The organism is Glycomyces arizonensis DSM 44726 (genome assembly GCF_000482705.1).
Lineage (GTDB): Bacteria > Actinomycetota > Actinomycetes > Mycobacteriales > Micromonosporaceae > Glycomyces > Glycomyces arizonensis.
Map to the genome: position 1 here is coordinate 288,358 of NZ_AXWO01000003.1, position 57,671 is coordinate 346,028.

The window sequence follows — 57,671 nt, forward strand, 5'->3', positions numbered from 1 at the left end:
ATCCGCCGCCTGCCGTACAGGTCGCTCATCTTGCCGTACAGCGGGGCCGACGCGGTGGTGGCGATGAGGTAGGCGGTGACGACCCACGTGTAGTCGCTCATGCCCTGCAGGTCGCCCACGATCGTGGGCAGGGCGGTGCCCACGATCGTCTGGTCCAGGGAGGCCAGGAGCATCGCGAGCATGAGCGCGCCGAAGAGCGTGAACAGCTCCCGGCGGCTCAGCATCTGACCGGCCTGCCTCGCGTCATCGCCCATAAAGGCGAGCGTATGGCGCGACTCGCGTTCGGCGTGCCGGAAACGACTATTCGGCGCGCTTGTCGACCACCCACGCGCCGGCCGGGACGATGACGCGGCCGACCTGAGTCTCGGCGTCGGTGTGGTTGATGACGAAGCGCCACGGGCCGCGGTCGACGACGTCGACGCCGGGCGAGCCGGGCCCGTTCAGTTCGAGCGCCTCGAACAGGCGGTCCCACGCCTCGTCGACGAGCTTGCACGAGACGTACCAGGCCTCGCCCTCCCCGAACGGGTTGACGGTGACGGCGGGCTGGTTCTCGATGACCTCGCCGGTGGCGTACTGGGTGACGCACTGGGCGCCGCGCAGCTCGACCAGTTCGCAGAAGCGCTCGGCGGCGCCGAAGTTCCACAGCGCCCGCAGCTCGCCGGCCGGCTGGGGGAGGTGCTCGAGGACGCGGATGCCGAACAGGTCGGTGAGCCCGCCGAGGAAGCCGCCGAGCCAGATCTGGCAGTGCTCGTCGACCGCGCCGGTGAGGTAGGAGGCGACCAGCCGCCCGCCCCCGGCGGTGAACCAGCGCAGGTTCTCGGCGGCGGCCTCGCTGAGCACGTACGTGGAGGGGGCGATCACGGTGGAGTACTTCCCGAGCTCGCCCTCGGGGGCGACGAAGTCGACGGTCACGCCGCGGTCGCGCAGCACCCGGTGGATCTGGGACACGTTCTCGAAGTAGTCGACCTTCGCCGGGAGCGAGGCGTGGCCGCCGGTGGCCCACCACGACTCGGGGCTCCACAGGATCGCGACGTCGGCCGCGACGGGCTCGTCCACCGTCGCGGCGAGGCCCGGGAGCGCCCGCCCGAACTCGACGACCTCGCGGAAGCCTCGCGTGTCCTTGCCGGCGTGGGGCACCAGCGCGGAGTGCCACTGCTCGGCGCCGCCGCGACCGGAGCGCCACTGGAAGAACATGGCGCCCTTGGAGCCGCGGCTGATGTGGATCATCGAGTGGCGGCTCATGCGGCCCGGGCCCTTGGCGATGGCCCCGTCGGGGCTGTGGACGGCGCCCGCGGACTGCTCCATGAGCAGCCACGGCTTCCCTCCGGCCCAGGAGCGGGACAGGTCGGCGTGGAGGGCGCTCTGCCGCTCGGCGGTCTCGTCCGCGTCGTTGGGATAGGAGTCGAAGGCGACGAGGTCGACTTCGCTCGACCACTGCCACTGGTCGACCGGGACCCACTGGCCGAACACGTAGTTCGTGGTGACGGGGATCTCGGGGTCGGCCTCGCGCAGGAGGTCGCGCTGGGCGCGGAAGTGGTCGAGCAGCGCGTCGGAGGTGAAGCGCTTGAAGTCGAGCTCGTGGGCGGGGTTGGCGAGGTACTGGGTGGCGCGGGGCGCGAGGATCTGGTCCCACTCGGAGTACGCCTGGGACCAGAACGAGCCCCACCACGCCGCGTTGAGGGCCTCCAGCGTCTCGTATTTCCGCTGGAGCCAGGCGCGGAAGGCCCGCTCGGCGTGTGCGGAGTGGCTCGTGGAGCCGTACTCGTTGTGCACGTGCCACATCGCCAGGGCCGGGTGCTCGGCGTAGCGCTCGGCGAGCTTCCCGGCGATCCGCAGGCTCGCCTCGCGGTAGGCCGGGGCGTGGACGTCATAGGTGTCGCGTGAGCCGTGGACCTGGAGCGTCCCGTCGGGGCGCGTGTTCAGCGCGTCGGGGTAGGCGAGGGTGAACCACGGCGGCGGGGACGCGGTCGGGGTGGCCAGGGCGACGCTGACACCGCCCTCGTGGAGCTTGTCGAGGACGCGGTCGAGCCAGCCGAAGTCGTACTCGCCCTCCTTCGGTTCGAGCCTGGACCACGAGAAGATGCCGAGGCTGACGAGGTTGACCCCGGCCTCGCGCATGAGGGCGACGTCGTCGTCCCACACGTCCTCGGGCCACTGCTCGGGGTTGTAGTCACCGCCGTAGCAGAGTCCGTCGACGCCTTTGGGCCAGTGCATGAGGGTGTCCTCTCGACAAGCGGGGTGTGAGTTAGTTGCCTGACAAAACTAACTCGCTTCGGGGAACTCGGCCAACCACTTCCCGGCCGACGCGTCCCGGGGCGCTCATTCGGGGGTGAGCGCCGCGAACCGCTCCGAGCGCAGCCGCTCGGGCCAGGTGTCGTCGACCGGCGGCAGCGTGGCCGGGTCGATGCCCACCGCCCACGACAGCAGCAGGTCGGCCAGCCGCGGATTCCGCGCCAGCGCCGGGCCGTGCATGTAGGTGCCCACGACGTGCCCCGCCCAGGCGCCCTCGGTGGCGCCGTCGTTGCCGATCCCGGCGCTCACGTGCGCCAGCGGCTGCACGGCCTCGCCGAGGTGGGTGCGCCCGCCGTGGTTCTCGAAGCCGGTGATCGGGCCGATGCCCAGCACCGGCGAGCCCTCACCGGCGACCTCGCCCACGGCCCGGCTCTCGCCCCGGTCCGAGCGCAGGTCGAGGATCCCCAGGCCCGCGTAGCAGCGGCCGTTGGCGTAGAACGACTCGCCGAGCAGCTGGTAGCCCGCGCAGATCGCCAGGATCGGCTTCCCCGACTCGGCGGCCCTGGCCAGAGCGCCGTCGTCGAGCAGCCGCTCGGCCGCCACCGCCTGCGGGCCGTCCTCGCCGCCGCCGATGAGGTAGATGTCGGCGCCGTGCGGGATGTGCTGGTCCGAGCGGACCTGCATCGGCTCGACGTCGATGCCGCGGGCGCGGGCCCGGTGGGCCAGCACCAGCAGGTTGCCCCGGTCGCCGTAGGTCGACAGCAGGTCGGGGTAGAGCCAGACGATGCGCAGTGTGCTAATTGACACGATTGAATTCCGCCCTAATGTCTTGGAACGCCGTGTAGTTCGCGACGACCTCGACCGGCCCCGGCGCCACGGCCGCGATCGCCGCCCTGATGTCGTCGACGACGATGTAGTCCACCCGGTCGACCTCCAAGCGGACGGCCAGGTCCGTGCGCCGGTCACCGGTGACGACGACCTTGCGCCCGGCCAGCGAGGTGAAGTCGACGTCGTAGATCCAGGAGGTGTCGAAGCCGTCCACCTCGCGGGCATTGAGCGAGAGCACCACCGGCGGGTCCTTCTCGATCATGTCGAACGACTCGAGCCAGCCGGCGGGGTTCTTCGCCAGCAGCAGGCGCAGCTGCCGCCCGTCGCGCTCGACCTTCGCGTAGCGCCCCGCGACCGAGGTCACCTGCGCCAGCCGCGGCGCGGCCTGGGCCGGCTCGACCCCGAACAGGCTCGCGATGGCCAGGGCGGTGGCGGCGTTGGCGCGGTTGACCCGGCCCGGCAGCTGGAGGCTGAGGTCGTAGCGGCGCCCGTCGGGGCCGACGACGGCCTCGCCGGTGTGGGCCACCGACCACTGCGGAGAGGGCCGGTTCAGGCCGCAGTTGGTGCAGCGCCAGAACTCCCCGAAGCGGTCGAGGTGCGAGCCGCAGTTGGGGCAGATCGCCGAGTCGGCCGTCCAGCTCTGCCCGGCCGCGACCCACACGACCCGCTCGCACACCGAGGCCGCCCACACGATGAGCGGGTCGTCGGCGTTGGCGACGATGGTCGTCTGGCCCGCGGAGACCTGGAGCGTCTGGCGCCACTTCGCCGCCAGGGCGGTCACCTCCATGGCCCGGTCGAGCTGGTCGCGCGAGAGGTTGAGCAGCGCCACCACCTTCGGGTGCGCCGCGTCGAGCAGCTGCCCGAGGTAGTGCTCGTCGCATTCGAGCGCCGCGTAGGTGGCCTTGGGCGCTTTGGCCAGGGCGGTGGTGTGCCCGGTGGGCATGTTGGCCCCGAACGAGTTCGTGGCGACCTTCCCGATGGCCTCCAGCGCCGCGGTGGTGAAGCGCGTGGTGGTGGTCTTGCCGTTGGTGCCCGAGACGAGGACGACGTGGCGGCCGTCGGCGAGCAGCTCCAGGAGCCGGGGCTCGACTATCAGCCCCACGCGCCCCCCGATGACCGAGCCGTCACCGCGCCCGGTCGCTCGCGACAGCGCCGCTGCCGTCCGCAGCAGTGCGGTGGCGAATTTCGCGCGTGGTGGCAGGTTCGCGCTCATGCGGGCTCGCTTTCCACTTGATCGGACTCGACGACTATGCAGAAGAGTTTGTCACATGTCCCGCTGTGCTCGTGCTGAGCGTGAGGGGTGCGTGAGGCTGATTGCGCTGCGGCGCGGACGCCCCAGGAAGCGGCGGGGGCCCCGGCCCCGGAGCCCGGCCCGGCGGCCCCGCCGGTGCGAGCCGGGAGCCGACGACAGGACTGCGGCCAGCGGCCTCACGGGCGCGAACCGCGGAGATCCCGGTCAAGCGCATGGTCTTCCACGAGACCGGCGGTCCCACGGGTGTGAACCGCGGGCCGTCAGTTCGGCTTCGAGCGTGTTCAGGCCGCCTCCGGAGCGGGCCGCGGCCGCCCGGCGCGCCGCGCTGTCGCGAGATCCCCGAGGTTCTGGTCCTGCTCGCCTCCGTCCCGCGCACGCCGCGCCGCGCTGCCGCGAGCGGGCCTCGCAATCGCCACAGGGGACGCAGTGGTCCATCGATCGCTTCCGGTGACGACACCAGTACCAAACGTGTCCAAATTGGTCGCACACGGTGCGGACCCGACTCCGCTCCTCCCGGTTCGCTTGGGCGCCTTGGCGGTCGCAATGAGTGAATTGTGAATGAACCTAGCGTCTGTGGCCTTCCTCGCCCACTCGCCACTCCACTTCACTCCACCGATGCTGAGCTGCGCCTTCACCATTCGAAGCATGAATGTCGGCGCAAAACAACCCCCACGGGTGGGGGGAAGTGGAGTATGGTGGGGCGCATTGGCGGGACGGGGCTCCCGCCGACGCGGCATGGGAGGCCGCGAAGCCTGAGAGTCACGGGGGGTGGTGCCGATGTTCCTCGGTACCCACAACCCCCGCCTGGACGACAAGGGCCGCGTCATCCTCCCCGCGAAGTTCAGGGAAGCACTCGCGGAGGGGGTGGTGATCACGAAGGGCCAGGAGCGGTGCCTCTACGTCTTCCCCGAAGAGGAGTTCGCCCGCCTGGCCGACGCGCTCCAGGCCGCGCCCATGTCGAGCAAGACCGCCCGCGCCTACAACCGGGTGTTCTTCGCCTCGGCCCACGACGAGGTCCCCGACAAGCAGGGCCGCGTGACGATCCCGCCGAGACTGCGCCAATACGCCGGACTCGACCGCGACCTGATCGTCATCGGCGCCTCGAACCGCGTCGAGATCTGGAACGCCGACACCTGGGAGGCGTACCTGGAGGCCTCCGAGGAGGACTTCGCCGACATCGAAGAGGGCGACCTGCCCGAAGGCCTGTTAGTCGAACGACATGTGAGAAGGAGGTGAGTGACATGGACGCACCGCACGTGCCCGTCATGCTCGACGAGGTGCTCGACTACCTCGCGCCCGCCGCGTCGCGGCCCGGCGCGCTCGCCGTCGACGCCACGCTCGGCGCCGGCGGCCACACCGAGGCGCTCCTGACCGCTCACCCCGGCCTCACCGTCATCGGCGTCGACCGCGACCCGACCGCGCTCGAACTCGCCTCCAAGCGACTGACCGACTTCGGGGACCGCTTCATCCCGGCCCGCGCCGTCTACGACGCGATCCCCGCCGTCCTCGCCGAGCACGGCCACGAGCGGGCCGACGCGGTCCTGTTCGACCTCGGCGTCTCCTCCATGCAGCTCGACCGGCCCGAGCGCGGCTTCGCCTACGCCCAGGACGCCCCGCTGGACATGCGCATGAACCCCGACGACCGCCTCACCGCCGAGATCGTCGTCAACACCTACGAGGTGACCGAGCTCGTGCGCATCCTGCGCGACTACGGCGAGGAGAAGTTCGCGCCCCGCGTCGCCAAGGCCATCGCCGCGGCCCGCGCCAAGGCCCCGATCACCTCCAGCCGGGAGCTCGCCGACCTGGTGCGCGACGCCATCCCGGCCGCGACCCGACGCACCGGCGGCAACCCCGCCAAGCGGACCTTCCAGGCCCTGCGCATCGAGGTCAACGGCGAACTCGACACCTGGCGGGCGGCCCTGCCCGCCGCACTCGACGCGCTCGCGCCCGGCGGCCGCGTCGTGGTGATGTCCTACCACTCCCTGGAAGACCGCATCACAAAACAGGTGCTGGCGCAGCGCGCCAAATCTGCCACCCCGGCCGGCCTGCCGGTCGACCTCCCCGGAACCGAGCCCACCTTTCGACTCCTGACAAGGAAAGCCCAGCAACCGACCAAGACCGAACTCGACCGAAACCCGCGATCGGCGCCCGCGCGACTGCGCGCCGCCGAGCGGATCGCACCGACCGGAGAAGGAGGCGACTCATGAGCAACGAGCCCTACCGTCGGCCCCGAGCAGACGCCGACGAGATCATCAAGGCCGCCCGCCGCCGGGCCCGCGCCGCATCGTCGCGGCGACGGTCCCTCGTCGGCGAGGCGGGCGAGGCTCCGGTCGTCGACGGCTCCCTGGCGGTCCAGCCCGAGGCCGTGCCCGTCGAGGCGCCCCCCGAGCGGAAGGCCGAGCCCGAGCCGGTCAAGCGCGCCCGCACCGCCCCGCGCCCCGCGGCCAAGCCCGCGGCCGAGCCGGTCGAGCTGCCGCGCCCCGCGTTCGTCGGCGGGGTCCTCGCGCTGGTCGTCGCCGGGATCGTGGGCCTGTTGCTGCTGAACACGGTCATCAACGAGGACGCCTACCGCCTCCAGGACCTCCGCACGGAGGCCGCCGACCTCGACCAGACCGAGCAGGAGCTCCAGAGCGAGCTCAACGAGCTGAAGTCGCCGAACAACCTGGAAGTGAAGGCCAGCCAGTACGGCATGGTCGAGCCCGACAAGGTCGTCCACCTGAACCTGTCCGACGGGTCCACCGTCGAGGTGCCCTGGAACGGAGAGTGACCGGTGGAAGCATCCGACCCCCGTCGACGGCGCGACCCCTCCTCCATCTCGAGAGCCCGTCGTTACACGCCTCGCGGACGCACCGTCCGCGAGGCGGCTTCCGATTCGGCCGAGGACAACCGGGCCCGCGAGCACGGCGCGCGCGACCGCGAGGCCGCGCGCCGCGCCCGCAGCCGCGAGGCCAAGGAGCACGCGGCCGACGACCTCGCCGCGAAGCGCCGCCGCGAGGCCGCCGCCCGCTCCCGGCAGCGCCGCCAGCGCGAGAGCGCCGCCGACAGCCGCGAGATCCCCAGACCGCGCCGGGAGGCGCCCGCGCGCCGCCCCGCGCCGCGGAGCCCCGGCACGCCCGGACCCCGGCGCCCCGCCCCAGGCCGCGCCCCCTCCGTCCGCCCCATCCGCGACCTGCCCCGCACCGGCAACCCCGCCCGGCGGCTCCGCTTCGCCTCCGCCGTGGTCCTCATCCTGCTCGTCGTCGCCGGAGGCCGGCTCGTCCAACTCCAGGTCACCGACTCGGCCGCCTATGCCGCCGAGGCGTTCAACCAGCGCCTGTTCACCGAGCCGCTCCCCGCCTCGCGCGGAGCGATCCTCGACCGCAACGGCAACGCGCTGGCCTACTCCGTCGAGGCCAACTTCATCGCCGTCGACCCCACCCGCGTCACCGGTGACGCGGCGCAGCTGGCCGCCCGGCTCGCCCCCCTGCTCGGCCGCCCCGCCTCCGAACTCGAACCGCTCATCGCCACCGACAAGACCGCCGAGGGCGACCCGATCCAGTTCGCCTACCTCCAGCGCGGCGTCGACCTCGCCGTCGGCGACCAGATCGCCGAGATGGACGACCCGGGCCTCATCGTCGGCGACGACGAGCGCCGCATCGTGCCCGGACACGACCTCGCCGCCAATATCATCGGCTTCACCGGCGTCGACACCGCCACGGGCCTCAGCGGCCTGGAGGCCTCCTACGACGACTGGCTCAGCGGCACCGACGGCGAGGTCTCCTACGAGCGCGGCCGGGCCGGCCAGCCGATCCCCGGCGCGTTCTACCGCGAGGAGCCGGCCGTGCCCGGCAACGACCTCCAGCTCACCATCGACGCCGACCTCCAGTACCAGGTGCAGAAGATCCTCGAGGACACCGTCGAGGAGCACGAGGGCAAGTTCGGCTCGGCGATGGTCATGGAGGTCGGCACCGGCGAGATGCTCGCGATGGCCTCCACGCCGACCTACGACGCGGCCAACCCCTTCGACGTCGAGGACGAAGAGGCCTACCGCGACTACGGCACCCAGGCCACCGTCGACCCCGGCTCCATCCACAAGGCCATCATCTTCGCCGCCGCTCTCGAAGAGGGCTGCATCGAGGCCGACGGCACCATGTTCGTGCCCCAGACGATCAACAAGGGCGGCACGACCTACGAGGACCACTACCCGCACGGCGACGCGATGCTGAGCCTGGCCGGGATCATCGCCCAGTCCTCGAACGTCGGCACCATCGAGCTGGCCGACTGCCTGGGGGCGGAGAAGGTCTACGAGTACCAGCAGCTGTTCGGGCTCGGCGAGCCCACCGGCGTCGGCGTCGCCGGGGAGGCCCCCGGCATGCTCCACGCCCCCGAGGACTGGTGGGGCACCTCCTACGGCTCCGTGCCGATCGGCCACGAGAGCACCGCCACGATCATCCAGATGGCCGCCGCCTACGGCGCGATCGCCAACGACGGCGAGTACGTGCAGCCGACCCTCATCGACCACAAGCTCGACGCCGACGGCAACGCCGTGGAGGACAGCGCCGAGCCCGAGACGCACCGCGTCATGTCCCAGCAGAACGCCGAAGACCTGCAGTACCTGCTCCAGGCGCCCATCGTCGACGACACCGGCACCGCGCGCGGCGCCGCGCTGGAGAACTACCACCTGGCGGGCAAGACCGGCACCGGCGGCCTGGCCGAGGACGGCGGGTACGCGCCGGGCAACGTGGCCTCGATGGTGGGCTTCGCCCCGGCCGAGGACCCGCAGTACGTGGTGGCCGTCAGCGTGTACGTGCCCAACGGGGGAGGCGGCGGCGGGACCACCGGACAGGCGTTCAAGGACATCAACGAGTTCACGTTGAGCTACTTCGGGGTTCCGCCCTCGACGGGGCCCGCCCCGGAGTTCGACGTGTGGGGGTGAGCCCGCTCCGGGTCTCGCGTTCAGGGGAATGGAGGGTCGGGATCGCGCGTTAATCTAGGGCGTCTAGAAGAAGGAGCCGATTGCTTTGAACGTTGACCCTTGGGCACTGTGCGACGTCCTCGCCGACCCTCCCGAGGCGCGGGGTGCGGTGCTGCTGCACTTCCTCGACGGGTTCATGGACGCGGGCTCGGCCGGGCGCGGCGTCGTCGACTACCTCTTCGACGAGTTCGAGCACACCCCGGTGGCGTCGTTCGACGTCGATCAGCTGATCGACTACCGCTCGCGCCGCCCGAACCTGACGTTCGCGCTCGACCGCTGGTCCGACTTCGAGGCGCCGCAGCTGGTCGTCTACCTGATGCGGGACCGCTCCGAGCGCCCGTTCCTGCTGCTGACCGGGCCGGAGCCCGACTTCGCCTGGGAGCGGTTCGTGGACGCCACGGAGGACCTGATCGACCATTGGAACGTGCCGCTGACCGTCGGCTTCCAGGGCATCCCGATGGGGGTGCCGCACACGCGCGAGTTGGGGATGACCGTGCACGCGACCCGGCCCGAGCTGGTCTTCGACAACCGGCCGATGTTCAACGAGGTGACGGTGCCCGGGAACGCGGCGGGACTGCTGGAGTACCGGCTCGGCGAGTCGGGGCGCGACGCGGTCGGGCTGTCGGTCCACGTGCCCCACTACGTGATGCAGATGACCTACCCGGCGGCCACGATCCGCCTGCTGGAGGGCATCAGGGAGGCCACCGGCCTCGACCTGCCGTCCGACCCGGCGCTGGAGGACGACCGCTCGCGCGTCGACGCCGACATCGCCGAGCAGGTGGCGGAGTCCGAAGAGGTCTCCGACGTCGTGAAGTCCCTTGAGGAGCAGTACGACTCGTTCACCGAGGCCGCCGAGGCCGACGAGATGCTCCAAGAGGGACGCATGCCCACCGCCGACGAGCTGGGGGCCGCGTTCGAGCACTTCCTCGCGGAGCGCCAGAGGCCCGACGATGACTGACACAGGCGACTGAACACACCACGATTGCGCGCCACAACGCGAAGCGGGTCCGGCCATCAGATGGTCGGACCCGCTTCGCGCTCGCGGCCTAGTTGCCGTGCTTGGCACGCGAGGCGGCGCGGCCGCGCTCCTTCTGGTCGAGCACGACCTTGCGGATGCGCACCGTCTCGGGCGTGATCTCGACGCACTCGTCGTCGCGGCAGAACTCCAGGGACTGCTCCAGCGACAGCGCGCGCGGCGGCACGACGTTCTCCGTGGCGTCGGAGGTGGCCGAACGCATGTTCGTGAGCTTCTTCTCCTTGGTGATGTTCACGTCCATGTCGTCCGAGCGCGAGTTCTCGCCGACGATCATGCCCTCATAGACCTCGGTCGTCGGCCCCACGAACAGGGTGCCGCGCTCCTGGAGGTTGAGCATCGCGAACGCGGTGACCGAGCCGGCCCGGTCGGCCACCAGGGAGCCGTTGTTCCGGGTGCGCAGCTCGCCGAACCACGGCTCGTGGGTCTCGAAGATCGAGTGGGCGATGCCGGTGCCCCGCGTCTGCGTCAGGAACTCGGTGCGGAAGCCGATCAGGCCCCGGGCGGGCACGAGCCACTCCATGCGGATCCAGCCCGAACCATGGTTCGTCATCGTCTCCATGCGGCCCTTGCGCGCGGCCATGAGCTGCGTGATCGCGCCCAGGTGCTCCTCGGGCGAGTCGATCGTCATCCGCTCGACCGGCTCGTGGACCTTGCCGTCGATGACCTTGGTGACCACCTCGGGCTTGCCGACGGTCAGCTCGAAGCCCTCGCGGCGCATCTGCTCGACCAGGATCGCCAGGGCCAGTTCGCCGCGGCCCTGGACCTCCCAGGCGTCGGGGCGCTCGGTGGGCAGGACCCGCAGCGAGACGTTGCCGACCAGCTCGCGCTCCAGCCGGTCCTTGACCAGGCGCGCGGTGACCTTGTGGCCCTTGCCGCCCCGGCCGACGAGCGGGGAGGTGTTGGTGCCGATGGTCATCGAGATCGCCGGCTCGTCGACGGTGATGAGCGGCAGCGCCACCGGGTGCTCGGGGTCGGCCAGGGTCTCGCCGATCGTGATGTCGGGGATGCCGGCGATGGCGCAGATGTCGCCGGGCCCGGCCTGCTCGGCGGGCTTGCGGGTGAGCGCCTCGGTCATCATCAGCTCGGTGATGCGGACGTTCGTGATCGAGCCGTCGCGCCGCATCCAGGCCACGGTCTGGCCCTTGCGCAGCTCGCCCTGTTCGACGCGGCACAGCGCGATGCGGCCGAGGAAGTTGTCCGCGTCGAGGTTGGTGACGTGCGCCTGGAGCGGGGCGCCCTCCTCGTATTCGGGCGCGGGCACGTGATCGAGGATCGTGTCGAAGAACGGCTGGAGGTTCTCGGAGTCCTCGGGGACGGTGCCGTCCTTCGGCTGGGTGAGCGAGGCGACGCCGTCGCGGGCGCAGGCGTAGACGATCGGGAACTCGATCTGCTCCTCGTCGGCGTCGAGGTCGAGGAACAGGTCGTAGGTCTCGTTGACGACCTCGGAGATGCGGGCGTCGGGCCGGTCGGTCTTGTTGATGCACAGGATGACCGGCAGGCGCGCCTCCAGGGCCTTGCGCAGCACGAAGCGGGTCTGCGGCAGCGGGCCCTCGGAGGCGTCGACGAGGAGGACGACCGCGTCGACCATCGACAGGCCGCGCTCGACCTCGCCGCCGAAGTCGGCGTGGCCCGGCGTGTCGATGATGTTGATGACCATCGGCGAGCCGTCGGCCGGGTTCGTGTAGTGGACCGCGGTGTTCTTCGCGAGGATCGTGATGCCCTTCTCGCGCTCGAGGTCCATCGAGTCCATGACCCGGTCGTCGACCTGGAGGCCCTCGCGGAACGCCCCGGCCTGCTTCAGCATGGCGTCGACGAGCGTGGTCTTGCCGTGGTCGACGTGGGCGACGATGGCGATGTTTCGCAGATCAGAGCGTATTGACACGACGTCGATTGTCCCTTAACGGCGCCGGAGAATCTCGATCAGGCCCCGTGACGGCCGACACGGGAGAGTAAATTTCACATTAGTGTTTCGACTGACACGAACTGACTCAATTCGTACAGTTCCGATGTATGGGTGCATACAACATCGCCATCAGGTTCGCAATGGTCCCGGCGCTGGCCGCGGTCGCGGTGCTGAGCGGCGCCCTCCCCGCCGCTGCCGCCGCCCCGGCAACGGTTCCGGCCGCGGTCGTCGACACCTCCGGCAGCACGCTCAACGTGCGCTCGGGCCCGGCCACCGACCAGCGGACCGTCGAGGCCCTCGCCGACGGCGCGAGCGTGACGATCACCTGCAAGGTCCGCGGCGAGCACATCGACGGCACCGTGCGCTCCACCGCCACGTGGGTGCTCATCGGCAAGGACCGCTGGATCAGCCACGCCTACGTCCGCCTCACCGGCGGCGACGCCGACCTGCCCTGGTGCTCGGCCGCCGGGCAGAAGGCCACCTACGCCACGGTCGCCACCGGCGGCACCGCCGTCCTCAACGTCCGCGCCGACGCCGACTCCGGCTCCGACAAGGTCGGCACCTACCGCGACGGCACCACCGTGCAGGTCGAATGCCAGGTATGGGGCCAGTCCGTCGACGGCGAGGTCGCCGAGACCAACGTCTGGTACCGCGTCGGCGAGGGCCGCCACGTCGCCGCCGCCTACGTCCGGTGGAGCGAGGGCGAGCCGTGGCTGCCCTGGTGCGGCCAGGACCCGCCCTCGGTGCCCAAAGGCGGAAACCAGGACTTCATCGACCGGCACGCCGAGGCCGCCCGCAGCAGCCAGCGCGCCACCGGCGTCCCCGCCTCGGTGACCCTCGCCCAGGCGATCCTGGAGACCGGCTGGGGCAAGAGCCCGCTGGCCCGCGAGGACCACAACCTCTTCGGGATGAAGTGCTTCGGCTCGCCCGGCGACTACGCCATCGGCTGCCGCGACTACGCCACCTTCGAGTGCAGCCCCACCGGCGGGTGCTTCGACATGGACGCGACCTTCCGTGCCTACGCCGGGATCGCCGACTCCTACCGCGACCACGGCGAGCTGCTCTCGGGCTGGTCGCGATACGCCGCGGCCATGGCGCACAAGGACGACCCCGACCGGTTCGCCCGAGAGATCCACAAGGCCGGATACGCCACCGACCCGCAGTACGCCGACAAGCTCATCGAGCTCATGGGGAAGTACGACCTCTACCGCTACGACGCCTGAGTGAGGTGCCGCATTCGCCTTCGGTGACCGCGGGGGGAAGCGGGTAGTCTCGACAGGTGGGCCGGCGCGCGAGCGCGGCCCCGCGATTCTGTCGGACCCGAAGGTTAGATTCCCACGGTGGCCAACGAGCAGCTTCAAACCGCAACCAAGCGAACGCCCGCACCCCTGTCGACGGGGAACATCGTCGTGCGCGGCGCGCGCGAGCACAACCTCAAGGACGTCGACCTCGACCTTCCCAGGGACTCCCTGATCGTCTTCACCGGCCTGTCCGGCTCGGGCAAGTCGTCCCTCGCCTTCGACACGATCTTCGCCGAGGGGCAGCGCCGCTACGTCGAGTCGCTCTCGGCCTACGCCAGGCAGTTCCTCGGCCAGATGGACAAGCCCGACGTCGACTTCATCGAGGGCCTGTCCCCGGCCGTGTCGATCGACCAGAAGTCGACCTCGCGCAACCCGCGCTCGACGGTCGGCACCATCACCGAGATCTACGACTACCTGCGGCTGCTCTACGCGCGCGTCGGCGTCCCGCACTGCCCGCAGTGCGGCGAGCCCATCGGCAGCCAGACGCCGCAGCAGATCACCGACCAGATCATGGCCCTGCCCGAGGGCACCCGCTTCCAGGTCCTCGCCCCGGTCGTGCGCCGCCGCAAGGGCGAGTTCGTCGACCTGTTCGACGACCTCCAGCAGCAGGGCTACGCCCGCGCCCGCGTCGACGGCGAGGTCTACGCCCTCACCGACGTCCCGAAGCTCAAGAAGCAGGAGAAGCACGACATCGAGGTCGTCGTCGACCGCCTCGCCGTCAAGCCCTCCTCGGTCCAGCGCGTCACCGACTCGGTCGAGTCGGCCCTGGCGCTCGCCGACGGCGTCATCGAGCTCGACTTCGTCGACCTGCCCGAAGGCGATCCGGGCCGCAGCCGCCGCTTCTCCGAGAAGCTCGCCTGCCCCAATGACCACCCGCTCGCCCTCGACGAACTCGAACCGCGCACCTTCTCCTTCAACGCGCCCTTCGGCGCCTGCCCGGTCTGCCACGGCCTCGGCCAGCGCCTGGAGGTCGATCCGGAGCTGGTCATCCGCGACCAGGAGGCCTCGGTGCGGGACGGCGCGCTCGCGCCGTGGTCGTCGGTCGGCATGGGCGACTACTTCCTCTACCAGATCGTCGCCCTCGGCGAGGCCGTCGGCTTCGACGTCGACACGCCGTGGGCCGACCTGCCCGACCGCGCCCAGAAGGCCATCCTGTTCGGCCACGGCGACACCCTCCACGTCTCCTACCGCAACAAGCGCGGCCAGAGGCGCTCCTACGAGACCCGCTTCGAGGGCGTCGTGCCGTGGGTCGAACGGCGCCACCACGAGACCGACTCGGAGTGGACCCGCGAGAAGTACGAGCAGTTCATGCGCGAGATCCCGTGCTCGACGTGCGGCGGCGCCCGCCTCAAGCCCGAGGTCCTGGCCGTCACCGTCGGCGGCAGGTCGATCGACGAGGTGTGCAACCTCTCCATCAGCGACTGCTCGGTGTTCTTCTCGGCCCTGGAGCTGTCCGACCGCGACACGATGATCGCCGCTCCCATCCTCAAGGAGGTCATCGCCAGGCTCCAGTTCCTGCTCGACGTCGGCCTGGAATACCTCAACCTGGCGCGCGCCGCCGGGAGCCTGTCCGGCGGCGAGGCCCAGCGCATCCGCCTGGCCACCCAGATCGGCGCCGGGCTCGTCGGCGTCCTCTACGTCCTCGACGAGCCCTCGATCGGGCTCCACCAGCGGGACAACAACCGGCTCATCGCCACCCTCGAACGGCTGCGGGACCTGGGCAACACGCTCATCGTCGTCGAGCACGACGAGGACACCATCCGCGTCGCCGACCACATCGTCGACATCGGGCCGGGCGCGGGCGAGCACGGCGGGTCGGTCATCTACGCCGGTCCCGTCGCCGGGCTCACCGAGGCGCCCGGCTCGATCACCGGTGACTACGTCGCCGGGAGGCGCCACATCGAGGTGCCCGCGGTGCGCCGCAAGCCCTCGAAGGACCGGCAGCTCGTCGTCAAGGGCGCTCGGGAGAACAACCTCAAGAACATCGACGTGGCCTTCCCCATGGGCTGCATGGTCGCCGTCACCGGCGTGTCGGGCTCGGGCAAGTCCACTCTGGTCAACGAGATCCTCTACAACACGCTCGCCGCCCAGATCAACGGCGCCAAGCTGGTCGCCGGGAAGCACCGCACCATCGACGGCGTCGACGGGGTCGACAAGGTCGTGGGCGTCGACCAGTCGCCGATCGGGCGCACCCCGCGCTCGAACCCGGCCACGTACACCGGCGTGTTCGACAAGGTCCGCAAGCTGTTCGCGGGCACGCCCGAGGCGAAGGTCCGCGGCTGGGGTCCCGGCCGGTTCTCCTTCAACGTCAAGGGCGGGCGCTGCGAGGCCTGCGGCGGCGACGGCACGCTGAAGATCGAGATGAACTTCCTGCCGGACGTGTACGTGCCGTGCGAGGAGTGCGGCGGCGCGCGGTACAACCGCGACACGCTCAAGGTCCACTACCGCGGCAAGACCATCTCGGACGTCCTCGGCATGCCGATCGAGGAGGCCGCCGAGTTCTTCGAGCCGATCCAGTCGATCCACCGCCACCTCAAGACCCTCGTCGACGTCGGCCTGGGCTACGTGCGGCTCGGCCAGCCCGCGCCGACGCTGTCGGGCGGCGAGGCGCAGCGTGTGAAGCTCGCCTCGGAGCTCCAGAAGCGCTCCACCGGGAAGACGGTCTACATCCTCGACGAGCCGACCACCGGCCTGCACTTCGAGGACGTGCGCAAGCTCCTCGGCGTGCTGGACGGCCTGGTGGACAAGGGCAACACGGTCATCACCATCGAGCACAACCTCGAAGTGATCAAGTGCTCGGACTGGGTCATCGACCTCGGCCCCGAGGGCGGGGACAAGGGCGGCACACTGGTGGCGACCGGCACGCCCGAGAAGGTCGCCGGCATCGAGGCCAGCCACACCGGGGCCTACCTGAAGCCGCTGCTGGCCAAGGAATAGCGGCTTCGCCCGAGCGCCGCCCGTGTCGCTCGCGGCGGTGAGCGCCGCCGCGTGCGAGCATCTGCGGCATGCTCATCGCCGGTGCGGCTGCGGCCGCGCTCCTCGTCGGCCCGGGCCTGAGCCGGTGCGTCGCCCTGGCCACGGACCGCAGGCCCGATCCGCGCCTGTTCGCCGCGGTCGCGTTCGCCGCCGCGCTGCTGGTCGCCTGGCGTGCCGAGAGTCCGCTGCACGGGGCGGCGCTGGCCTTGACGGCGGCGATGGGGATCGTCGCCGGTTGGATCGACGCGTACGAGCGTCGCCTGCCCGATGTGCTGGTGCTGCCCGCGTATCCCGCGGTGGCGGCGCTGCTGCTGGCCACCGCCGACCCTGACGCCATGCTGCGCGCGGCGGCCTGCGCCGGGGCCGGGGCGGTCCTCTACCTCGCGGGACACGCCGTCGGCCAGGTCGGCTTCGGCGACGTCAAACTCGCGGGCCTGCTCGGCCTCGTCCTCGGCTGGACGTCGTGGGAGGCCGCCGCCATTGCCGTGGTCGCGGTGGTCGTTATAGGCGGTATGCAGGCAATTGCGGTGCTCGCATTGCGACGAAGTGAATTCCCATTGGGGCCCGCAATGCTGCTCGGCGCTAGTGCCGCCCTTGTAATTACAAACATGGGCATTACTCACTAACGATGCGTCAACAAATAAAATGCCGCGACACTTGGTAAATCCAATGAAATCAGGTGAAAGTTGCATATAGTCATGACCGGTTCTGCAAATCGGGACCGACCATCGAAATCGAAATCGATTAAGGGAGCGTTCATGCTTCAAAAAGCTCTTAAGGGCGCCGCCGTCGCCGGTGCCTCGGCTGCCCTCGCCGTCGGTATGGCCTCGCCCGCCATGGCCGGAGGCTCCGACTACACGTACGACCCGGATGACTTCGGCGGAGTCAACCTGCTGTCGAACTTCTGCCTCGACGTCACCGACCTCCTCGACGTGGTCGACGTGGACGTTCTCACCATGACCGGTGGCAACAACTGCAGCTTCACCGACAGTGAGATCCACGCCAACGGCAACGACGTGGACCTCGACGACGACGAGGGTCACCACCACCACCACTGGGACGACTGATCACGTCGTAACACGTTGACGAGGGGCGGTCCGAAATCGGACCGCCCCTCGTTCGTGTCATGCCATCCAGACGTATGGCATCCAGTCGTACGTCATCCGGCCGTGCAGGTCACCGACGACGGTTCGAGCGCCGCTCGGCCGTCCGTTCCGCCGATGAACCCGAAGGTGTACTCCTGGCCCGGCTGGAGCGGATAGCCGCCGCCGAGGTTGCTCGCCGTCACCAGGTGGCCCTCCTGGACCACGTCGGCGCTCCAGGACTGCTCGAGCGTCTGCCCGGTCGGCATCGCCCAGCGCACCGTCAGCGACTCCAGCGGCTCGTCACCGGTGTTGGTGACCACCACCTGGGCGTTGTACCCGTCGTCCCACGAGCCGTTGACGGTGTACTCCACCGCGCACGAGGGCGAGGCCGCCGTGGCCGTCTGGTTGGCCGCGAAGTTCGCCACCTGCGCCAGCGGGGCGTTCCAGTTGATGGTGAGCTCGTTGGTCGAGAACGACCCGATGTCGTCGATGTAGCACATCTGCGGAGCGCAGCCGGGGAGCCACCGCTGGGCCTCGGGGTCCCACGTCGCGGCGTCCGAGTTCGGGCCGCCCGAGAGCGTCCCGTCCGGCGGGTGCGGCAGGGTCGGGTCGAGCTGGTGGGCGTACCAGCGGGTGTGCTGGTTCTGCGAGTAGTGGCTGCCGTAGCCGGTCACATAGGAGTTGCCCATAGCGTTGCGGCCGAGGATGTAGTCCAGTCCGCTCAGGACCCCGTCGCGGAACCGCTGCTCCCCGGTGAGGTCGTAGGCGGCGCCGACGACGACCATCGCGTTGAGCACCGAGCTGTTCGAGCCCCATGCGAAGTTGCCGTCGTTGCCGTAGGCCAGGTCCCACGGACTGGCGGCCTGCTGGTCGAGGAAGTCCTCGGCCCCGGCGACGACCTGGTCGACGATCGCCTGGCGGTCCGGCAGGTCGTTGGGCACCAAGGCGAGGTCGAGCTTCCCGAGCTGGGCGACCGACGCCCAGCCGAACGGGGAGGCGAACACGTCGTCGGCCCCGTGCAGCTCCGAGCCGGCCAGGTAGTCGGCGTACGGCTGCTCGCCGGTGGTGATGAACAGCTCGGCCGCGGCCCAGTAGAACTCGTCGGTGACGTTGTTGTCGCCGTAAGGGCCGCCTCCGGCGGGGCTGGTGAGCGGCGCGTAGATGTCCGGGTGCGCCAGCGCGGCGGCCCACGCGGTCTCGGCCGTGCTCAGGCACTGCGCGGCGAAGTCGGCGTCGTACGGCGCGAACAGCCGGGCGCACTGGGCGCCGGCGGCGGCCACGTTCAGCGTCGCCGCCGTCGAGGGCGGGTAGAGGTAGCGCGGCTGCGGGTCGTCGGCGGGCAGGAGCGGCAGCCCGGTCCAGGCCTCGTCGTGGACCTTGTGGTGGACCATCCCGGCGAGCTCCTCACCGGCGGGCACCTGCATGCTCAGCAGGAACTCCATCTCCCAGCGGGCCTCGTTGAGGACGTCGGGGACGTCGTCGCCGTGCTCGGGGAGGCGCAGGCTCCCGTCCGCCAGGCGGGCCGGATCGCCGCCGGGGGCGTTCAGGGCCCGCTCGTAGACGCTCATGACCTGCGCGGCCGAGATGCCGCCGTTGACGACGTACTTGCCGTGGTCGCCCGCGTCGTACCAGCCGCCGGAGACGTCCAGGGTGTAGTCGCAGGCGTCCTCGAAGCACGGCACCGAGACGTCGCCCTGGTTGGGCGCGACGCCGACGTGCCCGGCCTCGCGGCCGTAGCCGGGGGCGATCGCGTCGTCGATGGCGATGCCCGAGCGCTGCGGGTAGTAGAACGAGAGGGCGTCGGCGGCCAGGTCCGAGTAGATGTCGCCGCCGATCGCGAACGGGTAGGACGTCTCGCCGTCGGCGGTGAGGGTGAAGTCCGATCCGGTCGCGGTCACCGACGAGAAGTCGATGGTGTGGACCGAGGACCCCGAGGTGGCGTCCTCACCGTGGACGGCCGTCTCACCGGTGGCGACGACCTCGCCCGCCGCGTCGGCGAGCTCCCAGGCGACCGGCTCGGTCGCGTCGGTGACCACGGTGGCGTGCTTGGGGCCGTCCGGCAGGTAGCCGACCTGGTTGACACGCACGCGCGGCCCGGTGTCGGGCTCGTAGACGGGCGGTTCGGCGTCGGTGAGCAAGGCGACCTCCGAGATGCAGAGCTGCCAGGGTACGTCGCTGCGGCCGATCTGGAAGGCCAGCTGGGCGTCGTCCCAGGTGGCGTTCGAGGTGAAGGTGTAGCTGTAGGTCTGCGGCTCGACGTCGAGGAGCGGGAACTCCTCCATCTGCATCGGCCAGGGGTCGACGTCGCGTTGGACGAGCGCGCGGACGCTGAGAGGCGTGGAAGCCCGGGCGGTGAACTGCAGCTCGTAGGATTCGCCCTCGGTCAGCGGGACGTCGTTCTGGCCGATGATGGCGTCCCAGGCGTTGACCGTTCCACCCGGCACGTCGAGGCACCATTCGCCGTCGGCGACGGCCCCGGTGAGGTTGGCGGTGTGCCACCACGGGTCGGTGCCCGAGGCGAAGTCGCCGTTGATGATGAGGTTGGTCGGCTCTTCCTCCTGAGCGTAGGCCGTGGTGACCGCGGCGGCCGAGAGCGCCAGGGCTCCGGCGGTGGCCGCCGCGAGGACGGCTCGGCGCGGTATTCGTGAGGGTAGATGGAGCAGGCGCGGCATGGTGTTCCCTTCAAATCAACATTGGGAGCGGTACCAACGCACATCCTGTCATCTTTATCGATCAATGTCAATAGACGGATTTAAGGAGATCGATGCAGAGGGGTGCTCGGGATGCGGAGGGGCGCTCAGGCGAGCACGGGCCCGCTCGTGCCGCGGACGAGCAGCTTCGACTCCAGCTTCAGGTACGCCCCCGCTTCCCGCGCGCCGCGGAGCTGCTCGTCGGCCGCCCGCACCGCCAGGTGCGCCAGCCTCGGCACGTCCTGGCGCACGGTCGTCAGGTCGATGTGGCTGAGCCCGGCGATGTGGCTGTCGTCATAGCCGACGATGGAGACCTGCTCAGGGACCTTCACGCCCGCGCGGGTGAAGACGTCGAGCAGGCCGATGGCGCACTGGTCGTTCGAGGCGAACACGGCCGTCGGCAGCGGTCGGCCCTCGGCGAGCATCGCCCGGGCCGCCTCGCTGCCCGCCTCCTCGGTGTGGTTGCCGGCGATGACGCGGATGCGGTCGGCCAGCCCGTGGGAGCGCATCGCATCGCGGTAGGCCCGGCGGCGCTCCGGCGCGCCCGGCCGCGAGCCGCCACTGACGTGGACGATGTCGCGGTGGCCCAGGCCCACGAGGTAGTCGATCACCGACCGCGCGCCGGGCCGGTCGTAGGAGGTCACGACGTCGAGCGGCGCGCCCGGGAGGTGGCGGCCGACCACGACGGTGGGGATGCGCCGGGCGATCGCGGTGACGTCGGCGTCGGGGATGGTCGGGCCGCACAGCAGCAGCGCCTCGCTGCGGTGCCCGATGAGCGCCTCGATCGCCTTGTGCTCGTCGCGCGTGGGGACGGCCGCGCTCAGCACCAGGTCGTAGCCGAGCTCCTCGGCGGCCGGGTAGATCGCCTCGACCAGGTCGACGTGGTAGGGGTTGCGGGCGGTGAAGAGAACGCCGAGCACCTTGCTGCGGCCCCGCGCCAAGAGGCGCGCGGCCATGTCCGGCCGGTAGCCGAGCTCGGCGGCGGCCGCGAAGACCCGCTCGCGGGTCTGGGGGCTGGCGCCCGGCTGGCCTCGGAACACCAGGGACACCAGTGCCCGCGACACGCCCACCTTCGCGGCCACGTCGGCCATGGTGGGCTTGCGCGACCGCGGTGCCGGGGCGCGGTCGGATTGGGATCGCGGTTTTCGGGGGTTCATCGCATCGTTTCCTTCCGATACGGACGAGTCGAACCGTGAGGGGCGCGCGGGGAGGCGCGGAGATGTCATTCTATCCCCGCGAACAGCCGAAACTAGCGCGCTCCAGTCACGCGGAGGCCACTGTGGCCACTGAGGCGACCATATTCACTTGAGCCGCCGCCGGCCGCGCCCGTAGGCTCAGACGCATGTCAGTGCGCGAAAGGCTCAAGCAGGACCTCAAACAGGCCATGAAGGAGCGGAACCGGCCGGCCGTCTCCGCGATCAAGTCGGCGCTGTCGGCCATCGACAACGCCGGGGCCGTCGACGCCGTGCCGGTCGACTCCGCCGCGCCGCTCGGCCCCGCGGGCCTCGCCGCCGACGTCCCGCGCCGCGAGCTGACCGAGGACGAGGTCGTCGCCATCGTCCGCGCCGAGGCCGACGAGCTGCGGGCGGCCGCCGAGGAGTACGAGGGCTACGGCAAGGGCGAGCGCGCCGAGGAGCTGCGCTCGGCCCTGCGGGCCCTCGCGCCCTACACCGGCGCCGCCTGAAGCTCAGCCGGTGGGACACCCGTCCCACCAGGTGCGCGATCGCGGCGGCCGGGGTGGCAGACTTGAGGCGTGTTGCGATGGATGACAGCTGGAGAATCACACGGACCCGAGCTCGTGGTCACCCTCGACGGCCTGCCCGCGGGCGTCGAGCTGACCACCGGCGCCGTGGCCGCCGAACTGGCCCGCCGCCGCCTCGGCTACGGACGCGGCGCCCGCATGAAGTTCGAGGCCGACCAGGTCGGCTTCATCGGCGGCGTCCGCCACGGCCGCACCCTCGGCTCGCCCGTCGCCATCAAGGTCGGCAACACCGAGTGGCCCAAGTGGGAGCAGGTCATGGCCGCCGACCCCGTCGACGAGGCCGTCCTGGAAGGACTCGCCCGCAACGCGCCCCTCACCCGCCCCCGGCCCGGCCACGCCGACCTGGCCGGGATGCAGAAGTACGACCACGCCGACGCCCGCCCCATCCTCGAGCGCGCCTCCGCCCGCGAGACCGCCGCGCGCGTCGCCGGAGGCACCGCCGCCAAGGCGTTCCTGAAGCAGGCCTTCGGCATCGAGATCGTCTCCCACGTCAAGGCCCTCGGGCCCGTCCGCGTCAAGGACGGCACCGTCCCCGCCCCGGCCGACGCCGAGGCCGTCGACGCCGACCCGATGCGCTGCCTCGACCCCGACGCCTCGGCCCGCATGGTCGCCGAGGTCGACGCCGCCAAGAAGGACGCCGACACCCTCGGCGGCGTCGTCGAGGTCCTCGCCTACAACGTCCCGCCCGGCCTGGGCTCCCACGTCCAATGGGATCGCAAGCTCGACGCCCGCCTCGCCACCGCGCTCATGTCCATCCAGTCGGTCAAGGCCGTCGAGATCGGCGACGGCCTCATGCAGGCGAGCGTCCGCGGCTCGGCCGCCCACGACGAGATCGTCCCCGGCGCCGCAGGCGTCGAGCGCCTCACCGACCGCGCGGGGGGCCTCGAAGGCGGCATCACCACCGGCCAGCCCGTGCGCGTCTCGGCGATGCTCAAGCCGATCTCGTCCCTGACGAGGCCGCTGCGCACCGTCGACACCGCCACCGGCGAGGCGGCCGAGGCCATCAACCAGCGCTCCGACGTGTGCGCCGTCCCCGCCGGGGCCGTCGTCGCCGAGGCGATGGTCGCCTACGTCCTCGCCGAGGCCGCCCTCGAGAAGTTCGGCGGCGACTCCGTCGCCGAGGCCAGGCGCAACTGCGAGTCCTACCTCGAGCACCTGCGGGTGAAGTGATGGGACTCGTCGTCATCGTCGGCCCGCCCGGCTCGGGCAAGACCACCGTCGGCACCGCGCTCGCCGAGCGCCTCGGCACGACCTTCCGCGACACCGACGCCGACATCGCCGCCGCGGCCGGCAAGCCGATCCCGGACATCTTCATCGACCACGGCGAGGACCACTTCCGCGCGCTCGAACGCGAGGCCGTGCGCCGCGCCGTCGCCGAGCACGACGGCGTCCTCGCGCTCGGCGGGGGAGCGGTCATGGCCGAGGCCACCCGCAAGCTCCTGGCCGACGTGCCCGTCGTCCACCTCCTGGTCGACCTCGCCGACGCCGTCAAGCGCACCGAGATCGACCGCGGCCGCCCGCTCCTGGCGGTCAACCCGCGCGCCACGCTCCGCAGGCTCATGGACGAGCGCCTCCCGCTCTACCGGGAGGTCGCCGACATCGAGATCGACACCAGCGGCAGGGCCGTCGAGGACCTGGCCGCCGAGATCGCCGGGAAGCTCGCCACCCGCACCGTCACCGTGCACGACGCCGAGGCGCCCTACCCGGTCCTCATCGGACGCGGCGCCGTCGAGCGCCTGCCCGAGCACCTGGGCCGCGCCTCCCGCGTCGCAGTCCTCCACACCGCCAGCACCGCCGCCCTCGCCGAACGGGTCGGCTCGCTCGCGCCCGAAGGCGTCGAGACCACCCTCATGGAGATCCCCGACGCCGAGGACGGCAAGTCGATCGCCGTCGCCGAGCAATGCTGGGAAGCGCTCGGCGCCGAAGGCTTCACCCGCACCGACCTCGTCGTCGGCGTCGGCGGGGGAGCGGTGACCGACCTGGCCGGGTTCGTCGCGGCCTGCTGGCTGCGCGGCGTGGCCGTCGTCCACGTCCCCACCTCGCTGCTCGGCGCGGTGGACGCCGCCGTGGGCGGCAAGACCGGCGTCAACACCGCCGCGGGCAAGAACCTCGTCGGCGCCTTCCACCCGCCGAGCGCGGTCCTGGTCGACCTCGACAACTTCGCGACCCTCCCGAAGCGCGACCTCGCCGCGGGCATGGCCGAGATCGTCAAGGCCGGGTTCATCGACGACCCGGCCATCCTCGAACTCATCGAGCGCGACCCCGAGGCCGCCCTCGACGCCTCAGGGCCCGTCCTGGCCGAACTGGTCGAGCGCGCCATCGCCATGAAGGCCCGCGTGGTCGCCGCCGACCTCAAAGAGGGCGGCCTGCGCGCGATCCTCAACTACGGGCACACCTTCGCGCACGCCATAGAGAAGCTCGAGCACTACCGCTGGCGCCACGGCGACGCCGTCGCCGTCGGCATGGTCTACGCCGCCCACCTCGGCGCCATCACCGGCCGTATCGACCTCGTCGAGCGCACGAGATCGCTGCTCTCGGCGATCGGCCTGCCCGTCACGTACGAGGCCGGCCGCTGGGACGAGATCAGCGCGGTCATGAAGATCGACAAGAAGAACATCGGCGCCACGCAGCGGTTCGTGCTGCTGGACGCGCTCGGCCGGGCCGTCGTGGTCGACGACGTGACCGCCGAGCAGCAGCGCGAGGCGTATGGGAGACTCACCGCTTGACATCCTTCACCCGCCTGTGGGCGGGCTGTTCCCGGCTTGCGGTCCGCTTGGGGCGGGCCGGCTACGGTTGGGTTCCCGTTTCGACGGGCCGTGCCGGGCATGCCCGGTCTTACCGGCCCTCCGCGGGCGTTTCAGGTGTCCGCATGCCCTGCGGCCACCAGGCGTTTGCCTTCACGTCTGATGTTGATCTCGGCGTTGGCGTCCCGGTCGTGGACCGCCCCGCATCCGCACGCCCATTCCCGCACCGACAGACCCTCCAGGCCCTTCGGGCCGGTCAACGCCCCGCAGGCCGAGCACAGCTGCGTGGACGGGAAGTACCGGTCAATCCAGGCGAAGGTGCGCCCGGTGCGTGCGGCTTTGGATTCGAGCCGGGCCAGGAACATACCGAGTGCGGCGTCATGTACGGACTTCGATGCGCGGCAACGCGCCAGGCCCTTGACGCACAGGTCTTCGACGTACACGGCTTGGTTCTCGCCGATGATCGCCTTGACCTGTTTGTTAAGCCAGTCGTCTCGCTTTGCTCGGGTCTGCTCGTGAAGGCGCGCCACTTTGAGCCGAGCCTTCTCCCGGCGTGCCGACCCCTGCTGCTTGCGCGAGAGGGCGCGCTGGGCCTTTTTCAGTTTTCGCTCCGCCTGGCGGAAGAACTTCGGCGACTCGATCGTCTTCCCGCCGCGCAGCACAGCGAAGGACTTGAGCCCGAGGTCGATGCCGGTCTCGGCCTCGGGGTCGGCGATCGGCTCGGCCATCTCCGTACCGTCGTCGACAGCGACGACGAAGCTCGCGTAATATTTCCCGGTCGGGGTCTTGATGACCGTCACGCTGGAGGGCTCTGCGGGCAGTTCCCGCGACCAGGCGATTTTGAGTTCGCCGACCTTCGCGATGTACAACCGGCCGTTCGCCTTCAGGGTGAATCCGCGCCGCGTGTACCGGGCGGTCTGTGTGTTCGAGCGGCGCTTGAACCGCGGCGGCCCGATCCGGCCACCGGCCCGCTTGCCGGTCAGGGAGTCGAAGAAGTTCCGGTACGCCTGATGGCAGTCGCGCAGCGCCTGCTGCAACGGCACCGTGGAGACCTCGGCCAGCCAGGCCCGCTCGGGAGTGCGTTTCGCCGCGGTGATGAGCCGCTTGTCCAGCTCGGCCGTCGATGGGTAGGCCAGCTGCGAGCGGTGCGCGGCCTTGCGGGCGGCCACGGCGTCGTTGTACACCACCCGAACGCACCCGAACACCCGCGCCAGCGCCTGGCGCTGCGGGCGGGTCGGGTAGATCCGAAAGGAGTACCGAAGATGCACGCGAGCAACCGTAGCCAAGAGGTACGACATTCCCTCGTCCCCAGGCTCGCTGGCGCAGGACCGCGGGCAGACGATCACCCCGGTTTCCTTCCAGCCCGAAAAGACGGGGCATTCTCTGGGAGGACCGCGTGAAGACGTACGTGCTCAACGGCCCCAACCTCAACCGCCTCGGCAGGCGCGAACCGGCGATCTACGGCTCGCAGACGCTCGACGACCTCGCCGAGCTGTGCCGGGGGACCGGCGCCGAGCTCGGCCTGGAGGTCGACTTCCGGCAGACCAACGCCGAGCACGAGCTCCTCGAATGGCTCCACGAGGCCGCCGACGAGCAGACCTCGGTGGTGCTCAACGCCGCCGCCTGGACGCACACCTCGGTGGCCGTCGGCGACGCCTGCGCGCAGCTGACCGCGCCGCTCATCGAGGTCCACCTGTCCAACGTCTTCACCCGCGAGCCGTTCCGCCACCACTCCTACGTCTCGGCGCACGCCGTCGGCGTCATCGCGGGCCTCGGCTTCGGCGGCTACACCGCCGCGCTCCGCCACCTCGCCGCCCTCTGACGGCACGGCGGCGCTCAGGTCGGCGGCGCGAGCGCGACCGGATGGCCGTTCTTCCAGACGGCGGCGACGCCGTAGGAGCCGATGACCCGGTCGGGATCGGTCGTGTCGAACAGGACCAGGTCGCCGCGGCGGCCTTCGGCGATGCGGCCGCGGTCGTCGAGACCGAAGACGTCGGCGGTCTTGGAGGTCGCCCCGGACAGGACCTCCTCGGTGGACAGTCCGGCGCCGGCGAGCAGCTCCATCTCGTGGTGGACGCTCACCCCGGCGATGGTCGGGGCGTTGCTGAGGTCCGTGCCGACCAGCAGTTCCACGCCCGCCGAGCGGACCGCCTCGATTGAGGCGTCGGTCCGGTCCCGCCACCATTCGAGGTCGGCCACGGCGCAGAACTCGAACACCCGCTCAGCGTCCCGCTCCTGCAGACGGTCGAGCCGTTCGGCGACCGGATGGTCCGGATCGAGGAACCGGGTGGCGTCGTGCTCGCACCGAGCCGGAGAGGCGACCGTCAGGGTGGCGACGACCGGGATGCGCCGCTCCGCCATCAGCTCCACCGCCTCCTGCGAGACGGCCTCGCCGACCGGCAGGTGGGCGAGGACGTCGACGTCGGCTCTGGCCGCCGTCAAGGCGTCCTCCCAAGTGGAGACGTGAGCGACGGCGAGGCGGTTCCGGGCGTGGGCGGCCGCTGCCGCCGCCGTCGCCTGGTCTTGGTCCAAGGTGGGCATCTCGCCGGTCCCGGCGATGAACAGCTTGAGGTAGTCGGCCCCGGCCGCGAACCGGTCCTCCACGAAGCCCGCCACGTCATCGAGCCCTTCGACGACCGGCGCGTCCGGCGTGATCTGGGTCGGGTGGCCGCCGGGCACGGTCATGCCCCAGCCCGCGAACCAGATGTCGGCGTACGGGGACTCGTCCAGGGAAGTGCGGGCCTCGCGCGCATCGGCGTCGGCCTCGCCGTGCATGTCGAGCATGGCCGTGACGCCGAACCGGAGCGAGGCGGCGGCGTAGACGGTCGAGGAGTGCGCGTGCGCGTCGATCAGGCCGGGCAGCAGGACGCGGCCGCCGCAGTCGAACACCTCGAGGCCCTCGCCGTCCAGGCCGCGGCCGACCTCGGCGACCATGCCGTCGCGGATCGCGACGCTGTCGTGCTCGGTGAACCGCTCGCCGTCGAAGACCACGGCGTTGGCCAGCAGCGCCGCTCCGCCGGTGCCGCTCGTGTCGGAACCGGTGCCCTCGCAGGCGGCGGTCAGGGGCACGGCCAGTCCCGCGGCCAGGAGGCCGCGTCGCGAGAGGTGCGGGGCCGTGGGCCTCCCGCCGGGGTGGTCGGACGTCGGGGCGATGCCGTCAATATATCGCGGCGGCCCGCCCGCGAGGGTCCGGCCGCTCGCCGGGCAGGGCTGCGTGCCTGGACACAGCCGACTCGCCTGCCCGGTGGCGCGCCGACGATGGCCGCTACTATTGATCGCCGGTCCGCTCAACAACCTCTATCGAAAGAGACTTACGCCCGTGGCAACCACGAACGACCTCAAGAACGGCATGGTGCTCAACCTGGAGGGCCAGCTCTGGCAGGTCCAGGAGTTCCAGCACGTCAAGCCCGGTAAAGGCCCGGCGTTCGTGCGCACGACCCTGAAGCAGATCCCCTCCGGCAAGATCGTCGACAAGACCTTCAACGCCGGCACCAAGGTCGAGACCGCCACCGTCGACCGCCGCACCATGAACTACCTCTACAAGGAGGGCGAGGACTTCGTGTTCATGGACATGGAGACCTACGACCAGTTCCCGATCATGCCCGCCCTGGTCGGCGAGGCCGGCAAGTGGATGCTGGAGAACTCCGAGGCCACCGTCGCCATGCACGAGGGCAAGGCCCTGTACGTCGAGATCCCGGCCTCGGTCGAGCTCACCATCACCTACACCGAGCCGGGCCTCCAGGGCGACCGCTCCTCGGGCGGCACCAAGCCCGCCACCGTCGAGACCGGCGCGCAGGTCAACGTGCCGCTGTTCATCGAGAACGGCGAGAAGATCAAGGTCGACACCCGCGACGGCAAATACCTCTCGCGGGCCTAGGCGCAGTGGGGAAGAAGCAGACGCAGTCCGGTCCCCTCACCGCGCGTACGAAGTGGCGCATGCGCGCCGTCGAGATCCTCTACGAGGCCGAGAGCCGCGACGAGCCGGTCGAGACCGTCCTCCGCGAGCGTGCCGACCGCGCCGCGGCCGACCCGGAGGCGCCCCGGCTCCCGGCCTACGCCGAGCAGCTGGTGCGCGGCGTCGCCGACCGCATCGACGGGATCGACGAGGCGCTGCGCGAGGCCGCGTCCGGCTGGGCGATCGAGCGGATGCCCGCCGTCGACCGGAACGTGCTGCGGGTGGGCCTCTACGAGATCCGGTTCGTCGAGGACGTCGACGTGCCGGTGGCCATCAAGGAGGCGCTGCGCGTGGCCGAGCAGATCGGCTCCTCGGACGACCCCTCGTTCGTCAACGCCGTCCTCGACAGGGCCGCCCGCCTGAAGTGGAACGACGAGTCCGATGAGGACCACGGCTCCGAAGACTGAGCCTTGGAAGCACGACGGCCGGGACGCCCGTGAGGGCGGCCCGGCCGTGTCGTATGTGCACTGGTTTTTGGGCACTGCCTGTGTGCCGCACGCCGTCCCGGCGTGCCGCGCCACCGGCGCCGGCCCAGGCCGCAGGGGATCGGTGTTGCGGCCCGGCCGTGTGGCCGCCGACTGCTCGTCGGCGGTCGGCGGGAGTCACGCCCCCACCTCGAATCGATTCGTTCCTCAGAAGACCCGCTAGGGCCCCAACGGCACTGAATCGTTTTACTCGGCGCTGCCGCTACTCGTCGGCGGCGAAGAAGGCTTGCAGGTCGTGCACCAGGACACCGAAGTCCTCGAGCTTCTCGATCAGGCCGGAGGGCGTGGTCGAGTAGATGACCGCCAGGGTGTAGAGGTCGTCGGCGCGGATGGAGAGGATCCGGCCGTTGTAGTCGCCGCGGCGCTGCTGGATCGAGCGCGCCAGCCTGGCGACGTGCTCGAGGTCGGCGTCGGGGTGGTCGTACAGCGCCTCGAGGTTGAGGACGATCTTCTCGGGCTGCTCGATGGGGAGCGGCACGCCCTCCGGCAGCAGTTCCGAGACGGGGATCCGGTAGAAGTCGGCCAGCTCGGCGAGGCGGCTGACGGTGATGGACCGGTCGCCCCGCTCGTAGGAACCGATGACGACGGCCTTCCACTTGCCGCCGGACTTGTCCTCTACGCCTTGCAGCGACAGCCCCTGCTGCATGCGGATGTCACGCAGCCGGTTGCCGAGCGCCTTGGCGTATTCAGATGTCGCCATGTGGGATCAACTCCAAGTTTTCGGTACGGGAGGAATCCTATTGTTGACTACAGTCGGTTACCAACGGCCGTTGGGGTCCCCGAAACTAGTGTTCTTCGTCGCGTAAGGCCCGCTCAACCGGTTTCCAAACCTTACTAAATCAGTCATACGGGTGTCTTTCGGTGCCGTCTGCGACCGCTCCGCCTTCACGCTCTGTTACGGGCAACGTAAGATGGCTCCCGACGAAACCGTTCTTTAACAGACCGTCCAGTGAGGCGGAGAAGGAGGTTCGCGTGGCTCACCCTGCCCGCAGTGCGCCCTCCGGAGGCCCGGACCGGCCGCCGGGAGGCAAACGGATCCTGGCCACCGACGACATCGGCCGCATCCTCGACCGCATCGCCCACCAGATCCTCGAGAAGACCAAGGGCGCCCCCGACACGATCCTGCTCGGCATCCCCACCCGCGGCGTGGCGCTCGCCGGGCGGCTCGCCGACCGCATCCGCCGCTTCGGCGACGTCGACGTCCCCGCCGGAACCCTCGACATCACGCTCTACCGGGACGACCTGCGCCGCCACGCGCTCCGGCCGCTCGGACCCACCGACCTGCCGCCGTCCGGAGTGGACGAGCAGCGCGTCATCCTCGTCGACGACGTCCTGTACTCCGGCCGCACCGTCCGCGCCGCCCTCAACGCGCTGTACGACCTCGGCCGCCCCGCGCAGGTGCAGCTGGCGATCCTGGTCGACCGCGGCCACCGCGAACTGCCGATCCGCGCCGACTACGTCGGCAAGAACATCCCCACCTCCAGCGCCGAGAACGTCGTCGTCAGCCTCACCGAGTACGACGGCTCCGACTCGGTGGTCCTCACCGGAGGCGAGGACCGGTGAAGCACCTCTTGACGACCAAGGACCTCACCCGCGACGAGGCCGAGCTCATCCTCGACCTCACCGGCCAGATGGCCGACGCGGTCTCCGGCCGCGAGGTCCCCAAGCTCCCCACCCTGCGCGGGCGCACCGTGGTCAACCTCTTCTACGAGGACTCCACCCGCACCCGCACCTCCTTCGAGACCGCCGCCAAGCGCCTGAGCGCCGACGTCGTGAACTTCTCCGCGAAGACCTCCAGCGTCAACAAGGGCGAGAGCCTCAAGGACACCGCGCTCACCCTCCAGGCCATGGGCCCCGAGGCCGTGGTCATCCGCCACCCCGCCTCCGGCGCGCCCCAGCGCCTCACCCAGTGGGTCGACGGCGCGGTCCTCAACGCCGGGGACGGCACCCACGCCCACCCCACGCAGGCCCTGCTCGACGCCTACACCATGCGCCAGCGCCTCGGCGGCGTCGAAGGGCGCACCGTCGCCATCGTCGGCGACATCCTCCACAGCAGAGTCGCCCGCTCGAACGTGTGGTTGCTGACCAAGCTGGGCGCCCGCGTGCGCCTGGTCGGCCCGCCGACGCTCCTGCCCACCGACATCGACGCCTGGCCCGTCGAGGTCTCCTACGACCTCGACGCCTCCTTGCGCGACGCCGACGCGGTCATGATGCTGCGCGTCCAGCGCGAGCGCATGAACGACGCGTTCTTCCCCACCGCCAACGAGTACGCGCGCCTCTACGGGCTCGACGAGCGGCGCCTGGGCCTCATGCCCGGCCACGCCGTCGTCATGCACCCCGGGCCGATGAACCGCGGCATGGAGATCGCCGCCCGCGTCGCCGACTCCCCGCGGGCCACCATCACCGAGCAGGTCGCCAACGGCGTCTGGGTCCGCATGGCCGTGCTCTACCTCCTGCTGACGAACGGAGCGACCCGATGACGGAATCCACACTCATCAAAGGCGCCGACATCGTCGGGCGCGGCAGGGCCGACGTCCTCGTGCGCGAGGGCCGCATCGCCGAGATCGGCACCCCGAGCGCGGCCGGAGCCGCCGTCGTCGACGCCGACGGCCTCGTCCTCCTGCCCGGCCTGGTCGACCTCCACACGCACCTGCGCGAGCCCGGCCGCGAGGACGCCGAGACCGTCTACACCGGCACCCGCGCCGCCGCCAAGGGCGGCTACACGGCCGTGTGCGCCATGGCCAACTCCTACCCCGTCGCCGACACCGCCGGCGTCGTCGAGCAGGTCGCCGCGCTCGGCCGCGCCGCCGGCTACGCCGACGTCCAGCCCATCGGCGCGGTCTCGGTCGGGCTCGGCGGCGAGCGCCTCGCCGAGATCGGCGCCATGGCCGACTCGGCGGCGAAGGTCCGCATGTTCTCCGACGACGGCCACTGCGTCGCCGACGCCCGCCTCATGCGCCGGGCCCTGGAGTACGTCAAGACCTTCGACGGCCGCATCGCCCAGCACGCCGAGGAGCCGCGCCTGACCGAAGGCGCCCAGATGAACGAGGGCGCCGTCTCCGCCGAGCTCGGCCTGCCCGGCTGGCCCGCCGTCGCCGAGGAGGCGATCATCGCCCGCGACGTGCTCCTGGCCGAGCACGTCGGCGCGCGGATCCACTTCTGCCACGTCTCGACCGCCCGCTCGGTCGAGATCATCCGCGAGGCCAAGGACCGCGGCGTCGCGGTCACCGCCGAGGTCTGCCCGCACCACCTGCTGCTGACCGACGCGAGGGCCCACACCTACGATCCGGTCTACAAGGTCAACCCGCCGCTGCGCGGTGACGGCGACGTGGCCGCCCTGCGCGCCGCGCTCGCCGAAGGCGTCGTCGACGCCGTCGCCACCGACCACGCCCCGCACGCCCCCCAGGACAAGGACTGCGAGTGGTCCGCGGCCCGGCCGGGCATGCTCGGCCTGGAGACGGCCCTGTCGATCACCGTCGCCGCCCTCGGCGGCCCCGAGAGCGTGGACTGGGACCTCGTCGCCGAGCGCACCTCGCGCACGCCCGCCCGCATCGCCGCTCTCGCCGCGCACGGCCGCGACCCCGAGCCGGGCCTGGAGGCCAACTTCACGCTCGTCGACCCCTCCCGGTCCTGGACGGTAGTGCCGTCCGAACTGGCGTCCCTGTCACAGAACACCCCCTACGCCGGGATGGAACTCCCGGTCACGATCCAGGCGACGTTCCTGAGAGGACGCGCCACCGTACTCGACGGCAAGCTCGCCGAGACCGCAGAGGAGAACCAATGAGCAGCCGCGCACCCGCGATCCTCGTCCTCGAAGACGGCCGCGTCTTCCGCGGCGAAGCCTACGGCTCGGTCGGCGAGACCTTCGGCGAGGCCGTCTTCTCAACCGGCATGACCGGCTACCAGGAGACGCTCACCGACCCGTCCTACTACGGGCAGGTCGTCGCCCAGACCGCCCCGCAGATCGGCAACACCGGCTGGAACGACGAGGACGACGAGTCCCGCCGCATCTGGGTCGCCGGCTACGTCGTCCGCGACCCCTCCCGCGTCACCTCCAGCTGGCGGGCCAAGCGCGGCCTCGAAGACGAACTGGCCGCCCAGGGCGTCGTCGGCATCTGCGGCGTCGACACGCGCGCCCTCACCCGCCACCTGCGCGAGGCCGGAGCGATGCGGGTCGGCATCTCCTCACAGGACACCGACGAGGCCGCGCTCCTGGCGAAGGTCGAGAACGTCCCCCACATGGCCGGGGCGAACCACGTCGGCGCGGTCACCGCCTCCGAGCCCTACACCTACGAGGCCGAACAGACCGAGTACACCGTCGCCGCCCTCGACCTGGGCATCAAGCGCAACACGCCGCGCCGCCTGGCCGAGCGCGGGATCACCACCACCGTCTACCCGGCCTACGCGACGGTTGAACTCCTCCTCTCGGGCAACCCCGACGCGGTGTTCCTCTCCAACGGGCCCGGCGACCCCGCCACCGCCGACCACCAGGTCGAGCTGACCCGCGAGCTGCTGCGCCGCAAGGTGCCGGTCTTCGGCATCTGCTTCGGCAACCAGATCCTCGGCCGCGCGCTCGGCCTGGACACCTACAAGCTCAAGTACGGCCACCGCGGCATCAACCAGCCCGTGCTCGACCGCCACACGAACAAGGTGGAGATCACCGCCCACAACCACGGGTTCGCGCTCGCACCGCCGGAGTCGGGCGAGTTCTTCGACACCGAGTTCGGGCGCGTCCAGGTCAGCCACGTCTGCCTCAACGACGACGTCGTCGAGGGGCTCACCTGCCAGGACGTCCCGGCCTACTCCGTCCAGTACCACCCCGAGGCCGCCGGCGGTCCGCACGACGCCGACTACCTGTTCGACCGCCTCACCGCCTTGATCGACGACAGCAAAGGGGCCGACACCGATGCCTAAACGCGACGACATCCACCACGTCCTGGTGATCGGCTCCGGCCCCATCCAGATCGGCCAGGCCTGCGAATTCGACTACTCCGGCACCCAGGCGTGCCGCGTCCTGCGCGAGGAGGGCATCAGGGTCACCCTGGTCAACTCCAACCCGGCCACGATCATGACCGACCCCGAGTTCGCCGACGCCACCTATGTCGAGCCGATCACCACCGAGGTCATCGAGCAGGTCATCGCCCGCGAGAAGCCCGACGCGCTGCTGCCGACCCTCGGCGGCCAGACCGCCCTCAACGCCGCCGTCGCCCTCGCCGAGGCCGGGATCCTCGAGAAGCACGGCGTCGAGCTCATCGGCGCCGACCTCGACGCCATCGGGCGCGGCGAGGACCGCCAGCAGTTCAAGGACGTCGTCATCAAGGCCGGCGGCGACGTGCCGCGCTCGGCCGTCTGCCACACCATGGACGAGGTCCGCTCCACCGTCGCCGACCTCGGTCTGCCCGTGGTCATCCGGCCCTCGTTCACCATGGGCGGCCTCGGCTCCGGCATGGCCCACACCTGGGAGGACGTCGACCGCATCGCCGGAGGCGGCCTGGCCGAATCGCCCACCACCGAGGTCCTCATCGAAGAGAGCGTCCTCGGCTGGAAGGAGTACGAGCTCGAACTCATGCGCGACCGGGGCGACAACGTCGTCGTGGTCTGCTCGATCGAGAACATCGACCCCATGGGCGTCCACACCGGCGACTCGGTCACCGTCGCCCCCGCCATGACCCTCACCGACCGCGAGTACCAGCACATGCGCGACCTCGGCATCGCCGTCCTGCGCGAGGTCGGCGTCGACACCGGCGGGTGCAACATCCAGTTCGCGATCGACCCGGCCGACGGCCGGATCATCGTCATCGAGATGAACCCGCGCGTCTCGCGCTCCTCGGCGCTCGCGTCGAAGGCCACCGGCTTCCCGATCGCCAAGATCGCCGCGAAGCTCGCCCTCGGGTACACGCTCGACGAGATCGCCAACGACATCACCAAGGCCACCCCGGCCGCGTTCGAGCCCGCGCTCGACTACGTCGTGGTCAAGGTCCCGCGCTTCACCTTCGAGAAGTTCCCCGGCGCCGACCCCACGCTGACGACCACCATGAAGTCCGTCGGCGAGGCCATGAGCCTGGGCCGGACCTTCCAGCAGGCCCTTCAGAAGGCCCTGCGCTCCACCGAGACCAAGGCCGCCGGGTTCTGGACGAGACCCGACCCCGAGGGCGCCACGCTCGAGAGCACGCTCGAAGCGCTGCGGACACCGCACGACGGGACGCTCTACACCGCCGAGCGGGCCCTGCGCCTGGGCGCCACCGTCGACGCCGTCCACGCCGCCTGCAAGATCGACCCGTGGTTCCTCGACCAGATCGCCCAGCTGGTCGACCTGCGCGCCGAGATCCAGGCCGCGCCCGTCATCGACGCGGCGCTGCTGTGGAAGGCCAAGCGCGCGGGCTGCTCCGACGCCCAGATCGCGGCCCTGCGGCCCGAGCTCGCCGGTGAGGAGGGCGTGCGCCGCCTGCGGCTGCGCCTGGGCCTGCGCCCGGTCTACAAGACCGTCGACACCTGCGCCGCCGAGTTCGCCGCCGACACCCCCTACCACTACTCGACCTATGAGGACGAGACCGAGGTCGCGCCCTCCGACCGCCCCAAGGTCATGATCCTCGGCTCGGGCCCCAACCGGATCGGCCAGGGCATCGAGTTCGACTACAGCTGCGTCCACGCCGTCCAGGCGCTGCGCGAGGCCGGCTACGAGACGATCATGGTCAACTGCAACCCCGAGACCGTCTCCACCGACTACGACACCGCCGACCGCCTCTACTTCGAGCCGCTCACCTTCGAGGACGTCACCGAGGTCCACGCCGCCGAGCACGAGTCCGGCCGCGCCGCGGGCGGCCCCGGCGTCGTCGGCGTCATCGTCCAGCTCGGCGGCCAGACCCCGCTCGGCCTGGCCGACCGGCTCGCCTCGGCGGGCCTGCCGATCGTCGGCACCTCCCCGGCGGCCATCGACGCCGCCGAGGACCGCGGCGTCTTCGGACGCCTGCTCGACGAGCTCGGCCTCGCCTCGCCCGCGAACGGCACCGCCACCTCCTTCGAGGAGGCTCGCGACGTCGCCGACCAGATCGGCTACCCCGTGCTCGTGCGGCCCTCCTACGTCCTGGGCGGACGCGGCATGGAGATCGTCTACGACGAGGACTCGCTCGCCGGGTACATCTCCCGCGCCACCGAGGCCAGCCCCGAGCACCCGGTCCTGGTCGACCGCTTCCTCGACGACGCCGTCGAGATCGACGTCGACTGCCTGTGCGACGGCGAGGACTTCTACCTCGGCGGCGTCATGGAGCACATCGAGGAGGCCGGCGTCCACTCCGGCGACTCCTCGTGCGCGCTCCCGCCGATCACCCTCGGCGGCGCCGTCATCGAGCGGATCCGCGAGTACACCGCCAAGCTCGCCTTCGGCATCGGCGTGCGGGGGCTCATGAACGTCCAGTACGCCGTCAAGGACGACCAGCTGTACGTCCTGGAGGCCAACCCGCGCGCCTCCCGCACCGTCCCGTTCGTCTCCAAGGCCACCGCCGTCCCGCTCGCCAAGGCCGCCGCCCGCATCGCCATGGGCGCGCGCATCGCCGAACTGCGCGAGGAGGGCATGCTGCTGCCCGAGGGCGACGGCTCCGACGCCGGGCCCGACTCGCCCATCAGCGTCAAGGAGGTCGTCCTGCCGTTCAAGCGCTTCCGCACCGTCGAAGGCGCCGGCATCGACGCGCTCCTGGGCCCGGAGATGAAGTCCACCGGCGAGGTCATGGGCCTGGGCGGCTCCTTCGGACTCGCCTTCGCCAAGGCCACCCTCGCCGTCTACGGCAGGCTCCCCTCGGCCGGGAAGGTCTTCGTCTCCGTCGCCGACCGCGACAAGCGGGCCGTCGTCCTCCCCGTCAGGCGCCTGGTCGACCTCGGCTTCACCGTCTACGCCACCAAGGGCACCGGCCTGGTGCTCAAGCGCCACGGCATCGACTCCACGCCCGTCTCCCGCCACTCCGGCGAGAGCGCCCCGGCCGGGACCGACGCGGTCGGCCTCATCGCCTCCGGCGAGGTCGACCTCGTCATCACCACGCCCTCGGCCTCCTCGGGGCCGCGCACCGACGGCTGGGAGATCCGCTCGGCGGCCGTGGTCGCCGACGTCACGTGCGTCACCACCATCCAGGGCGCGGCGGCCGCCACCATGGGCATCGAGGCCGCCGCCAGGGGCGAATTGACCGTGGCGCCGCTCCAGGAGCTCCACCAGCGGCTGCGCGGCTGAGCGGTTACTCGGCGAATAGGTGTATACCGGAAGATGATGCTTTATCAGAAACTGGCCCGGCCGGTCCTGTTCCAGGTCGGCCGGGGCGATGCCGAGACCGCGCACGAGACCACGCTGCGCTGGCTCTCCCGCCTGTCCTTCCAGCGGCAGGCCCGTGACGCGCTCATCAAGCTCAACCAGGTGAGCGCGCCCGTCACCGTCGCCGGGATCCGGTTCCCCAACCCGATCGGCCTGGCCGCCGGGATGGACAAGAACGGCATCGCCGTCGGCGCCTGGCCGGCCCTCGGCTTCGGCTTCGCCGAGATCGGCACCGTCACCGCCCAGCCGCAGCCGGGCAACCCGAAGCCGCGGCTGTACCGGATGCCGAAGTCCGAGGCCTTCGTCAACCGCATGGGCTTCAACAACGACGGCGCCCAGGCCCTGGCCGCCCGGCTCGCCGCCGCCCCGCCGGTCAACTGCCCGCTGGGCATCAGCATCGGCAAGTCCAAGGCCGTGCCGCTGGAGGCGGCCGTGGAGGACTACCTGCACTCCATGCGGACCCTCTACCCGTTCGCCGACTACCTCGCGGTCAACGTCTCCTCGCCGAACACGCCGGGCCTGCGCAGGCTCCAGGACGCCGACGCGCTCGGGCAGCTCCTGGGAGCGCTGCGGGCCGAGGGCGAGCGCATCGCCGCGGGGAGGCGCCCGCACCCGGTGTTCGTCAAGATCGCGCCCGACCTCACCGAGTCGGCCATCGGCCAGCTCCTGGAGGTGTGCCTCGCCTCCGGCGTGTCGGGCGTGATCGCCACCAACACCACGCTCGGGCGCGACGGCGTCGAGCCCAGCGAGGACGCCGTGGCCGCTCAGCCCGGCGGCATGTCGGGCAGGCCCCTGTCGGCCGTCTCGCGGGAGATCGTGCGCTTCGTCCACCGCGAGACGGGCGGGCGGCTGCCGATCATCGGCTCGGGCGGCGTCATGACGCCCGACGACGCCGACGCCATGTTCGACGCCGGCGCCAGCCTGGTCCAGATCTACACCGGCCTGGTCTACAGCGGGCCGTCGCTGGTCCGGCGGAGCGCCCGCCGCCACAAGCGCCGATCCACCGGACGCCGCCGCGCCCCGGTCGGCCACCGCTCCTGAAAGCCCTATCCTCCGAGAGGAAACAACCGTGTCCGCAACCAAGGATTTCGGCGCCCGAGCCCACCACATGTTCGCCACACGTGGTCCGCTCTGCGCCGGAATCGACCCGCATAGCGCCCTGCTCCAGCACTGGGGCCTCGACGACGACCTCGCCGGAGCCGAGCGCTTCGCGCTGACGATGGTCGAGGCCTGCGCCGGCAGCGTCGGGTTCATCAAGCCGCAGTCGGCGTTCTACGAGCGCTTCGGCTCGGGCGGCGTCGCGCTGCTGGAGCGGGTCATCGCCGAGGCCCGCAAGACCGGCGCCCTGGTGATCCTCGACGTCAAACGGGGCGACATCGGCTCGACCATGGCCGCCTACGCGAGCGCCTACCTCGACCCGGCCTCGCCGCTGGCCGTCGACGCCATCACCGCCACCCCGTTTTTGGGGACCGCCTCCCTCCAGCCGGCCTTCGACCTCGCCGCCGCCCACGGCAAGGGCGTGTTCGTGCTCGCCCGCACCTCGAACCCCGAGGGCAAGCAGGTGCAGCTGGCGAAGCGCCGCGACGGCAAGTCGGTGGCCCAGGGGATCATCGACGAGCTCGCCGCCATCAACGGCGACGCCGAGCCGCTGGGCTCCCTCGGCGTGGTCATGGGCGCCACCGTCGGCGCCTGCGCCACCGAGGGGGAGGCCAGGCTGCGTGAGTCGACTTACGGAATCACCCACACGACGGTCCAACAACGTGACACTGCTCACGATCTGTCGGAATTCAACGGACCTATCCTGGTTCCGGGCATGGGCGCCCAGGGAGGGCGCCCCAGTGATCTACCGCGCGTCCTCGGACCCGCCGTGAACTTCGCAATTCCGTCCTATTCAAGGCAAATCGCGCAGCCGGGGCCCGCCGTGGCGAGCATTCGCAGCACCGTCGAGGCCTTCCAGGAGGAGTGCCGGGCCGCCACCGGGGAGTGATCGCCGAGGGCCCCGGCCGAATTGCCCCACCCCCGGTCGCAGGCGTGTCGGTAGCTGGGGTTACCTTTCCCGAGCTGGGTATGCTTTGGCGATACCAGCACGTCAAGGTCCAGAGGGACGAAACCATCGACTGCAAGGAGACCCCGTGCCGCTCCCTAAACTGACACCGGAACAGCGCGCCGCAGCCCTCGAGAAGGCCGCCGCCGCCCGCAAGGCCCGCGCCGAGCTCAAGGAGAAGCTGAAGTCGGGTGAGACCACCCTGGAGGAAGTCCTCAAGTCCGCCGCGACCGACGACATCTCCGGAAAGATGAAGGTCTCGGCCGTCCTCAAGGCCCTCCCGGGCATCGGCGACAAGCGCGCGCTCCAGATCATGGAGAAGCTCAAGATCGCCGACTCCCGCCGCCTCCGCGGGCTGGGCGAGCACCAGCGCGCCGCGCTCCTGGATGAATTCAAGGGCGACCAGGCCTGATCTCGAGTAGTAGTAGTCGAGTGAGCATCGAAAGACCGCACACGGCCCCGGCCCAGCGCCTGACGGTCCTCTCCGGCCCGTCCGGGGTGGGCAAGGGCAGCGTCAAGGCTCTCATCCAGGAGTACTACCCGTGGGTCTGGCTCTCCGTGAGCTGCACGACCCGCAAGCCGCGCCCGGGTGAGGCCGACGGCGCCGACTACCACTTCGTGTCGACCGACCAGTTCGAATCGATGATCGCCGCGGGGGAGTTCCTCGAATGGGCCTCCTACGCGGGGAACCTGTACGGAACCCCCCGCGGCCCCGTCGAGCGCCAGCTGCACGCCGGACTGCCGGCGCTGCTGGAGATCGAGCTCCAGGGCGCCCGCCAGGTCCGCCTGGCCATGTCCGAGGCGCAGCTGGTGTTCCTCGCGCCCCCGTCGTGGGAGGAGCTGGTCCGCCGCCTGACCGGACGGGGCACGGAGGACGCGGCCACCATCGAGCGCCGGCTGGAGGCCGCGCGGTCCGAGCTCGACGCCGAGGCCGAGTTCGACCACACGATCACGAACGTCTCGATCGAGCAGGCCGCCTCCGAGCTGGTGGAACTGCTCGGCACTCCGGCAGGCACCACCTCGGCGATGCTTGCGAGCCGTAAGTGAGCCGAGTGGTGCTCGCAAGCCGTAAATGAGCAGGCTCAGCGGTGCTCAAGCCCGTAATGAGTTGAGCTGGTGCTCGCGCCGCAAAGCGGGCCGTGCCGCTGCCCGCAAGCGAGCGGTCGCCGCGAGCGGTGAGTTAGTCCGGCCACGGCGATGCGCCCGCGAGCCGCGAAGCCGCCCGCTCTGGGTTACGCTTGCTCATTGCCGACCGAGCCGCCATCACACGGCGCTCGCGAGCCGCAAACGAGTTCCACAGCCGACTCCGCAAGTCCGGAGCCGTCTGAACCGCAAGACGCACACGAAGGAAGACACGTGTCAGGGACTGTCGCCGACCCAGTCGGCATCACCAACCCGCCGATCGACGACCTGCTCGAGAAGAGCCAGTCGAAGTACCAGCTGGTGATCTACTCGGCCAAGCGGGCCCGCCAGATCAACGCCTACTACTCGCAGCTCGGCGAGGGCCTGCTCGAATACGTCGGCCCCCTGGTCGAGACCACGCCCGAGGAGAAGCCGCTGTCGATCGCCATGCGCGAGCTGGACAAGGGCCTGCTCGAGACGAAGGCCTTCGACGACCCCGAGGCTTAGGGCCCGGATTGAACGTCGTCCTCGGCGTGTCGGGCGGCATCGCCGCCTACAAGGCCTGCACACTGCTCCGCCTTCTCAAGGAGGCCGGTCACGAGGTGACCGTCGTTCCCACCGAGGCGGCGCTCAATTTCGTCGGTGAAGCCACCTGGGAGGCCCTCTCGGGCCGCCCGGTGGCTTCCGGCGTGTTCTCGGACGTCTCGGACGTCAAGCACGTGCGGCTCGGGCGTCAGGCCGACCTCGTGGCCGTCGTCCCGGCCACCGCCGACCTGCTCGCGCGCGCCGCCGCCGGACGCGCCGACGACCTGTTGACCTCCACACTCCTGACGGCCACCTGCCCCGTCGTCTTCGCGCCCGCGATGCACACCGAGATGTGGCATCACGCCGCGACGCGGGCGAACGTCGCCGTGCTGCGCGAGCGGGGCGCCCACATCATCGAGCCCGACTCGGGCCGCCTGACCGGCGCCGACACGGGCCCGGGCCGCCTGCCCGAACCCGAGGCGCTGTTCGCCCTGCTCAAGGGCTTCTTGTCCCGCCCGTCACTCACCACCACCCGAACCGGAGCGAACGCTGAGCCGAACACCAGCCAGCGCGATCTCGTCGGCCGCCGCGTCCTCGTCACCGCCGGAGGCACCCGCGAGGCGATCGACCCGGTCCGCTTCATCGGCAACCACTCCTCGGGCCGCCAGGGCGTCGCGCTCGCCGCCGCGGCCGCCGCCCGCGGCGCCGAGGTCACCCTCATCGCCGCGCACATCGACACCGCCCTCCCGGCCGGGATCGAGGCGCACCGCGTGGAGACCACCGGCCAGCTCTACGACGCCACCGTCAAGGCCGCCGCGGGCGTCGACGCCGCGGTCCTGGCCGCCGCACCCGCCGACTTCCGGCCGAAGCACACTTCGGAGCGCAAGCTCAAGCGCGACGGTGACGTCGATCTCGCCTTGACCTCCACCGCCGACATCGCCGCCGCGGTGGGGGAGCGCAAGCGCGACGGCCAAGTCCTGGTGGTCTTCGCCGCCGAGACCCACGACGGCCCCGAGCACGCCCAAGCCAAGCGCGCGAAGAAGGGCGCTGACCTGGTGGTGCTCAACGACGTCTCGGGCGGTGCCGTGTTCGGCGCCGCGGAGAACTCGGTCACCGTCTTCGACGAACGTGGCGTGGTCGACTCGATCGCGGGCGCCGGCAAGGAATCGGTGGCCGACGCCATCTGGGACGCCGTCGCGGCGCGCCTCCCGGCTGGTGGACTGGGCTGAGACCGCCTGGGGCCGACGCGCCGAGTTGGTGCGATGATCTGGAACGCATAGACTTGTGAGCTGCGAAGTCAGTCGAATAGCGCCGCTGCGCGGCGTGGATGTGTGTTGAGGAGTGCCGTGGCACGTCGCCTGTTCACCTCCGAGTCGGTCACCGAAGGCCACCCGGACAAGATCGCCGACCAGATCTCCGACGGAGTGCTGGACGCCCTGCTGACGCAGGACCCGGCGAGCCGTGTCGCCGTCGAGACGCTCATCACCACCGGGCAGGTCCACGTGGCCGGCGAGGTGACGACCGCCGCGTACGCCGACATCCCCCGCATCGTGCGCGACACGATCCTGAAGATCGGCTACGACTCCTCCAAGAAGGGCTTCGACGGCGCCTCGTGCGGCGTCAACGTCTCGATCGGCGGCCAGAGCCCCGACATCGCCCAGGGCGTCGACAAGGCGTGGGAGTCGCGTTTGGACACGACCGACCACGACCAGCTCGACCTCCAGGGCGCCGGCGACCAGGGCCTGATGTTCGGCTACGCCTGCCGCGAGACCCCCGAGCTGATGCCGCTGCCGATCGCCTTGGCGCACCGGCTCTCCCAGCGGCTCACCGAGGTCCGCAAGGACGGCACCGTCCCGTACCTGCGCCCGGACGGCAAGACCCAGGTCACCGTCGAGTACGACGGGCTCCGGCCCGTACGACTGGACACTGTGGTCGTCTCCAGCCAGCACGCCCCCGACATCTCGCTCGACTCGCTGCTCGCGCCCGACGTGGCCGAGCACGTCATCGCGCCGGTCGTCTCGGGGCTCGACCTCGACACCGACGGCTACCAGCTGCTGGTCAACCCGACCGGCCGCTTCGAGATCGGCGGCCCGATGGGCGACGCCGGGCTGACCGGCCGCAAGATCATCGTCGACACCTACGGCGGCTACGCCCGCCACGGCGGCGGCGCCTTCAGCGGCAAGGACCCGTCGAAGGTGGACCGCTCGGCGACGTACGCCGCCCGCTGGGTGGCCAAGAACATCGTCGCGGCCGGGCTCGCCGAGCGCTGCGAGGTGCAGGTGGCCTACGCGATCGGCAAGGCCAAGCCGGTGAGCGTCGCCGTGGACCCGCAGGGCACCGAGACGGTCGACCCGGCCCGGATCGAGCGGGCCGTGCGCGAGGTCTTCGACCTGCGCCCGGCGGCGATCATCCGCGACCTCGACCTGGTGCGCCCGATCTACTCCAAGACCGCCGCCTACGGGCACTTCGGGCGTGAGCTCCCCGAGTTCACCTGGGAGTCCACCGGCCGCGCCGCGGCACTGAAAGAGGCCGTGAACTAGGCATCCGAGCGGTGCCGCCCGCATCCCGCGTCTCGGCGCGAATCGTCGGCGGCACCTGGTAGAACTGCTGTATGTCCCCGTCTCCAGCGATCGCAGCGGTATGCATCGACCGGCCGCTGCCGCAGCTGGACCGGCTCTTCGACTACCGCATTCCCGAAGACCTCCAGGGCCTGGTGCGCCCCGGCTGCCGCGTCAGAGTCCGATTCGGACGGCGCAAGATCAGCGGCTACGTCATCGGCCTCAAGCACACCTCCGACTTCGACGGCAAGCTGCTGTGGCTCTCCGAACTCGTCTCGCCGCAGCCGGTTCTCACGCCGGAGGTGGCACGCCTGGCGCGGGCCGTGGCCGACCGCTACGCCGGCACGCTCACTGACGTGCTGCGCCTGGCCGTGCCGCAGCGGCGCAAGAAGGTCGAGGACGAAGAGCCGGGCGAGGCGCGGCCGGTGACCGCACCGGCCGCGGTGCAATGGAAGAGATATATCGCAGGCGATGCATTCCTGCGCGCGCTGCGCGCCGCGAAGTCACCGAAGGCGGTGTGGAGCGCCCTGCCCGGCGAGGACTGGCCCACCCGGCTCGCCGAGGCCGCCGCCACCACCGCGGCGGCGGGCCGCGGGGCGGTGCTCGTGGTGCCCGACCAGGCCGACCTCGACCGGCTCGACGCCGCCCTCGGCGCCGTGCTCGGCCCCGACCGCCACGTGACGCTCTCGGCACAGCTGGGGCCCACCAAGCGCTACCGGGCGTTCCTGCGCGCCGCCAGAGGCGAGGTCCGCATCGTCGCGGGCACCCGCGCGGCCGCCTTCGCGCCGGTCGCCGGCCTCGGGCTGGCGGCGATCTGGGACGACGGCGACGAATCCCACGTCGACCGCCACGCGCCCTACCCGCACGCCCGGGAAATCCTGCTCACCAGGGCCGAGCTCGCCGACGCGGCCTGCCTGGTGGGCGGCCACGCCCGCACGCCCCAGGCCCAACTGCTCGTCGACGCCGACTGGGCCGCCGAGGTCACCGCGTCCCGGCGCGAGATCCGCTCGACCGCGCCGCGCATCGTGCCGGTCGGCGACGAGTCCGACATGGCCCGAGACCCGTCCGGCGGCACTGCGCGGCTTCCCACGGTCGCGTGGGAGGCCGCCAAGGCCGCGCTCGACCGCGAACTGCCGGTGCTGGTGCAGGTGCCCAGGAGAGGCTACGTTCCCGCCGTCTCGTGCCAGCGCTGCCGTGCCCGCGCGGTGTGCCCGCACTGCTCGGGGCCGCTGCGGCTGCCCGGCGCCAGGAGGGCCCCGGTGTGCGGCTGGTGCGGCAGGGCCGCCGAAGACTTCCGGTGCCGCGAATGCGGTTCGAACCGCGTGCGCGCCAGGGTCATCGGTGCCGAGCGGACCGCCGAGGAGCTCGCGCAGGCATTCGGCGCCACGGTCGTCGAGTCCACCGGGGAGCGGCGCCTCGACGTCGCCCCCGCCGGGCGATCGGTCGTGGTGGCCACGCCGGGAGTGGAGCCGCCCGCACCCGAGGGCTACGGGGCGGTCCTGCTCTTGGACACGTGGGCGCTGCTGACCCGCGCCGAGCTGACGGCCTCGGAGGAGGCGCTGCGCCGCTGGATGCACGCGGTGGCGCTCGCCCGTCCCGACGCGACCGCCGTGGTGGTCGCCGACGGGGGGCTGCCGGTGGTGCAGGCGCTGATGCGCTGGGACCCCGGTTGGCACGCCGCCCGCGAGCTGGCCGAGCGGGCCGAGCTCGGCTTCCCCCCGGTGATGAAGATGGCCGCCCTGACCGGACCGAACGGCGCCCCCGAGAAACTGGCGGCCGACCTTCCACCGGACCTGGGCGCCGAGGCCATCGGCCCGATTCCCGTCGACGAGGCGAGCGAGCGCCTCCTGCTGCGGGTCCGCCGCCGCGACGGCGCGGCCCTCGCCGCGGCCTTGGCGGCGGCGAACGCCGCCCGGGCCGCCGAGAAGGCCGAACCGGTCAGGATCCAGATCGATCCCCGCGAGATCCTCTGACGGGTCCTCCAAGGAGGTCAGCGTTCTCGACTCCTGCGACCACGACCCCGTCGTGGACCGGTCGGGCGAGCTTGGGGCCGCGTTCGTCCCGTTCTTCCCGCTGTCGTTCGACCCCGATGCGCTGCCGGGGCCGGCGGCGATCGCCGCCGACCGGGGCGCCACCGTCGGCCAGATCGCGCTGGCCTGGCTGCTGCACCGAGCGACGGCCGCCGTCCCGATCCCGGATACGACCTCCCTGGGCCACTTGGAGGAGCACCTCGCCGCGCTCGAGATCGAGCTGTCGGAGCGGGAACCGGCCGTCCTGGACCGCCGTGGGGGAGCGGCGGCGGCCTAGCGCCCGCCCGGGCCGCTTGAACGAGTCCTGAGCGGTGCGCTCGCGGGCATCGGTCGTGCCAGAGTGTCGGGTTTCTGCGTGGTCTCGCGCCTCAATTGATGCAATCGGGGTACCACCCGCTTGTAGAGAGGCGAGACCATGCAGAAGATCGTGACCAATCTCTGGTACGACGGCGACGCCGAGGACGCTGTCAACTATTACTGCTCGCTGTTCGATGACTCCAGCATCACCAGCGTGCAGCGCTACGGCGAGGCGGGACCCGGCGAGAAGGGCACGGCCATGCTCGTCAACTTCCAGCTGGCCGGCCAGCAGTTCACCGCCATCAACGGCGGCGGCGACTTCCACTACACCCACGCCATGTCCCTGCTGGTCAACTGCGATGGCCAGGAGGAGGTGGACCGCCTCTGGGAGGCGCTGATCGACGACGGCGGCCAGGAGGTCGAGTGCGGCTGGCTCAACGACAGGTACGGCGTTCCCTGGCAGATCTGGCCCCGGCAGGCCGAGGACCTGATCGGCGGTCCCGATCCCGAGGGCGCCGACCGCGCCATGCGGGTCATGCTCGGCCAGCGGAAGATCGTCATCCAAGAGCTCCAGGACGCCTACGACGGCAGGTGAACGGCGCCCTTCCTCGCGCAGAGGGCAGGTTATAGGATATAGGAATACACTGTGAAGTTATAGGCTATAACAAGCTCCCTGCGCAAGGGTCGATCGCGTCGCCCTGTCGCGGTCGCGATGCCGAGACGCTTTCCCCGCGTGCGGCGACCTCCGCTGAGTGTAGGTTATAAGTTATATCCTTCGACGCCTCTATGTGCGGGAGCCGGTCAAAGGCTCTTCGAAGTCGGGCGGGCCGCGTATTCACCTCCCGCGCGCGAACCGTTCGCGATCACCTCCGCACGCGAGACTCACCTCCCGCGCGCGAGCCGTTCGCGGTCGTGGTCGCGATTGGTGGTCGCCATGGCTCACCTCCCGCGCCCGCGAGAGTCGTTCCACCCGACCTCCCCATCTGCCAGCTCGCCGTATGCACCTTCCGCTCGCGAGCCGATTCAAGCCGGCCCTTGAAGCGTCCGGCACGGTGCTCACCTTCCCCCGCGCGGGGGAGCCGGTCCGCTCCCGGGAGGGAAGGCCTGGGCCGCCGGGCGGTGGAGACTGGCGGCATGACCGAGCGCCGCTGGCACAATGACCTCATGCGTCTGCTCGCCCCGCTCTGGTCCCGGGCCACCTACCGCGGGTGGATCTGGGTGATCCTGGGCGGGGCGCTCATGATGCCGTTCATGATGGTCGGCGCCGTCGGCTACAACTGGTGGCGCCCGTACTCCGGTTTCAGCGGCGTCCTCGAACCCGGCGTCTTCCTCGCGGTGCTGCCGCTCGTGGCCGCCGTCTCCCTCCTCCTGCCCGATCGGGAGATCGAGCGCACCGCTGCCCGCCGGCTGCTCGGCGCCCGCTTCGAGTCGCCGGTCGAGGACGACTCGTGGAACTCGCGCTGGCGCACCGGCTGCTGGTTCACCCTTCACGCCGCCGTGGGCGGCGTCCTGTCGGGCGTCACGCTCGCGTTGGTGCCGTTCGTGGCCTATCTCCTGATCGCCGGCGTCGACGGCTCCGAGCCGCTGCAGGCGATGCCCGAGCGGCTGCCGCCGCGGTGGGGACTGCTGCTCGGGCCGCTGTTCCTGGCGTTGCTCGTCTGGCTCGTGGCCGCCGCGTCGGCGGGGATGCGGCGCCTGGCCCCCCTCCTGCTCGGCCAGGGCGCGGCCGACCGCCTGGCGGGCGCCCGCGCCGAGGCCGCCCGGCTGGCCGCCCGCAACCGCATCGCGCGCGAGCTCCACGACTCGGTGGGCCACGCCCTGTCGGTCGTGGTCGTCCAGTCCGACGCCGCCGCCCGCCTCATCGAGGCCGATCCCGCGTTCGCGGCGAGGGCCATGGCCGCGGTGGGGGAGACCGCGCGCGGGGCGCTGGCCGAACTCGACACGGTGATCGGCGCGCTGCGCGAGGACGGCGGCGCCCGCCGCGCCCCGCAGCACGACCTGGGCGACCTCGAGACCCTGGCCGATGAGTGCGGCGTCGAGGTGGAGCTGCGCGTCTCGGGCGACCTCGCGGCCCTCGGCCGCCTGGCCTCGCGCGAGGCCTACCGGATCGTGCAGGAGGCGCTGACGAACGTGCTGCGCCACGCCGACCGGCCCGAGGCCGTCGTGGAGGTCGCCGTGGGGGAGGGGCGGGTGCGGATCGCCGTCGACAGCCCCTCGGCGAGGCCGCCGCGTCCGGGCCGCCACGGGCGCGGGCTGATCGGCATGGGGGAGCGGGCGGCCGTCGTCGGCGGCGCGGTCCGGGCCGGGCGCGAGGGCGGGCGCTGGCTCGTCCGCGCCGACATCCCCTTGGAGGAGACCACTGAAAGGGCTGACGATGGACATGCCGCTGCGCATAGCGCTGATCGATGACGAGGAGCTCATCCGCTCCGGCTTCGCCGCCATCATCGGCGCCGAGCCGGACCTGGAGGTGTCGGCGCAGGGCGCCGACGGTGTCGACGCGGTCAACATCGCGCGCGCGGGGAAGGCCGATGTGCTGCTGATGGACGTGCGCATGCCGACCGTGGACGGCATCGAGGCGACCGAGCGGATCACCGCCGAGGTGAGCGAGCGGCCGAAGATCCTGGTGGTCACCACGTTCGACAACGACGACTACGTGTGGCAGGCGCTGCGGGCGGGGGCCGACGGGTTCCTGCTCAAGCGCACCAGGGTGGAGGATCTGCTCGCGGCGGTGCGGCTGGTGGCGCGCACGGACGCGCTGCTGTTCCCCGAGGCGATCCGGCGCCTGGCCGCGGTGTCGGCCAGGCAGTCGGGGCCGCGGCCGGGCATCGCCGACCTGAGCGAGCGCGAGCGCGAGGTCCTCCAGTTCGCGGCCAAGGGGCTCTCGAACGCCGAGATCGCCTCGCGGATGTTCCTGGGCCGCGAGACGGTGAAGACCCATCTGAGCAGCGTCTACACCAAGCTCGGCGTGCGCGACCGCACGCAGGCGGTCATCGCCGCCTACGACTCCGGCCTCGTCTGAGCATCCGGTCATGACCCCGGGCCTCCCGGCCCGGGGTCGCTTCGTGCTATGGTTCATTAGTCAAGTAATGAACCCCTTGACCAATGAACCAGTACGGCAGCGCCCGCGCGGCCGTCAACCACCAAGGAGGCGAGATGTTCGATGACGGCACGCCGATCTATCGGCAGATCGCCGACCAGATCAAGGCCGAGATCCTCAACGGATCACTCGAGCCGGGAGGAAAGGTCATGTCGACGAACCAGTACGCGTCGTTCTTCCAGATCAACCCGGCCACGGCGCAGAAGGCGTTCCGGGACCTGGTCGACGAAGGCATCCTCTACAAGCAGCGGGGCGTCGGCATGTTCGTCGCCGACGACGCCCGCGACCGACTCGCCGGCGACTTCCGCGCCCGCTTCTTCGACGACGTCCTCAAGCCGCTCGTCCGCGAGGCCCGCCAAGCCGGGATCTCCCTGTCCGACATCATCGACTACCTCAAAGCCCAGGAAGGAGCCCTGAAATGAGCTTCTCCGTCAGTCTGCGGGACGTGACGCTGAAATACGGCGACACCGAAGCCCTCTCCGACGTCACCCTCACCCTCGAGGCCGGCAAGATCCACGGCCTCCTCGGCCGCAACGGCGCCGGCAAGACCACCCTGCTCAGCCTCCTCGCCGCCTTCCGCAGGCCCACCAGCGGCGAAGTCCTCGTCGACGGCCGCCCGGTGTGGGAGAACGTCGACGTGGTCTCCCAGGTCGCCCTCGTCCGCGAAGGCGGCGACTTCGACGACACCGACACCGTCAAGTCCTCGATCGAGACCGGCGAGCTGCGGCCCTCCTTCGACCTCGAGTACGCCCTCAAGCTCGCCGAGCGGTTCGAGGTGCCGCTCGACAAGAAGGTCAACCAGCTCTCGCGTGGCAAGCGCTCGGTTCTGGCCGCGATCTGCGGCCTGGCCGCCCGCGCGCAGCTGACCATGTTCGACGAGGTCCACCTCGGCATGGACGCGCCCACCCGCGACGCGTTCTACAAGGAGCTGCTCGATGAGTACATGGACCGGCCCCACACCGTCATCCTCTCCACGCACCTGATCGACGAGGTCGCCAACTACCTCGAAGGCGTCGTCATCGTCGACAAGGGACGCATCATGCGCCACGAGGACGTCGAGGCCTTCCAGGGCATGGGCGCCACCCTGACCGGACCGGCCGACGCGGTCGACGCCGTCGCCGCCGGGCTCGAGGTGCTCGCCGAGCAGCGCCTGGGCGGCACCAAGAGCGTCACCGTCGCGGCCGCCCTCGGCGCCGCCGAGCGCGAGCGAGCCTCGGCCGCCGGTGTCGAGATCGGCCCGGTCGGCCTGCAGGACCTCTTCATCCACCTGACGACCCCACGCCCGTCGCCCCACCCGCACCCCGAACCGGAGAAGGCGAAGCCCTCGCAATCCAAAGACGACCGGACGGGAGCCTGAGATGCCCAACACCGTCACCCTCGCCGGGCGCCGGTACGCCTTCGGCCTCAACCTGTTCCCCGCGACCGTCAAGTACTTCGCCGGCTGGATCCTGGCCGCGGTCGTCCTGGCCGCGATCGTGCCGCTCATCGTCTCGCAGTGGCGCTCGGTCGACATCTCCGCGTGGTACATCGCCGCCAACGCCGGCAAGTACCTCATCGCGATCATCATCGGCGGATTCGTGCACACGCTGCTGCCGATCATGGTCGCCCAAGGGCTGACCCGCCGCGAGTTCGCCACCGCGATGGGCATCTTCGGCCTGCTGTGGTCGCTGTTCACCGGCGTGATCGCCATCGCCGGATTCCTCGGCGAGCGGGCGTACTTCAGCGCCATGGACTGGACCCAGGCCGTCGGGCAGGACGACCCCGGAATCGTGCTCCGCTCCGTGGGCGAGGCGCTCGACTTCGCCAAGCTCTACCCGCTGTCCTACGTGCTCTACGGTACCGCGGGCGCCCTCCTCGGGGCCGCGATCTACCGCTCCGACAGCGGCTGGCTCGCCATCCTCCCCGTCGTCCCCGTCACGCTCGCCGTCGACGACGCCATGTCCCACGCCGGGGCGTGGGGGCCGTCGTGGCTGGTCCAGTTCACCTCCGTCGTCACCGACTCGTGGGGCGACTGGGGCGCCGCCGCGGCCGCCGTCGCCGCGATCGTGATCGGCGCCTGGGTCGCCCGCCGCATCATCATCGACTCCCCGATCCGCTCGAAGCAGGCATGACCATGAACACGACACTCGCGCACCGCCCTTATCGGCTCTGCATGCGGCTGTTCACCCGCACCGCCCGCTCCTTCCTCTGGTGGCTCGTCATCGGCATCCCGGTGACGTTCGCGATCACGATCGTCTTCGGCGACGCGATCGAGATCGGCGCCTGGACCATCGCCGCCTCGGTCTTCCAGTGGTTCGTCGCCGTCTCCGCGGGCATGGTGATCCACCTGATCCTGCCGACCCAGATCGCCACCGGCCTGACCCGCCGGGAGATCACCACCGCGATCGGCATGTTCGGCGCCCTGCTGTGCGCCGCCAGCGTGCTCATCGTCGCCGCCGGGTTCCTCGCCGAGCACGCCATGCTCGCCGCGCTCGACGCCGACCCCGCCCCGCTCGGCGAGACGCTGGCGCATGCGGCCCGGTACCTGCTGATCACCCCGCTGTACTGCAGTGTCGGCCTGGCCATCGGCGCCGCCGAGATCCGCATGCGTCCCGGCGGCTCCTTCCACGGCTTCGTCCAGGTGCCGGCGATCCTCGTGATCGCCGGGCTCCTGGGCGTGGCGTGCATGTGGTTCGAGTACTCGCCGGCCTGGTCCGACACCTGGTCCGCGGCCTCCTCGGTGGCCTGGACCGGAGCCGGACTCGCCTTCCTCGGCGTGATGGCCGCCGCGTTCGTGCTGCTCATGCGCGGTATGCCGGTGCACCCGAAGCGGGCCTGAGCCATGGGACTGCTGGGAGCCGACGTGCCGGTGGTCGCGGTCGTGCTGGGCGCGTGCGCGGCCGCCGCCGCGGTCGCGGCCCTCCTCCTGGCGTCGGGGCCCACCGTCGGCGGCGGGCCGCGCGCCACAACCCGCACCGACCCCTCACCCGACCGCTCCGGCGAGTGGGACACTGGAGCACGGCCAGTGCAAGCGTCGAGAGGTCAGCACATTGTCGATCCAGCCCATCCGCATCTACGGCGACCCGGTCCTGCGCACCGCCGCCGAGGCAGTCGACACCTTTGACAAGGAACTGCGCGGCCTGGTGAAGGACCTGCTGGACACCATGCGCGACGAGGGCGGCGCCGGGCTCGCCGCCCCGCAGCTGGGCGTCGGCAAACGGGTGTTCACCTTCGACGTCGACGACGTCGTCGGCCACATCGTCAACCCGGTCCTCGAATTCCCCGACGAGGAGGAGCAGGACGGCCCCGAAGGTTGCCTGTCGCTGCCGGGCCTGTACTTCGACACCGTCAGGCGCCAGAACGTCGTCGCCAAGGGCTTCAACGAGTACGGCGACCCGCTCCAGATCGTCGGCACCGGCATGATGGCCCGCTGCCTCCAGCACGAGACCGACCACCTCGACGGCATCGTCTTCATCGACCGGCTCGACACCGACCGCCGCAAGGCGGCCATGGCCGAGATCCGCGCCCAGGACTGGTATAACGACGACGTCAAAGTCAAAGTCTCGCCCCACGACACCAAGGGCGTCTTCTTCAAGTCCTGACCCAGCGTTCCCGAAGGAAGGCCGAGCTTGTCCATCCAGCCAGTGCGCCTGTACGGCGACCCGGTCCTGCGCACCCGCGCCGCCGACGTCACCGCGTTCGACGATCGGCTGCGCCGCCTGATCGACGACCTCCACGACACCCTCGACGACCAGCGGGGCGCCGGGCTCGCCGCCCCGCAGATCGGCGTCGGCCTGCGCGTGTTCGTCTACGACGTCCAAGGCCGCCGGGGCCACATGGTCAACCCCGTGCTCGAACTGCCCGACGAGGAGATCCAGACCGGCGGCGACCTCGAAGGCTGCCTGTCGGTGCCCGGCGGGCTCTACTACCCGCGGGCGCGCCGCCAGCGGGCGATCGCCCGCGGCGTCGACCTGCACGGCGATCCGATCGAGATCCGCGGCGAGGGGTTCATGGCCCGCTGCCTCCAGCACGAGACCGACCACCTCGGCGGGCGGCTGTTCATCGACCGCCTCGACGCCGACACCCGCGCCGAGTTCCTGGCCGACCTCGAACGGCAGGACTGGTACCGGGACAGCCGGACGAGCGTCCACACCGACCGAGACGACAGCAGGGGCGTGTTCTTCAAACCATGAGGCTGCTCTTCGCGGGCACCCCGGAGGTCGCCGTGCCGACCCTGGAGGCGCTCAACGCGTCCGACCATGAGCTCGTCGCCGTCTTGACGAGGCCCGACGCGCGCACCGGGCGGGGCCGCAAGGTCTCGCGCTCCCCGGTGGCCGCCTGGGCCGACGAGCGCGGCATCGAGGTGCTCACTCCCGCCAAGCCGCGGGAGCCGGAGTTCCTGGAGCGGCTGCGCGGCCTTGAGGTCGACCTCGTGCCGGTGGTCGCCTACGGCGCGCTCGTGCCCCCTGCGGCGCTCGCGATCCCGCGCCTGGGCTGGATCAACCTGCACTTCTCGCTGCTGCCGGCCTGGAGGGGCGCCGCCCCCGTCCAGCACGCCGTGCTCGCCGGGGACGAGATGACCGGCGCGTGCGTCTTCCAGCTGGAGGCCGGGCTCGACACCGGGCCGGTCTACGGCCGCCTCACCGAGCCCATCGGTGGCCGCGACACCGCGGGCGACCTCCTCGAACGTCTCGCCTCAGCCGGTGCCAGGCTCACCGCCGACGTCGTCGACGGCCTCGCCGCCGGAGCGCTCCAGGCCGAGCCGCAGCCCGAGGACGGCGTCTCCTACGCCCCGAAGATCACCGTCGAGGACGCCCGCGTCCGCTGGGGCGACCCGGCCTTCGCCGTCGACCGCCGCGTCCGCGCCGTCACCCCCGCCCCCGGGGCCTGGACCGAGTTCGCGGGCGCGCGTCTGCGCCTCGGGCCGGTGACCGTCGACCCCGACGGCCCCGCGCTGGAGCCCGGGGAGGTCGCCGTCGCCAAGCGCAGCGTCCACGTCGGCACCGCCACCGACCCGGTGCGGCTCGGCGAGGTCCAGCCCGCCGGGAAGCAGCGCATGGACGCCGCCGCCTGGAGCCGCGGCCACCAAAGCGCGAATCCGCGGTTCGCATGAGCGGGCCGAACCCGCGCCGCGTCGCCTTCGACGCCATCCGCGCCGTCAGCGCCGAGGACGCCTACGCCAACATCGCGCTGCCCAAACTGCTGTCGGCCACCGGGCTCGAAGGGCGCGACGCCGCCCTGGCCACCGAGCTGACCTACGGAACGCTGCGGAGCCTGGGCACCCTGGAGGCGATCCTGGCCGCCGCCTCCGGCCGCGACCTCGACGGGCTCCAGGCCGACCTGGTCGACGCGCTGTGCCTCGGCGCCTACCAGCTGCTGTACACGCGCGTGCCGGTGCACGCGGCCGTCTCGACCACCGTCAGCCTCGTCAAGGCCGCGGTGAGCCCGCGCGTGTCGGGCCTGACCAACGCCGTCCTGCGCAAGGTCGCGGCGCGCGACCTCGACGGCTGGACCGCGCACCTCGCCTCCGGCGACCGCATCGCCGACCTCGCGCTGCGCCACGCGCACCCGAAGTGGATCGTCGAGGAGTTCGACGCGATCCTCGGGCCCGACGAGCTCCCCGACGCCCTGGCGGCCGACAACGTCGCGCCGCCGGTCCACCTGTGCGCCAAGCCGGGACGCATCGACCGCGACGACCTGGCCGCGAAGGCCGGCGGGACGCCCGGGCGCTGGTCGCCCTACGCGGTCTACCTGCCCGGCGGCGCCCCCGGCAGGATCAAGGCCGTCGCCGTCGGTCGCGCGAGCGTCCAGGACGAGGGCAGCCAACTCGTCGCCACCGCACTGGCAAACGCTCCCATGGACGGCCCCGACACCGCCTGGGTCGACCTGTGCGCCGGGCCCGGCGGCAAGACCGCCCTGCTCGGCTCGCTCGCCGCCCAGCGCGGCGCCGCCGTCGACGCCGTCGAGCTCGCGCCCCACCGAGCCGACCTGGTCGCCAAGGCCGCCCAGGGATTGCCGGTCACCGTCCACACCGGCGACGGCCGCACCTTCGGCACGAGCGGCAGCGCCGACCGGGTCCTGGTCGACGCCCCCTGCTCGGGGCTCGGAGCGCTGCGCCGCCGCCCCGAGGCGCGCTGGCGCAAGCGGCCGGGCGACGTCGACGACCTGTCCCGTCTCCAAGGGGAGTTGTTGGCCTCGGCGCTCGACGTCGTCCGCCCCGGCGGCACCGTCGCCTACGTGACCTGCTCGCCGGTGCGTGATGAGACCGTCGGGGTCGTCGGCGACCTCCTCGGCCGCGGGGGAGTGGAACTCCTTGCGCCCCAATGGATCACCGATTCGGTGCCGGAATCGGCGCGGGAGGGTTTCGTCCAGCTGTGGCCCCAGCGGCACGGCACCGACGCGATGTTCCTGGCCCTGCTGCGCCGCACCGCCTGAAATTCATTCGACGAATATTCGACACCCCCTGTCGACATCGCATCGTGGTAGCGCTACCATCAATACATCGATGAATGTGAATTTCACCGCTCGCGCCGGTGATTCGACCACGAAGGGGCAACTCATGAATCGAAGAAGGAGACTCGCGGCGCTCACCGCGGCGGCCGGTGCCGCCGGGCTCGCCGCGGCCACCGCGCTCCTGCTGGCTCCCAGCGCGTCCGCCCAAGGCGAGAGCCTGTGGACGAATCCTTACACCCAGGCGGCCGAATGGGTCGCCGAGAACCCGAACGACTACCGGGCCGACCTGATCGACGAGCGCATCGCGCAGACGCCGGCGGGCACCTGGTTCACCGAGTACAACCCCTCGGAGATCCAGAGCGAGGTCGCCTCCGTGGTCGCCGCGGCCAACGGCAAGGCGCCCACCATGGTCGTCTACAACATCCCCGACCGCGACTGCGGCGGCCACTCCAGCGGCGGCGCCCCCGACCACCAGTCCTACCGCAACTGGATCGACCAGTTCGCCGCCGGCCTGTCCGGTCCGGCCTACATCATCGTCGAACCCGACACCCTGCCCCACGACTGCTCCGACCCCTACCAGCGCAACCAGTCGCTGATCCACGCCGTCCAGGCCCTCAAGGCCGCGTCCTCCCAAGCCCACGTCTACCTCGACATCGGCAACTCGGCCTGGCTCGACCCCGACGTCGCGGCCAGCCGGCTCCAGGGCGCCGGCGTCCAGTACGCCGACGGCTTCGCCATCAACGTCTCCAACTACCGCACCACCCAGGAGGCCACCGACTACGCCCACCAGATCCAGAACATCATCGGTTACGACAAGGGCGCGGTGATCGACACCAGCCGCAACGGCAACGGCCCGCTCTACCCGCCCAACCCGAACGACTGGTGCGACCCGCCCGACCGCGCCCTCGGCAACTATCCGACCACCTCGACCGGTGTCAACGGCATCGACGCCTACCTGTGGGTCAAGCTCCCCGGCGAGGCCGACGGCTGCGCCGGCGCGGCCGGCCAGTTCCTCCCCGACCTGGCCTACGAGCTCGCCAACAACGCCGGATCCGACTGGCCCGGCGACATCCCGGACGACGACACCACCGAGCCCGACGACCCCACGACCGAACCGGACGACCCGACCACCGAGCCCGACGACCCGCCCGCCGGTGACTGCACCGCCGAGATCGTCGTCGTCAACAGCTGGGGATCGGGCTGGCAGGGCGATGTGCACATCACCGCCGGCGACGCGTCCCTCAACAGCTGGACCCTCACCTGGACCTGGCCCTCGGGCCAGTCCGTCTCCAGCTCCTGGAACGTCGACCTCTCCCAATCCGGATCGACCGTGACCGCCTCCGACGTCGGCTGGAACGGCGCCATCGCCTCCGGCCAGTCCCGAAACGCCTTCGGCTTCATAGGGAACGGCTCCAGCGCCACGCCGACCGTCGAGTGCAGCGCCTGACCCACGCTTCACTTCACACCCGGTGTCCGGCCTGTGTCGCAGTTGCGGGACCTACACTGACTGTGTGGCACAGACCGAAGCGGCACAGGCCGACACCGTCATCGCTCCGAGCCTGCTCGCGGCCGACTTCGCCCGCCTCGCCGAGGCGGCCGAGTCGGTCGCGGGGGCCGTCGACTGGCTCCACGTCGACGTCATGGACAACCACTTCGTCCCCAACCTCACCCTCGGCCCGCCGGTGGTCAAGTCCCTCAAGGCCGCCACCGACATCCCGCTCGACTGCCACCTCATGATCGAGGACCCCGAGCGGTGGGCCGTCGGCTACGCCGAACTCGGCGCCGCCAACGTCACCTTCCACGCCGAGGCCAGCGCCGACCCCACCACCCTCGCGGGGCGCCTCCGCTCCGCAGGGACCATGGCCGGGCTCGCCATCGACCGCGACACCCCCGTCGAGGACTACCTCGACCTGCTGCCCGAGTTCGACACGCTGCTCATCATGACCATCAAGGCCGGCTTCGGCGGCCAGGAGTTCATGCCCGAGCTGCTCGACAAGGTCCGCACCGCCCGGCGCCACGCCAAGGCCGGGCACCTCCAGCTCCGCATCGAAGTCGACGGCGGCATCG

52 protein-coding genes (2 of these 52 only partly in view) are annotated in these 57,671 nt (G+C 71.1%); 42 read left to right on the forward strand and 10 right to left on the reverse strand.

All coding sequences use genetic code 11. The features are described 5' to 3' along the window. The 4 genes from H613_RS24600 to H613_RS0105690 form a co-directional block, all read right to left on the reverse strand. A protein-coding gene (locus H613_RS24600; protein WP_245598475.1) for an MDR family MFS transporter crosses the window boundary here: on the reverse strand, nucleotides 1-254 show its start. The gene continues 1,354 nt to the left of window position 1, outside the view; 254 of the gene's 1,608 nt are visible here — the first part of the coding sequence; the start codon lies at nucleotides 252-254; the stop codon falls past the left edge of the window. 46 nt (nucleotides 255-300) lie between these two features. Beyond that, entirely contained in the window at nucleotides 301-2,214 is a 1,914-nt protein-coding gene (locus H613_RS24605) for a beta-galactosidase (RefSeq protein WP_035736320.1), read from the reverse strand. A 105-nt stretch (nucleotides 2,215-2,319) separates the two neighbouring features. Then, nucleotides 2,320-3,039 (reverse strand): type 1 glutamine amidotransferase, encoded by a 720-nt coding sequence (locus H613_RS0105685; RefSeq protein ID WP_026923058.1) that lies wholly within the window; start codon nucleotides 3,037-3,039, stop codon nucleotides 2,320-2,322. After that, on the reverse strand, nucleotides 3,029-4,261 hold the full coding sequence (locus H613_RS0105690; protein ID WP_026923059.1) for a MurT ligase domain-containing protein: 1,233 nt from the start codon (nucleotides 4,259-4,261) through the stop codon (nucleotides 3,029-3,031). The genes H613_RS0105685 and H613_RS0105690 overlap by 11 nt, the downstream gene beginning before the upstream one ends. Before the next feature lie 828 nt (nucleotides 4,262-5,089). On the opposite strand from H613_RS0105690, the gene mraZ reads away from it, so the two are divergent. From mraZ to H613_RS0105715, 5 genes are all read left to right on the forward strand, one after another. Further along, the gene (gene mraZ, locus H613_RS0105695; protein ID WP_026923060.1) at nucleotides 5,090-5,548 is read left to right on the forward strand and encodes a division/cell wall cluster transcriptional repressor MraZ; all 459 of its coding nucleotides are present in this window, start codon (nucleotides 5,090-5,092) and stop codon (nucleotides 5,546-5,548) included. Nucleotides 5,549-5,553: 5 nt separating this feature from the next. Then, nucleotides 5,554-6,519 carry a 16S rRNA (cytosine(1402)-N(4))-methyltransferase RsmH gene (rsmH, locus tag H613_RS0105700; protein WP_035736323.1) on the forward strand — a complete coding sequence of 322 codons (966 nt, stop codon included), beginning with the start codon at nucleotides 5,554-5,556 and terminating at the stop codon, nucleotides 6,517-6,519. After that, nucleotides 6,516-7,079 (forward strand): cell division protein FtsL, encoded by a 564-nt coding sequence (gene ftsL, locus H613_RS28920; RefSeq protein WP_051392991.1) that lies wholly within the window; start codon nucleotides 6,516-6,518, stop codon nucleotides 7,077-7,079. Before rsmH ends, ftsL begins: the two co-directional genes overlap by 4 nt. A 3-nt stretch (nucleotides 7,080-7,082) precedes the next feature. Next, nucleotides 7,083-9,227 carry a peptidoglycan D,D-transpeptidase FtsI family protein gene (locus H613_RS24615; protein WP_156925842.1) on the forward strand — a complete coding sequence of 715 codons (2,145 nt, stop codon included), beginning with the start codon at nucleotides 7,083-7,085 and terminating at the stop codon, nucleotides 9,225-9,227. A gap of 85 nt (nucleotides 9,228-9,312) precedes the next feature. Next, the gene (locus H613_RS0105715) at nucleotides 9,313-10,224 is read left to right on the forward strand and encodes a proteasome assembly chaperone family protein (RefSeq protein ID WP_026923062.1); all 912 of its coding nucleotides are present in this window, start codon (nucleotides 9,313-9,315) and stop codon (nucleotides 10,222-10,224) included. Between the two features lie 88 nt (nucleotides 10,225-10,312). Here the strand turns inward: H613_RS0105715 and typA are convergent, their stop codons facing one another. Next, on the reverse strand, nucleotides 10,313-12,184 hold the full coding sequence (gene typA, locus H613_RS0105720) for a translational GTPase TypA (RefSeq protein ID WP_051392992.1): 1,872 nt from the start codon (nucleotides 12,182-12,184) through the stop codon (nucleotides 10,313-10,315). A 128-nt stretch (nucleotides 12,185-12,312) separates the two neighbouring features. Here typA and gsmA point away from each other — a divergent pair, with 128 nt between their 5' ends. From gsmA to H613_RS0105740, 4 genes are all read left to right on the forward strand, one after another. Continuing rightward, nucleotides 12,313-13,428: a sporangiospore maturation cell wall hydrolase GsmA gene (gene gsmA / locus H613_RS28925; protein ID WP_051392993.1), complete on the forward strand. Its 1,116-nt coding sequence runs from the start codon at nucleotides 12,313-12,315 to the stop codon at nucleotides 13,426-13,428. A gap of 180 nt (nucleotides 13,429-13,608) precedes the next feature. Further along, entirely contained in the window at nucleotides 13,609-16,443 is a 2,835-nt protein-coding gene (uvrA, locus tag H613_RS0105730) for an excinuclease ABC subunit UvrA (protein ID WP_035736570.1), read from the forward strand. A gap of 68 nt (nucleotides 16,444-16,511) precedes the next feature. After that, nucleotides 16,512-17,108 carry a prepilin peptidase gene (locus H613_RS24625; RefSeq protein WP_051392994.1) on the forward strand — a complete coding sequence of 199 codons (597 nt, stop codon included), beginning with the start codon at nucleotides 16,512-16,514 and terminating at the stop codon, nucleotides 17,106-17,108. 132 nt (nucleotides 17,109-17,240) lie between these two features. Beyond that, nucleotides 17,241-17,549, forward strand: coding sequence for a hypothetical protein (locus H613_RS0105740; RefSeq protein ID WP_156925843.1), 309 nt, complete (start codon nucleotides 17,241-17,243; stop codon nucleotides 17,547-17,549). A 92-nt stretch (nucleotides 17,550-17,641) separates the two neighbouring features. On the opposite strand, the gene H613_RS0105745 is transcribed toward H613_RS0105740, so the two are convergent. Both H613_RS0105745 and H613_RS0105750 read right to left on the reverse strand, forming a co-directional pair. Beyond that, the gene (locus H613_RS0105745; RefSeq protein ID WP_084546377.1) at nucleotides 17,642-20,239 is read right to left on the reverse strand and encodes a glycoside hydrolase family 9 protein; all 2,598 of its coding nucleotides are present in this window, start codon (nucleotides 20,237-20,239) and stop codon (nucleotides 17,642-17,644) included. 125 nt (nucleotides 20,240-20,364) lie between these two features. After that, entirely contained in the window at nucleotides 20,365-21,348 is a 984-nt protein-coding gene (locus H613_RS0105750) for a LacI family DNA-binding transcriptional regulator (RefSeq protein ID WP_026923067.1), read from the reverse strand. 251 nt (nucleotides 21,349-21,599) lie between these two features. Here H613_RS0105750 and H613_RS0105755 point away from each other — a divergent pair, with 251 nt between their 5' ends. From H613_RS0105755 to aroB, 3 genes are all read left to right on the forward strand, one after another. Continuing rightward, the gene (locus H613_RS0105755; protein WP_035736326.1) at nucleotides 21,600-21,941 is read left to right on the forward strand and encodes a GatB/YqeY domain-containing protein; all 342 of its coding nucleotides are present in this window, start codon (nucleotides 21,600-21,602) and stop codon (nucleotides 21,939-21,941) included. A 69-nt stretch (nucleotides 21,942-22,010) separates the two neighbouring features. Next, nucleotides 22,011-23,189: a chorismate synthase gene (gene aroC / locus H613_RS0105760; protein ID WP_035736328.1), complete on the forward strand. Its 1,179-nt coding sequence runs from the start codon at nucleotides 22,011-22,013 to the stop codon at nucleotides 23,187-23,189. Further along, nucleotides 23,189-24,745, forward strand: coding sequence for a 3-dehydroquinate synthase (gene aroB, locus H613_RS0105765; protein ID WP_026923070.1), 1,557 nt, complete (start codon nucleotides 23,189-23,191; stop codon nucleotides 24,743-24,745). Before aroC ends, aroB begins: the two co-directional genes overlap by 1 nt. Before the next feature lie 131 nt (nucleotides 24,746-24,876). Here aroB and H613_RS0105770 read toward each other — a convergent pair whose 3' ends face one another. Further along, a complete protein-coding gene (locus H613_RS0105770; protein WP_026923071.1) occupies nucleotides 24,877-26,031 on the reverse strand; it encodes an RNA-guided endonuclease InsQ/TnpB family protein in 1,155 nt (384 codons plus the stop codon). A gap of 128 nt (nucleotides 26,032-26,159) precedes the next feature. Here H613_RS0105770 and aroQ point away from each other — a divergent pair, with 128 nt between their 5' ends. Further along, entirely contained in the window at nucleotides 26,160-26,585 is a 426-nt protein-coding gene (gene aroQ / locus H613_RS0105775; protein WP_026923072.1) for a type II 3-dehydroquinate dehydratase, read from the forward strand. A 14-nt stretch (nucleotides 26,586-26,599) separates the two neighbouring features. Here the strand turns inward: aroQ and H613_RS0105780 are convergent, their stop codons facing one another. After that, nucleotides 26,600-27,832, reverse strand: coding sequence for an amidohydrolase family protein (locus H613_RS0105780; protein ID WP_026923073.1), 1,233 nt, complete (start codon nucleotides 27,830-27,832; stop codon nucleotides 26,600-26,602). A gap of 250 nt (nucleotides 27,833-28,082) precedes the next feature. Between H613_RS0105780 and efp the strand changes: the two genes are divergently transcribed. Continuing rightward, entirely contained in the window at nucleotides 28,083-28,640 is a 558-nt protein-coding gene (gene efp, locus H613_RS0105785; RefSeq protein ID WP_026923074.1) for an elongation factor P, read from the forward strand. A 5-nt stretch (nucleotides 28,641-28,645) separates the two neighbouring features. Then, a complete protein-coding gene (gene nusB, locus H613_RS24630; RefSeq protein WP_281171178.1) occupies nucleotides 28,646-29,125 on the forward strand; it encodes a transcription antitermination factor NusB in 480 nt (159 codons plus the stop codon). A gap of 280 nt (nucleotides 29,126-29,405) precedes the next feature. Here nusB and H613_RS0105795 read toward each other — a convergent pair whose 3' ends face one another. Beyond that, a complete protein-coding gene (locus H613_RS0105795; protein ID WP_026923075.1) occupies nucleotides 29,406-29,903 on the reverse strand; it encodes a transcriptional regulator in 498 nt (165 codons plus the stop codon). 272 nt (nucleotides 29,904-30,175) lie between these two features. On the opposite strand from H613_RS0105795, the gene pyrR reads away from it, so the two are divergent. From pyrR to rpe, 27 genes are all read left to right on the forward strand, one after another. After that, nucleotides 30,176-30,766: a bifunctional pyr operon transcriptional regulator/uracil phosphoribosyltransferase PyrR gene (pyrR, locus tag H613_RS0105800; RefSeq protein WP_026923076.1), complete on the forward strand. Its 591-nt coding sequence runs from the start codon at nucleotides 30,176-30,178 to the stop codon at nucleotides 30,764-30,766. Continuing rightward, on the forward strand, nucleotides 30,763-31,683 hold the full coding sequence (locus H613_RS0105805) for an aspartate carbamoyltransferase catalytic subunit (RefSeq protein ID WP_026923077.1): 921 nt from the start codon (nucleotides 30,763-30,765) through the stop codon (nucleotides 31,681-31,683). The genes pyrR and H613_RS0105805 overlap by 4 nt, the downstream gene beginning before the upstream one ends. Further along, on the forward strand, nucleotides 31,680-32,987 hold the full coding sequence (locus H613_RS0105810) for a dihydroorotase (RefSeq protein WP_026923078.1): 1,308 nt from the start codon (nucleotides 31,680-31,682) through the stop codon (nucleotides 32,985-32,987). Before H613_RS0105805 ends, H613_RS0105810 begins: the two co-directional genes overlap by 4 nt. Beyond that, the gene (gene carA / locus H613_RS0105815; RefSeq protein ID WP_026923079.1) at nucleotides 32,984-34,117 is read left to right on the forward strand and encodes a glutamine-hydrolyzing carbamoyl-phosphate synthase small subunit; all 1,134 of its coding nucleotides are present in this window, start codon (nucleotides 32,984-32,986) and stop codon (nucleotides 34,115-34,117) included. The genes H613_RS0105810 and carA overlap by 4 nt, the downstream gene beginning before the upstream one ends. After that, nucleotides 34,110-37,421: a carbamoyl-phosphate synthase large subunit gene (gene carB / locus H613_RS0105820; protein WP_026923080.1), complete on the forward strand. Its 3,312-nt coding sequence runs from the start codon at nucleotides 34,110-34,112 to the stop codon at nucleotides 37,419-37,421. Before carA ends, carB begins: the two co-directional genes overlap by 8 nt. Before the next feature lie 36 nt (nucleotides 37,422-37,457). Beyond that, the gene (locus H613_RS24635; RefSeq protein WP_051393011.1) at nucleotides 37,458-38,540 is read left to right on the forward strand and encodes a quinone-dependent dihydroorotate dehydrogenase; all 1,083 of its coding nucleotides are present in this window, start codon (nucleotides 37,458-37,460) and stop codon (nucleotides 38,538-38,540) included. Between the two features lie 28 nt (nucleotides 38,541-38,568). Beyond that, complete coding sequence (pyrF, locus tag H613_RS0105830; RefSeq protein WP_245598480.1) at nucleotides 38,569-39,486, forward strand: orotidine-5'-phosphate decarboxylase; 918 nt, start codon at nucleotides 38,569-38,571, stop codon at nucleotides 39,484-39,486. Between the two features lie 145 nt (nucleotides 39,487-39,631). After that, on the forward strand, nucleotides 39,632-39,955 hold the full coding sequence (mihF, locus tag H613_RS0105835; RefSeq protein ID WP_026923082.1) for an integration host factor, actinobacterial type: 324 nt from the start codon (nucleotides 39,632-39,634) through the stop codon (nucleotides 39,953-39,955). A gap of 20 nt (nucleotides 39,956-39,975) precedes the next feature. After that, a complete protein-coding gene (gmk, locus tag H613_RS24640) occupies nucleotides 39,976-40,590 on the forward strand; it encodes a guanylate kinase (protein WP_156925845.1) in 615 nt (204 codons plus the stop codon). Nucleotides 40,591-40,899: 309 nt separating this feature from the next. Further along, nucleotides 40,900-41,172, forward strand: a complete 273-nt coding sequence (rpoZ, locus tag H613_RS31635; protein WP_026923083.1) for a DNA-directed RNA polymerase subunit omega — start codon at nucleotides 40,900-40,902, stop codon at nucleotides 41,170-41,172. An 8-nt stretch (nucleotides 41,173-41,180) separates the two neighbouring features. Continuing rightward, the gene (gene coaBC / locus H613_RS0105850) at nucleotides 41,181-42,419 is read left to right on the forward strand and encodes a bifunctional phosphopantothenoylcysteine decarboxylase/phosphopantothenate--cysteine ligase CoaBC (RefSeq protein WP_026923084.1); all 1,239 of its coding nucleotides are present in this window, start codon (nucleotides 41,181-41,183) and stop codon (nucleotides 42,417-42,419) included. Between the two features lie 117 nt (nucleotides 42,420-42,536). Further along, a complete protein-coding gene (metK, locus tag H613_RS0105855) occupies nucleotides 42,537-43,730 on the forward strand; it encodes a methionine adenosyltransferase (protein WP_026923085.1) in 1,194 nt (397 codons plus the stop codon). Between the two features lie 104 nt (nucleotides 43,731-43,834). Beyond that, nucleotides 43,835-45,721 (forward strand): primosomal protein N' family DNA-binding protein, encoded by a 1,887-nt coding sequence (locus H613_RS0105860; RefSeq protein WP_035736587.1) that lies wholly within the window; start codon nucleotides 43,835-43,837, stop codon nucleotides 45,719-45,721. A gap of 52 nt (nucleotides 45,722-45,773) precedes the next feature. Next, on the forward strand, nucleotides 45,774-46,055 hold the full coding sequence (locus tag H613_RS0105865; protein WP_026923087.1) for an aldo/keto reductase: 282 nt from the start codon (nucleotides 45,774-45,776) through the stop codon (nucleotides 46,053-46,055). Nucleotides 46,056-46,193: 138 nt separating this feature from the next. Further along, entirely contained in the window at nucleotides 46,194-46,670 is a 477-nt protein-coding gene (locus H613_RS0105870) for a VOC family protein (protein WP_026923088.1), read from the forward strand. Between the two features lie 539 nt (nucleotides 46,671-47,209). Continuing rightward, nucleotides 47,210-48,484, forward strand: a complete 1,275-nt coding sequence (locus H613_RS24645; RefSeq protein ID WP_051392997.1) for a sensor histidine kinase — start codon at nucleotides 47,210-47,212, stop codon at nucleotides 48,482-48,484. Next, entirely contained in the window at nucleotides 48,456-49,094 is a 639-nt protein-coding gene (locus H613_RS0105880) for a response regulator (protein WP_026923089.1), read from the forward strand. The genes H613_RS24645 and H613_RS0105880 overlap by 29 nt, the downstream gene beginning before the upstream one ends. A gap of 83 nt (nucleotides 49,095-49,177) precedes the next feature. Further along, nucleotides 49,178-49,594: a GntR family transcriptional regulator gene (locus tag H613_RS0105885; RefSeq protein ID WP_245598481.1), complete on the forward strand. Its 417-nt coding sequence runs from the start codon at nucleotides 49,178-49,180 to the stop codon at nucleotides 49,592-49,594. Next, nucleotides 49,591-50,529 carry an ATP-binding cassette domain-containing protein gene (locus tag H613_RS24650; protein ID WP_051392998.1) on the forward strand — a complete coding sequence of 313 codons (939 nt, stop codon included), beginning with the start codon at nucleotides 49,591-49,593 and terminating at the stop codon, nucleotides 50,527-50,529. Before H613_RS0105885 ends, H613_RS24650 begins: the two co-directional genes overlap by 4 nt. A 1-nt stretch (nucleotide 50,530) precedes the next feature. Further along, on the forward strand, nucleotides 50,531-51,283 hold the full coding sequence (locus H613_RS0105895; RefSeq protein WP_026923091.1) for a hypothetical protein: 753 nt from the start codon (nucleotides 50,531-50,533) through the stop codon (nucleotides 51,281-51,283). A gap of 2 nt (nucleotides 51,284-51,285) precedes the next feature. Beyond that, the gene (locus H613_RS0105900) at nucleotides 51,286-51,990 is read left to right on the forward strand and encodes a hypothetical protein (RefSeq protein ID WP_156925846.1); all 705 of its coding nucleotides are present in this window, start codon (nucleotides 51,286-51,288) and stop codon (nucleotides 51,988-51,990) included. Nucleotides 51,991-52,201: 211 nt separating this feature from the next. After that, nucleotides 52,202-52,753, forward strand: coding sequence for a peptide deformylase (gene def, locus H613_RS0105905; protein WP_026923093.1), 552 nt, complete (start codon nucleotides 52,202-52,204; stop codon nucleotides 52,751-52,753). A 27-nt stretch (nucleotides 52,754-52,780) separates the two neighbouring features. Beyond that, nucleotides 52,781-53,344, forward strand: coding sequence for a peptide deformylase (def, locus tag H613_RS24655; RefSeq protein WP_035736332.1), 564 nt, complete (start codon nucleotides 52,781-52,783; stop codon nucleotides 53,342-53,344). Next, nucleotides 53,341-54,264 carry a methionyl-tRNA formyltransferase gene (fmt, locus tag H613_RS0105915; RefSeq protein WP_026923094.1) on the forward strand — a complete coding sequence of 308 codons (924 nt, stop codon included), beginning with the start codon at nucleotides 53,341-53,343 and terminating at the stop codon, nucleotides 54,262-54,264. The genes def (H613_RS24655) and fmt overlap by 4 nt, the downstream gene beginning before the upstream one ends. Then, nucleotides 54,222-55,586 (forward strand): RsmB/NOP family class I SAM-dependent RNA methyltransferase, encoded by a 1,365-nt coding sequence (locus tag H613_RS0105920; protein WP_084546395.1) that lies wholly within the window; start codon nucleotides 54,222-54,224, stop codon nucleotides 55,584-55,586. Before fmt ends, H613_RS0105920 begins: the two co-directional genes overlap by 43 nt. A gap of 124 nt (nucleotides 55,587-55,710) precedes the next feature. Continuing rightward, nucleotides 55,711-57,051, forward strand: coding sequence for a glycoside hydrolase family 6 protein (locus H613_RS0105925; RefSeq protein ID WP_026923096.1), 1,341 nt, complete (start codon nucleotides 55,711-55,713; stop codon nucleotides 57,049-57,051). A gap of 64 nt (nucleotides 57,052-57,115) precedes the next feature. Then, nucleotides 57,116-57,671, forward strand: the 5' portion of a protein-coding gene (gene rpe / locus H613_RS0105930) for a ribulose-phosphate 3-epimerase (protein ID WP_026923097.1). Its footprint extends 131 nt past the window's final position; only the first 556 of its 687 coding nucleotides appear in the window; its start codon is at nucleotides 57,116-57,118; its stop codon lies beyond the right edge, outside the window.

Excerpts from the sequence above, each read along its gene's own strand:
- H613_RS24650 (WP_051392998.1), top strand. The coding sequence starts at position 49,591 with ATGAGCTTCTCCGTCAGTCTGCGGGACGTGACGCTGAAATACGGCGAC.
- gsmA (WP_051392993.1), top strand. The coding sequence starts at position 12,313 with ATGGGTGCATACAACATCGCCATCAGGTTCGCAATGGTCCCGGCGCTG.
- H613_RS0105895 (WP_026923091.1), top strand. The coding sequence starts at position 50,531 with ATGCCCAACACCGTCACCCTCGCCGGGCGCCGGTACGCCTTCGGCCTC.
- H613_RS0105810 (WP_026923078.1), top strand. The coding sequence starts at position 31,680 with ATGACGGAATCCACACTCATCAAAGGCGCCGACATCGTCGGGCGCGGC.
- H613_RS24605 (WP_035736320.1), bottom strand. The coding sequence starts at position 2,214 with ATGCACTGGCCCAAAGGCGTCGACGGACTCTGCTACGGCGGTGACTAC.
- fmt (WP_026923094.1), top strand. The coding sequence starts at position 53,341 with ATGAGGCTGCTCTTCGCGGGCACCCCGGAGGTCGCCGTGCCGACCCTG.
- H613_RS0105925 (WP_026923096.1), top strand. The coding sequence starts at position 55,711 with ATGAATCGAAGAAGGAGACTCGCGGCGCTCACCGCGGCGGCCGGTGCC.
- H613_RS0105870 (WP_026923088.1), top strand. The coding sequence starts at position 46,194 with ATGCAGAAGATCGTGACCAATCTCTGGTACGACGGCGACGCCGAGGAC.
- carA (WP_026923079.1), top strand. The coding sequence starts at position 32,984 with ATGAGCAGCCGCGCACCCGCGATCCTCGTCCTCGAAGACGGCCGCGTC.
- ftsL (WP_051392991.1), top strand. The coding sequence starts at position 6,516 with ATGAGCAACGAGCCCTACCGTCGGCCCCGAGCAGACGCCGACGAGATC.
- H613_RS0105880 (WP_026923089.1), top strand. The coding sequence starts at position 48,456 with ATGCCGCTGCGCATAGCGCTGATCGATGACGAGGAGCTCATCCGCTCC.
- H613_RS0105750 (WP_026923067.1), bottom strand. The coding sequence starts at position 21,348 with ATGGCCGACGTGGCCGCGAAGGTGGGCGTGTCGCGGGCACTGGTGTCC.
- H613_RS0105885 (WP_245598481.1), top strand. The coding sequence starts at position 49,178 with ATGAACCAGTACGGCAGCGCCCGCGCGGCCGTCAACCACCAAGGAGGC.
- H613_RS24645 (WP_051392997.1), top strand. The coding sequence starts at position 47,210 with ATGACCGAGCGCCGCTGGCACAATGACCTCATGCGTCTGCTCGCCCCG.
- H613_RS0105740 (WP_156925843.1), top strand. The coding sequence starts at position 17,241 with ATGCTTCAAAAAGCTCTTAAGGGCGCCGCCGTCGCCGGTGCCTCGGCT.
- H613_RS0105755 (WP_035736326.1), top strand. The coding sequence starts at position 21,600 with ATGTCAGTGCGCGAAAGGCTCAAGCAGGACCTCAAACAGGCCATGAAG.
- H613_RS24625 (WP_051392994.1), top strand. The coding sequence starts at position 16,512 with ATGCTCATCGCCGGTGCGGCTGCGGCCGCGCTCCTCGTCGGCCCGGGC.
- rsmH (WP_035736323.1), top strand. The coding sequence starts at position 5,554 with ATGGACGCACCGCACGTGCCCGTCATGCTCGACGAGGTGCTCGACTAC.
- carB (WP_026923080.1), top strand. The coding sequence starts at position 34,110 with ATGCCTAAACGCGACGACATCCACCACGTCCTGGTGATCGGCTCCGGC.
- H613_RS0105745 (WP_084546377.1), bottom strand. The coding sequence starts at position 20,239 with ATGCCGCGCCTGCTCCATCTACCCTCACGAATACCGCGCCGAGCCGTC.
- mraZ (WP_026923060.1), top strand. The coding sequence starts at position 5,090 with ATGTTCCTCGGTACCCACAACCCCCGCCTGGACGACAAGGGCCGCGTC.
- H613_RS0105795 (WP_026923075.1), bottom strand. The coding sequence starts at position 29,903 with ATGGCGACATCTGAATACGCCAAGGCGCTCGGCAACCGGCTGCGTGAC.
- H613_RS0105900 (WP_156925846.1), top strand. The coding sequence starts at position 51,286 with ATGAACACGACACTCGCGCACCGCCCTTATCGGCTCTGCATGCGGCTG.
- aroB (WP_026923070.1), top strand. The coding sequence starts at position 23,189 with ATGGGACTCGTCGTCATCGTCGGCCCGCCCGGCTCGGGCAAGACCACC.
- H613_RS24635 (WP_051393011.1), top strand. The coding sequence starts at position 37,458 with ATGCTTTATCAGAAACTGGCCCGGCCGGTCCTGTTCCAGGTCGGCCGG.